Here is a 56391-nt window from a genome sequence, read left to right on the forward strand (position 1 = left end):
ACCAGCGCGCTGCTCACCGACTGGCAGTTCGAAACCGCGCAAGGCGCGCTGACGCTGCGCCCGCCCTCGCGCTTCGTGGTCAGCTCGAATAACGCCGCCATCCACGCCGCACGCCTGGGCGGCGGCTATACCCGCGTGCTCTCCTACCAGGCCGCCGACGCCGTGGCGCGGGGCGAGCTGGAGATCGTCCTCGACGCTTTCGCCACCGCGCCGCTGCCCATCCACCTGCTCTACCAGGACAGCGCGCGGCTGCCGGCCAAGGTGCGCAGCTTCGTCGCCCATTGCGCCGAACGCCTGCGCGTCGACCCGGCGCTGCAAGCCGGCAGCCCGTGAGCCGCTACCGCGAGATGCAGGTGTTCGATGCCGTGGTGCGCTGCGGCAGCCTCGCTGCGGGCGCGCGCCAGCTGGAACTGTCCACGGCCACGGTGATGCGCGTTGTCGCTGCGCTGGAGGCGCGCCTGCACTGCGAACTGCTGCTGCGCGGGCCGCGCGGCGTCGAGCTGAGCGCCAGTGGTGAAGCCTTCGCCACCAGCTGCCGGAACATCCTGCGCGCTGTCGCCGAAATGGAGGGCTCCGCCGGCGGCCTGCACGCGCACCCGGCCGGCCAGCTGCAGATCGCCCTGCCCCTGCTGCTGGCCGACCAGGTCTTCGCGCCCATCGCCCTGGATTACCTCGCCGCGTTCCCCGAAGTCAGCCTCACTAGCCGCACCCGCGAAGACCTGCCGCGCCTGCTGGAAGACGGCATCGACATTGCCCTGGTGATTGGCGCGCTACCCGATTCATCCGCCTTCGCCGTGCCGGTGGGCACGGTGCGGCCGATCATCTGCGCGGCGCCGGATTACCTCGCCCGGCACGGCACGCCGCAGTCGCCGGAGCAGTTGAAGATCCACAGCATCATCGCCACCGGCAGCCAGGGCGCGGTCAGCGAATGGCGCTTCCGCCAGCAGGACGCCGCCCGTTCGGTGCGCCTCACCCCGCGCCTGGCCTGCAGCACCGCCAATGCCGCGATCCGCGCAGCCGCCCAGGGCCTGGGGCTGATCCGCTGCCTGAGCCACGAAGTGCACCGCGAGCTGAAGGCCAGCCAGTTGCAGATCGTCCTCGACGACTACGCCGCCCCCGGCCTGCCGGTGCAACTGATCTACCGCGAAGGCCGCCGCGCCGCCGCCCGCGTTCGCACTTTCCTCGACTTCGCCGTGCCGCGGCTGCGCGCGCATCCGGCCTTGCGCGGTTAAGCCCAAGCCTCGACCGAGCAGCGCCGGCGTGGCCGGCGACTGTGGGGGTTCGCGAGCAAGCTCGCTCCTACAGGGTGGCTCCGGAGCTTCCTTGTAGGAGCGAGGGGGACGCCCAGTCCTTGCTCGCGAACCGCACAGCACCGTTGCTCTCCAGCACGTAAAACGCCCTCGCCCCCATCCGATTCTTCCACTTTCTGAAACGCTGGATTGCCCACCCTGGCGATTCTGCCCGCGGCCCATCGCGCGCAGCATTCATCCATCAGCACGAGCAACCCGCCACCCGGCGACTCGGCGCTGCCTTCAAACCCCTCACCGGAGTCACCGTCATGGCCCACGCCCTCAAGCTCTACCACTTCCCCCTGTCCGGCCACGCGCACCGCGCCGAGCTGATGCTCTCGCTGCTGCAGCTGCCCGCCGAACTGGTCTTCGTCGACCTGGCCAAGGGCGCGCACAAGCACCCGGACTTCCTCGCCCTGAACGCCTTCGGCCAGGTGCCGGTGCTGGATGACGATGGCGTGATCGTCAGCGACTCCAACGCCATCCTCGTCTACCTGGCGAAGAAATACGGCAACGGCCGCTGGCTGCCGGAAAACCCGCAAGGCGCCGCCCACGTGCAGCGCTGGCTGTCGGTAGCTGCCGGGCAGGTCGCCTACGGCCCGGCCGCCGCACGGCTGATCACCGTGTTCGGCGCCGCCTTCAACCCCGAGGAAGTCGCCACCCGCGCCCATACCCTGTTCCAGGTGATGGAGCGCGAGCTGGCCAAGTCGCCCTTCCTCGTCGGCACCGAAGCGACCATCGCCGACGTCGCCAACTACTCGTACATCGCCCACGCGCCGGAGGGCAACGTCTCCCTGCAGGACTACCCGAACCTGCGCGCCTGGCTGGCCCGCGTCGAGGCCCTGCCCGGTTTCGTGCCGATGCCGCGCACCGCCATCGGCCTGCAAGCCTGATGCAACCCGCGCTGCCGGGGCGACCCGGCAGCCACTTCGTCGCGAGGTGAGCACCATGTTCCAGTTGCCCAAACACCGTCATTCCCCCTGGCACGCTGGTGAGAAGGTCATCCAGGAGCGCGTCGGGGTCGCCGAGCGCATGGAAGTCCACGGCCAGAAAGTCATCCGCGACTACATGCCCGACCAGCACCGCGAGTTCTACCACCAGCTGCCCTTCATCATCGCCGGCGCCGTGGACGACCTGGGCCGGCCCTGGGCGACCCTGCTCGAAGGCGCCGAAGGCTTCGTCACCTCCCCCGACCCGAAGAGCCTGCTGCTCGACAGCCAGCCCGACAGCCAGGACCCGGCCGCCAGCGGCCTGCAAGCCGGCCAGTCGATCGGCCTGCTCGGCATCGAGCTGCACACCCGGCGGCGCAACCGCATGAACGGCATCCTCCAGCCGGTCGATGGCGCGCGGCTGTCGGTGGCCGTCGAGCATTCCTTCGGCAACTGCCCGCAGTACATCCAGAAACGCGAGTGGAACCGCGACGAGCAGCGCTATAGCCAGCGTGCTCCGCGCGAGGATTTCGCCGAACTGAACGACGAGCTGGCGACCATCATCGGCAACGCCGACACCTTCTTCGTCGCCAGCTACGTGCAGCACGAGGACGGCCAGCGCTCGGTGGACGTCTCCCACCGCGGCGGCCGTCCGGGTTTCGTCAAAGTATCCGGCAATCGCCTGACCATCCCCGATTACGCTGGCAACCTGCACTTCAACACCCTGGGCAACCTGCAGGTGAACCCGCAGGCCGGACTGCTGTTCGTCGACTTCGTCAGCGGCGATGTGCTGCAACTGCATGGCCGCAGCGAAATCCATTTCGACAGCCCGCTGCTGGCCGCCTTCGAAGGCGCCGAACGCCTGTGGACTCTGGACGTGGAGAGCGCCGTGCTGCGCCGCAGTGCTCTGGCGATCCGCTGGAGCTTCCAGGAGTACTCGCCCACCAGCCTGATGACGGGCACCTGGGCCGAGGCCGACGCAAAACTGCGCGAGCGTGAACAGCGCCAGCAGTGGCAGGACTGGCAAGTGCTGCGCGTGGAGCAGGAAAGCGAGGACATCCGCTCCTTCTACCTGCAACCGCCGACCGACGTTACCGTGAACTTCGCGCCGGGCCAGCACCTTCCCGTGCGCCTGAGCGTTGGCGACCAGGCGCTGATCCGCACCTACAGCCTTTCCAGCGCGCCGTCGGATGGCGAGTTGCGCATCAGCGTCAAGGCCCAGGGGCCGGCGTCCCAGCACCTGCACACACAGGTTGGTGTCGGCGACCGCCTGCAGGTCCGCGCGCCCATGGGCAGCTTCACCCTCAAGACCGATAACGAACGCCCGGTGGTACTGATCGGCGCCGGCGTGGGCATCACTCCCCTGCTGTCGATGCTGCGCGAGCTGGTAGCCGGGCCGGCGCGGCGCGTGCACCTGTTCCAATCCGCACGGACGCTGAGCCAGCTTCCGTTCCAGCGCGAGATCGCCGAGCTGCGCCAACGCGCCCCACAACTGCAAGTCCATCGCGCCCTCAGCCGCCCGGAACCCGAGGCGCTGGCCGGCCGCGACTTCGAGCAGGTCGGGCGTCTGGACATCGACGCGATCAAGGCCCGCCTGCCGCTGGACGACTACGACTTCTACGTCTGCGGCCCCGGCGAATTCACCCAGGCGATCTACGACGGCCTGCGCGGGCTGAACATTGCCGACGCGCGTATCCACGCCGAAACCTTCGGCCCCTCGACCCTCAAGCGCCAGGGCGACGGCCAGGCGCCGACGCTGGTACAACCGCCCGCCGCCACCGAACCGGTGCCGGTGTACTTCGCCGGCTCCGCCAAGGAAGCCCGCTGGAAGCCGGAAAGCGGCACCCTGCTGGAGCTGGCCGAAGCCCGCGGCCTGTCCCCCGACTTCAGCTGCCGCGGCGGCTCCTGCGGCACCTGCCGGACGAAGATCGTCAGCGGCCAGGTGCACTACCCCAACCCGCCGGCGGAGATGCCCGAAGCCGGCAGCGCACTGATCTGCTGCGCCATCCCGGCGCAGGACGACAGCGGCGTGCAACCGCTGGTGCTGGATATCTAGGGAGGCGAATGATCATGAACGCACTGACTGCATTCGAGAGTGGAAGCGAGCGCTTCCCGCACTGGAGCGAAGAGCTCCTCGACGCCCCCGAGCCAGGCTTCTGCGGCCCGACCGAAACGGAAGTCGGTTTCCTGCTGCCACAGCTGATCTCGACACCAGGCTGCCCATCGCGCTCACGCACCCTGGAGATCGGCACAGCAGTGACGCGCTGGCTCAAGTGGGCTTTCTAGGCGTTGTTCTCGGACATAGCCCGCTCCTAACTGGAAAATCCTGTGCCGACCCCAGCCCTCTCTCCCGCCCTGGCTGCGCGCCTCGCTCCGAAGGGAGTGGGAGCCGCCCGGTATGGCCGGCAGGCACGGAGTTCCGCTTGATGCCGTACAGTCCCCTCTCCCTTCAGGGAGAGGGTTAGGGAGAGGGAGCCCCCCCGGCAAGGATTTTCAGAAGAAGACCGTTGCTCCTACAGAGGACGCTCTGCGCGTCTGAACAACCTCCAGACCAACCGCCATTGACGGCACCTTCCCACCGGATAAACTGTATATCCATACAGCACATTCCGAGCCATCCAATGCCCCGCCAACCCATCGCCCCCCCCCGGCTATCCTGCCGGGCGCATGACTGTCGCCGCTCGCCGGCCGGGAGGCCGTGATGGGCAGCGTGGTTGCGCTCGATACCCTGTTCCACCAGCGCCAGGTCTGGAAGGGGCAGCCCCAGGGCCTGCCGCCCAGCCAGCAGCCCACCGGCCATGCCGTGCTGGACGCCGCCCTGCCCAGCGGTGGCTGGCCGGAAGCGGCGCTCAGCGAAATCCTCCTGGCCGCCGAAGGCACCGGTGAGCTGCAACTGGTCTGGCCGACCCTGGCGCGACTCAGCGCGGCAGGCGAACGCATCGTGCTGGTCGCGCCGCCCCATGTGCCCTACCCGGCCGCCTGGCAGGCCGCTGGCGTTGCGCTGGACCAGCTCGCCATCGTCCAGGCGACTGGCCGCGATGCGCTCTGGGCCGCCGAGCAGTGCCTGCGCTCGGGCAGTTGCGGCGCCGTGCTGTGCTGGCCGCAGCAGGCCGACGACCGTGCCCTGCGCCGCCTGCAGGTGGCCGCCGAAACCGGGCAGACCCTGGCCATCGCCTACCGCTCGCAACGTGAAGCACTCAACCCGTCGCCCGCCGCGTTGCGCCTGGCGCTGGATGCCAACCCGGCGCAGCTGCGCGTGCTCAAGTGCCGTGGCGGCCTGGCGCCGGCGCGGCCCATCCCATTGCCCTGGCACTGAGGCCGGTATGCTCTGGGCCTGCATTCTCCTGCCGCAACTGGCGATGGACGGCGTGCTGCGCGGCCGCGCCGAGCCGGATGCCGCCCTGGCGCTGCTCACCGGGCCGACCCAGCGCCGCGTGCTGCAGGCGGTGAACCCGGCTGCGCGGGCGCTGGGGCTCAAGCCCGGCCAGTCGCTCACCGCGGCCCAGGCCCTGAGCCGCGAATTCGCCAGCGCCGAGTACGACCTGCGCGAAGTGCAGCGCTGGCAGAACCTGCTGGCCGCCTGGGCCTACGGTTTCAGCTCGCAGGTCAGCCAGCACTACCCGCGCGCACTGCTGCTGGAGGTGCAGTCCAGCCTGCAACTGTTCGGCCCCTGGCCGCGCTTCGAGGCACGCCTGCGCGAGGAGTTGAACGGACTCGGCTTCCGCCACCGCATCACCGCCGCGCCCAACCCGGCCGCCGCGCGCATCCTCGCCAACGGCCACGACGGCCTGGCGATCCACGACAACGACCAGTTGCGCCAGTACCTGGGGAAGATGCCGCTGGAACGCCTGGGCCTGGAGCGCGACGCTGCCACTTCGCTGGGCCGCATGGGCCTGCGCAGCCTGCAGCAACTGCTCGCCCTGCCGCGCGAGAGCCTGGCCCGGCGCTTCCCGCCGCAGGTGCTGCGACAGGTCGACACCCTGCTCGGCCAGCGCCCGCTAGCCCTGGAGTTCTACCGGCCACCGGACCACTTCGAGTCGCGTATCGAGCTGAACTTCGACGTGGAATCCACCCAGGCGCTGCTGTTCCCGCTGCGCCGCCTGACCGCCGACCTCGCCGCCTTCCTCGCCGGTCGCGACAGCGGCGTGCAGCGTTTCGTCCTGCATCTGGAGCACCACGAAGGCAGCGACACGCAGATGCCGGTCGGCCTGCTCAGCGCCGAGCGCGAGGCGGCGATGCTCTTCGAGCTGACCCGTGGCCGCCTGGAACAACTGCAACTGCGCGCCCCGGTGCACAGCGTGCGGCTGCTGGCCGACGACCTGCCGGCCTTCGTGCCGCAGCACCGCGAGCTGTTCGACGACCGCCCGCAGCAATCGCTGCCCTGGGAGCAACTGCGCGAACGCCTGCGCGCGCGACTGGGTGACGACGCCGTACACAGCCTCGGTGGCCGCGCCGACCATCGTCCCGAGCGCGCCTGGCAAGGCAGCTCCACACCGTTGCAGGTCATCACCGAAGCCCCTCGCCCCGGCTGGCTGCTGGCCGAACCCCAGCCGCTGCGCGAGTTCGCCCCGGCCCTGCTGGCCGGGCCCGAGCGCATCGAATCCGGCTGGTGGGACGGCGAGGACATCCGCCGCGACTACTACCAGGTGCGCACCCGCAGCGGCCAACGCGCCTGGGTGTTCCGTCCGGTGGGCGACGACGGTCCGCTGCTGCTGCACGGCTGGTTCGCATGAGCGTGGAGAGCGAAGGCATCGGCTATGCCGAGCTGCACTGCCTGTCCAATTTCAGCTTCCAGCGCGGCGCCTCCAGCGCTGACGAGCTGTTCGCGCGGGCGAAGAAACACGGCTACCAGGCGCTGGCAATCACCGACGAATGCAGCCTGGCCGGCATCGTCCGCGCCTGGCAGGCGGCGAAGAAACACGAGATCGCGCTGATCACCGGCAGCGAACTGAGCATCGAGCAAGGCCCGAAGCTGGTGCTGCTGGCGGAGAACCTGGCCGGCTACGAGAACCTCTGCCGCCTGCTCACCCATGCCCGCCGCCGCGCCGAAAAAGGCAGCTATCGCCTGGTGCGCGCGGACTTCGACGGCAGGCTCGACCACCTGCTGGCGATCTGGCTGCCAAAGAACGACCGCGACGACGACGGCCTCTGGCTGCGTGAGCTGTTCCCCGAGCGCCTGTGGCTGGGCGTCGAACTGCACAAGGGCCCGGACGACACTGGCAAGCTACGGCGTCTGCAGGAACAGGCCGCGCGCCTGGAGATTCCCGCCGTGGCCTGCGGCGACGTGCACATGCACGCCCGCGGCCGCCGCGCCCTGCAGGACTGCATGACCGCCATCCGCCAGCACCTGCCGGTACACGAGGCCGGCCAGCACCTCTACCCCAACGGCGAGCGCCATCTGCGGCCGTGGGAGGCGCTGACGGCGATCTACCCGGCCGAGCTGCTGGCGGAGACGCTGAAGATCGCCGGGCGCTGCTCCTTCGACCTGGGCGAGGATTTGAAATACCAGTACCCGCGCGAGCTGGTGCCCGAGGGGCATACACCCACCACCTGGCTGCGTGAGAAAACCGAGGAAGGCATCAGGCGCCGCTGGCCGGATGGCGAGACAGAAAAAGCGCGCGCGCAGGTGGAATACGAGCTGGAGCTGATCGCCGAGCTGGGCTACGACAGCTACTTCCTCACCGTCCACGACATAGTCGCCTTCGCCCGCCGCCAGAGCATCCTCTGCCAGGGACGCGGCTCGGCGGCCAACTCGGTGGTCTGCTTCGCCCTCGGCATCACCGAGCTGGACCCGTCCAAGGCCAAGCTGCTGTTCGAGCGCTTCATCTCCCGCGAGCGCAACGAGCCGCCGGACATCGACGTCGACTTCGAGCATGACCGCCGCGAGGAAGTCATCCAGTACGTGTTCCAGCGCTACGGCCGCAGCCGCGCCGCGCTCACCGCCGTGGCCAGCACCTACCGCGGCGCCGGCGCGGTGCGCGACGTGGCCAAGGCGCTGGGCCTGCCGCCGGACCAGGTCGGCGCGCTGGCCGACTGCTGCGGCGCCTGGAGCCGCGAGGCGCCACCGCCCGAACGCCTGCTGGAGGCCGGCTTCGACCTGGAAAGCCCGATCCTGCGCCGCGTGCTGGCCCTGACCGGGCAACTGGTCGGATTCCCCCGGCACCTGTCACAGCACCCCGGCGGCTTCGTCATCTCCCAGCAGCCGCTGGAAACCCTGGTACCGGTGGAGAACGCGGCGATGCCCGAGCGCACCCTGATCCAGTGGGACAAGGACGACCTCGACGCCGTCGGCCTGCTCAAGGTCGACGTGCTCGCCCTCGGCATGCTCAGCGCCCTGCGCCGCTGCTTCAACCTGATCGCCGACTATCGCGGCAAGCAGTGGACCCTCGCCACGCTGCCGCAGGAGTGCGCCAAGACCTACGAAATGATCAGCCGCGCCGACACCGTGGGCGTGTTCCAGATCGAGTCCCGCGCGCAGATGGCCATGCTGCCGCGGCTCAAGCCCAGGACCTTCTACGACCTGGTAATCGAGGTCGCCATCGTCCGCCCCGGCCCGATCCAGGGCGACATGGTCCACCCGTATCTGCGGCGACGGAACAAGGAGGAGCCGGTCGACTATCCCTCCGAGGAACTCAAGCCGGTGTTCGAGCGCACCCTCGGCGTTCCGCTGTTCCAGGAACAGGTGATGCAGCTGGCAATCATCGCCGCCGAATATACGCCCGGCGAGGCCGACCACCTGCGCCGCTCCATGGCCGCCTGGAAACGCCACGGCGGACTGGAACCGCACCGCCAGCGGCTGTTCGAGCGCATGACCGCCAAGGGCTACCAGCAGGAATACATCGCGCGCATCTTCGAGCAGATCAAGGGCTTCGGCAGCTACGGCTTCCCCGAGTCCCACGCCGCCAGCTTCGCCCTGCTCACCTACGCCAGCTGCTGGCTGAAATGCCACGAGCCGGCGGCCTTCACCTGTGCGCTGATCAACAGCTGGCCCATGGGTTTCTACAGCCCCGACCAGTTGCTGCAGGATGCCCGCCGCCACGGCCTGGAGATTCGCCCGGTGGACGTGCGCCACAGCCACTGGGACTGCACCCTGGAACCCATTGCCGAGCGCCAACCGGCGATCCGCCTCGGCCTGCGCATGGTGCGCGGGCTGCGCGAGGAAGTCGCCAATGCCATCGCCCAGGCCCGCGAGCAGCGCCCCTTCACCGATGTCGCCGACCTCTGCCTGCGCGCCCATCTCGACGGCCGCGCCCGCGAACAGCTGGCCGACGCCGGCGCCCTGCGCGGCCTCGCCGGCCACCGGCACAAGGCACGCTGGGCGATTGCCGGGGTCGAGCCGCAACTGCCGCTGTTCGCCGGCCAGGCCACCGAGGAAGAGCCGGTCAGCCTGCCGCTGCCCAGCCGCGGCGAAGACCTGCTCACCGACTACGCGACCCTCGGCACCACCCTCGGCCCGCACCCCATGACCCTGTTGCGCGGCGCCCTCAAGGCGCGCCGCTGCCGCAGCTCGAAGGAACTCACCACGCTGGAAGCCGACCGCCCGGTGCGCGTTGCCGGCCTGGTGGTCGGTCGCCAGCGCCCCGGCACGGCCAGCGGCGTCACCTTCGTCACCCTGGAAGACGAGTTCGGCATGATCAACGTGATCGTCTGGCGCGACCTCGCCGAACAGCAGCGCCGCCCCTTCCTCAGCGCCCGCCTGATGCAGGTGGACGGCACCCTGGAAGCCAAGGACGGCGTGCGCCATGTGATCGCCGGGCGGCTGACCGACCTCAGCGGGTTGCTGGAGGGGCTGGATGTGCGCAGCCGGGATTTCCACTAGTCCCCGGCTCCCGGCGGTATCATGCGCCCCCCTCATGCAAACCCTGGATGGACCCATGAAATCGAACGGACGCTCGCTGCTCCCTCTGCTATTTGCCGCACTCACCGGCACGGCACTCTCCTTCACAGCACTCTCCTTCACAGCACTGGCCGCCGATACCACGCTGCCCGCCGGGGAATATCTGGCCAAGGGTGGCTGGGGCACCCTGATCATCCAGAAGGCCGCCAATGGCCAACAGGGTTTCAGCCTCGAATCCCTCGGCGCCAACGGCCATTCCTGCTCGCTGGACGGCAGCATCCGCAACGGCGAGGCCAACCTGCATGAGGACTGGCAGGAAGGCGTGTGCAACGTGAAGTTCAAGTGGCAGGACAACGGCATCGAAGTCAGCAACGAGCAGAACGAGAACTGCCGGGGCTACTGCGGCGCCCGCGCGAGCTTCGACGGCAGCTACCTGAAGCCGGCAGCCGGTTGCAGCACCGAAGCCCTGCGCCAGACCCGCAATCGCTTCAAGAAGCTCTACGACAGCAAGGACTACGCCGGCGCCGAACGCCTGCTCGCCCCAGTGCTGAGCGACTGCAAGACCACTCTCCACTGGCTGGACGAACTGGCCACCCGCAATGACCTGGCCCTGACCCAGGCCAAGCTCGGCCAGGGCAAGGCCTGCCGCAGCACGCTGGAATCGATGATCGAGGACGCCAAGCGCTACAGCGGCCCCCAGGACGACAACACCGCCATCTGCGACAGCGGCGATCGCTACCTGCCCCCAGCGGACTGCGACGGCTACCTGCGCCAGGTCCGCGCCGCCAAGACCAACCTGGGTTGGTGCGAGCGCGCCGGAGGGTGATCCGCAACGTAGGGCGCATAACCCGACACGGGTTATCCGCCGTTGCGGCGGATAACGCTTGAGGCGTAATGCGCCCTCCTGCCCACCGTGAAGTTCGACGTGTTGTGCGGTTCGCGAGCAAGCTCGCTCCTACAGGCTCAGGTTTGCGCCGTGTGCTCTTTGTAGGAGCGAGCTTGCTCGCGAACCCGCCTGGCGCCGAACACTAGCGTAGGGCGCATAACCCGGAACGGGTTATCCGCCATTGCGGCGGATGACGCCTGAGGCGTTATTCGCCCTACAGGTGCAGCAGGACTACTGCTTCGTAGGATGGCGTGGAGCGCAGCGATACCCATCAAATCCCTGCAGAACACTGCGCTCCACCCATCCTACCCAGAGCGCTCAGCCTCCCAGCAGGTATATGACCAGTTCCCCCACCGACAACGAAAACAGATAGGGCCCGGTGAACCCCACCCAGATGAGCAAGGCCAACGGCGCATAGAGCAGCACCAACACCACGCGAGCCCGGCGGCTGCGCAGCATCAGCCAGAAGATCTGCCCCAGCGCAAACAACGCGCCGCACACCAGCGCCGGATCGAAGATGGCGTGGAAGCGGCCATAGTCGCTCAGCGCCCAGATATCGCTGCCCATGACCAGGAACATCGCGAGCGCCATGCCGGCCGCCCCCAGTGCCAGGGCCAGCAAAGCCCCCAGAAAAACCCAGCACGCCAGCCGGACCAGCCCGGGCTCACCAGATACGGATTGTTCGCCTTCCATCAGCCTTGTCGCTCATTTGCATGACCGCCCGACACTACACAACCCCGGCCGATTTGCGAAATAGCGCGCCGACGCCTTACGCTGCCGCCATTCTTCATTCCGGCCCCGAGCATGATCACCCTCCGCCACATCGAAGTCTTCCGCGCGGTCATGACCACCGGCAGCGTCACCCGCGCCGCGGTGTTCCTGCACACCAGCCAGCCTACCGTCAGCCGCGAGCTGGCCAGGCTGGAGCAACTGGTCGGCTTCGAGCTGTTCCTGCGCGAGCGCGGGCGGCTGGCGCCAACGGCGCGGGCGCTGATGCTGTTCGAGGAAGTGGAGCGCTCCTTCACCGGGCTGGAGCGCATCGTCGCCTTCGCCGACAGCCTGGGGCAGTTCGCCGAGGGCAAGTTCTCCATCGGTTGCCTGCCGGCGCTGACCCAGGCGCTGCTGCCGGAAGCCTGCAAGCGCTTCAGCCGGGAAAACCCGGCCATCAGCCTGGAAGTGGCGGCGCTCGAATCACCTCATCTGGAAGAGGCGCTCAGCGCCCAGCACCACGACATCGGCCTGATCGAGAACGACGACGCCCCGCGCGGCACCGAGCTGCAGCCGCTACTGGCGGTGGACGAGGTGTGCATCCTTCCGGACGGCCACCCGCTGCTGGCCCGCGAGCGCCTGGAAGCCGCGGACTTCGCCGGCCTGCCCTTCGTCAGCCTGGCCACCAGCGACCGCTACCGCCACCTGATCGACGCCGTGTTCCTCGGCGCTGGCGTGCAGCGGCAGATGCAGGTGGAAACCCACAGCGCCGTCTCGGTGTGCAGCATGGTCCGCGCCGGCCTGGGCCTGGCCGTGGTCAACCCGATCACCGCGCTGATGTTCCAGGGCCAGGGCATTCAGCTGCGCCCGCTGGCCTTCTCACTGCCCTTCCAGGTCAGCGTGGCGAAACCGCTGTACCGCCCCGCCACACCGCTGCGCGAACGCTTCGTCGCGGCCCTGCAGGCCGAGGCTGGCGTGCTGGTGCAGCGCCTGCGCGAAGCCGGCGTCGGCTGCACCCTATATCAAAATTGAATTGATCCGATAACAAGCGGCATTATTCAGTCATGCAAAGGGCCGGTAGACTAGCGCCATCTACTTTCGGAGCCCATTCATGACTTCCCTCGCCCTGCCCCGCGCCGAACAGCTCGCCCTGCAATTCGGCACCCCGCTGTGGATCTACGACGCCGCCACCATCCGCAGCCAGATCGAGCGCCTGAAGAGCTTCGACATCATCCGCTTCGCCCAGAAGGCCTGCTCCAACCTGCACATCCTGCGCCTGATGCGCGAACAGGGCGTGAAGGTCGATGCCGTATCCCAGGGCGAACTGCTGCGCGCCCTGGCCGCCGGCTACTCGTGCCGCGAGGATGAGTCCGAGATCGTCTTCACCGCCGACCTGCTGGACCGCGCCACCCTGGAAACCGTGGTCGAGCACGGCATTCCGGTGAACGCCGGCTCCATCGACATGCTTCGCCAGCTGGGCGACGTCGCCCCCGGCCACCCGGTGTGGCTGCGCATCAACCCCGGTTTCGGCCACGGCCACAGCAACAAGACCAACACCGGCGGCGAGCACTCCAAGCACGGCATCTGGCACAGCGACCTGCGCGCCGCCCTGGACGTGATCCGCGAGCGCGGCCTGCGCCTGGTCGGCCTGCACATGCACATCGGTTCGGGCGTCGACTACGGCCACCTGGCCCAGGTCGGCGAAGCCATGCTCGGCCTGGTGCAGCAGGTGAAGGATGCCGGCCACGACCTGTCCGGCATCTCCGCCGGCGGCGGCCTGTCCATTCCCTACCGCGCCGGCGACCCGGAAGTGGACACCGCGCACTACTTCCAGCTGTGGGACAAGGCGCGCCAGGCCGCCGAAGCCGTGGTCGGCCACAAGCTGCACCTGGAGATCGAACCGGGCCGCTACCTGGTCGCCCAGTCCGGCTGCCTGCTCAGCGAAGTCMGCGCCACCAAGGACGCCGGCCGCAACCACTTCGTGCTGGTGGACGCCGGCTTCAACGAACTGATGCGTCCGTCCATGTACGGCAGCTACCACGCCATCAGCGTGCTGGCCGGCGACGTCGCCAGCCGCGAGGTGATCGATACCGTGGTGGCCGGCCCGCTGTGCGAGTCCGGTGACGTGTTCACCCAGGGCGACGGCGGCGTGGTCATCCCCCGCGCCCTGCCGCGCACTCAGGTCGGCGACCTGCTGCTGATCCACGACACCGGCGCCTATGGCGCGTCCATGTCGTCGAACTACAACAGCCGCCCGCTGATCGCCGAAGTCCTGCTTGAAGGCACCGAGGCGAAGCTGATCCGCCGTCGTCAGCGTGTCGAGGAACTGCTGGCGCTGGAAGAAGACCTGGGCTGATTGCCGGGTTCACCTCGTTGCGACGCGACGCCGGGCTTACCGGCGTTTCGTAGGCATAGCTTCGTGGCGGATAACGCTGGCGCGTTATGCGCCCTACGGTCTGCGCCGTGCGGTTCGCGAGCAAGCTCGCTCCTACAAACAGCATTCAGGGGCGGGTGTATTGCCGGAGCTCGGAGTACGTCGCGGGGGATTTCGCGGACAAGGTCCGCTCCTACGACAAGACGTCCCGCAGCGCGTTGGCTTTGGCTTTGGCTCTCAAAGACTTCCAGAAAAACACCCGAGCACTCCGAATGGCCCCGTTCAGGAGGCCTCGTTGAAGCGGAGTTTCAGGGGTTGAGCGGCATGGATGCCGCGAGAGCCGCGATGGGCCAGGGATGGCCCTTCGCGGCGTGCCCCTGAAACTTCGTTTCAACGAGGGTATTTTTCGCCTAAGCGAAAAACCGGATGTCCGGGGCAAGACCTTTGCCTACTTTGGGGCGTTTGCCAAAGTAGGTCGCCCGAGGGGGCGAAACAGGAAGTTCGTGCGCATGCCGAAGCGGCGCATACACACCCAATCCGAAGCAAGAGCATCGCGGACAAGGTCCGCTCCTACAGGGTGCTCCTACCCGGCCAGACGGCAGGCACGCAGGCACGCAGGCAGCATGGGTATCGCAAGCTCCACCCATCCTACGTCGAGGAAATCCTGTGGCCACCGCAGAGGGCGGTTCGCGAGCAAGCTCGCTTCTACCAGCAGCCGGCCAGCCCTCGATGAAACGCAACGGCGTACAACCGCCAGCGGTTGTACGCCCTACCAGGGCAACCCAGCATTAGGCGTATGACGCACACCGTCATACGCCCAGACGATCAGCCTTCCGCCAGTACCACCTGCTCCGGCTCGCGCTTCATCAGCACGCGGCCGTTACGGATCGAGTACAGCGCCTTGGTCTGCTGGCGCACCGCCTCGTAGTCACTCTCCACCCCCAGCACCAGGAAGTTGGCCGGACGGCCGGCGGCGATGCCGTAGCGCGCGCCGAGGTTCAGCGCGCGGGCGCTGTTGTCGGTGACCAGGTCCAGGGCACGTTGCAGGTCGTCAAAGCCCATCATGTGGCAGATGTGCAGGCCGGCATCCAGCACGCGCAGGATGTTGCCGTTGCCCAGCGGGTACCACGGGTCCTTGATCGAGTCCTGGCCGAAGCAGACGTTCATGCCGGCGCGGTCGATCTCGGCCACGCGGGTCACGCCGCGGCGTTTCGGGAAGGTGTCGAAGCGACCCTGCAGGTGGATGCTCTCGGTCGGGCAGGAGACGAAGTTGATGCCCGAGCGCTTGAGCAGGCGGAACAGCTTGGAGCAGTAGGCGTTGTCGTAGGAGCCCATGGCCGTGGTGTGGCTGGCGGTGACGCGACCGCCCATGCCGCGCACGCGGGCTTCTTCGGCGAGCACTTCGAGGAAGCGCGAGTTCGGGTCGTCGGTCTCGTCGCAGTGCACGTCGACGAGGCAGCCGGTGCGTTCGGCCAGGTCCATCAGGAACTTGATCGAGCTGACGCCCTGCTCGCGGGTGTTCTCGAAGTGCGGGATGCCGCCGACCACGTCCGCGCCCAGGCGGATCGCTTCTTCCATCAGCTCGCGGCCGCCCTCGTAGGACTCGATGCCCTCCTGCGGGAAGGCAACGATCTGCAGGTCCACCAGGTGCCGCGCTTCTTCACGCACCTCCACCATGGCCTTGAGTGCGGCGAGGGTCGGGTCGGTCACGTCGACGTGGGTGCGCACGTGCTGGATGCCGTGGGCGGCCAGCATGCGGATGGTGGTGTGGGCGCGGGACTTGGTGTCCTCGTGCGTAATGGTTTCCTTGCGCTGGGCCCAGCGCTCGATGCCCTCGAACAGGGTGCCGCTCATGTTCCATTCCGGCTCGCCGGCGGTCAGGGTGGCGTCGAGGTGGATGTGCGGCTCCACCAGCGGTGCGATGGCCAGGTTGCCACGGGCGTCGATGTCGTCGCCGCTGGCGGCCACGGTGCCGGATTGCTGCACGACCTCGGCGATGACGTCGCCTTCGCAGCGGATGGTGAACAGGCCGGTCTGCTTGCGCAGCGAGGCGTTGATGATTTTCATGGGCTCGGAGGTCCTCTTCAGGCTATTCGTGGCGCGGCGCATTGGACATGCGCCAGATGAGCAGCGCCACGGAGGTATTCAGGCGGAATTGCGCGTCGTCCAGGGACTGGCCGCTGAGTGCTTCGATGCGCGCGATCCGCTGGTTCAGGGTGTTGCGGTGGATGCCCAGGCGCTGTGCCGCCCTGAGCGCATTGCCGCCCTCCTGGACGAGCGCGTCGAGCGTCTCGATCAGCAGTTGCGGCTGTTTGCGGCCCGCATCGTTGAGCGGGCCGAGGGTGTCCTTCATGAACTGCTCGACCACCACGCGATCGGGGATCGCCCGCAGCAGGCGCAGCACGCCCAGCTCACGGTAGTCGCAGCAGCCGGCGGGCGCCTGCATGCCTTCAGCGACGTCGAGCGCCTGGCGGGCTTCGAGCAGCGCGCGGGGGAATTCGGCGCAGGACTCGGCGCGGGCGGACAGTCCGAGATAGGCACGCAGCGGCGCCAGCTCCTGCTGCAACTCGGCAGCCAGGGCATGCAGCTCGGCGCGCTCGGCATCTGCCAACAGCAGGACGAACAGGTCGCCCTGGCTCACCACCGGCAGGCGCTCGGGGCGTTCCTGCTGCCAGTTCTCCAGATGGTCGAGCAGGCGCTGGCGGGTCAGTTGCAGCGCGCGCTCGGCTTCTTCCGGCTCCTGCTGCTGGAATAGCGTGTCGACGCCCGACAACCGCAGCGCCACCAGGCGCCGTGGCGTCTCCAGTGGCAGCTCCAGATGCTGGGCACGACGACGGACGATCTCCAGGCTCGGGTAATCGCCGCTGAGCAGTTGGCCAAGGATGTCGCGGCGCGAGGTCTTCACCTGGGTCATCTGCACCAGCGCGGTGCCGATCAGGTGGGTGACGATGACCATCTTCAGCGCGTAGGGCTGCTCAATCAGCGGCAGCCCTTCGGCTTCGGCCAGCAGCACCACGGATCGCGGGATACGCTGGATGAATTCGTCGCCAGTGAGGATGACGATGCCGGCGATGCCGCTGGCGACGCCTTCGCGCACCAGCTGCAGCAGGTTGGCTTCGTCACGGGTGTGGTTGATGCCGGTGACGAACACCAGTTCGCCGCCCATCACCCAGTCGGCGATGCCGACGTTCTCCGCCACGTAGGACCAGCGCACGCTGCGATGCACGTTGCGCGCGCCGGCCCGCAGCGCGAGGCTTTCCAGCCCCGGCAGGCGGAGGATTTCCTCGACGCTCAGGCTCAAGCGCGCGGCTCGGCCACCGGCGCGCGGGCACGGGTGACTTCGGTGAGGACGATGTAGCAGATGGCCGAAGCGGCGATGCCCACCAGCGGCGCGATCCACGGCGAGGCGTAGGCTAGACCTGCACCGACAGCGTAGGACACCAGACCGGTGACGTTGAACGCCGGGATGTGGTTGCCCACCAGCGCCGGGTACTCACCGCGGTTGCGGTACCAGTAGTCGGCCATGATCACGCCACCCAGCGGCGGGATGATCGAGCCCAGCAGCACCAGGAACGGGATCAGCCATTCGTACATGCCGCCGATGGCGAGGATGATGCCGATGCCGGCGGCCAGCAGGGTCATGGTCCGGCGACGCTCGCTGCGCACCAGGTGGCAGGCGGCGGCAGAGACGTTGTAGATGGTCGGGCCCTGGATGGTCCACAGGTTCAGGCAGAGCATGATCACCGCGGCGAAGGACAGGCCCTGCAGCACCATGACTTCGACGATGTCGGCGTTCTGGTAGACGATGGCGCACCAGGCGCCGGCGACGATCATCAGGCCGTTGCCGATGAGGAAGGCGACCACGCTGGCGATCACCGCGATGCGCCCGCTGCGGGCCATGCGGGTCCAGTTGGAGGCCTGGGTCGCGCCGCTGGCGAAGGTGCCGAAGACCATGGTCACGGCGGCGGAGAAGGTCAGGGTCTGGCTCGGTTCCTTCGCCAGCAGGCCGCTCCAGCCGCCAGCCTTGTCGGTGGCGATGACCATGGACGCCACCAGCAGGATGAACATCAGCGGCACCGACACGCGGGACATGATGTCCAGGCCCTTGAAGCCGATGATGGCGGTGATCGAGAACAGCAGGCCGAAGACCACCATCAGCGGGATGTTCAGCCACTCCGGCAGGGACAGCATCTTCACCAGCACGATGGCCACGGTGGCGGTGCCCCAGGCGTACCAGCCCAGTTCGGCGAAGCCGAGGAGGAAGTCGGACAGCTTGCTGCCGCGCTCGCCGAAGCAGAAGCGGCCCATCAGCACGGTGTTCAGGCCGCTGCGCGAGGCGATCAGGCCCAGGGAGGCGGCGTAGATGGCGAGCAGCACGTTGCCGATGAAGGCGACCCAGAGCATGTCGACGAAGTCGAAGGCCATGCCGATCTTGCCGCCGGCGAACATGGTGCCGGTGAAGAAGGTGAAGCTGAACAGGACCATGGCGATGGGCAGCAGGCCTTTGCGCCCTTCCCTGGGCGTCGCGCTCAGGGGGAACTCACTGGGGGAACTCATCGAGGTTTTTTTCATCGGGGGGCATTCCGCGAGGATTGGTTGAGGACTCCCGGCCAACGCAAATAGCGGGCCGGAAAAGCCAATCAGGAACGACGCGGAAATTTTGAGCATGTCGAACATTGTGAACTGTTCACAATGCACACTTCCGGTGGGTGTAACGGCGTTTCAAGATAGCTCAAATGTGCATTGTGCGGATTTTCAGGGCACGATGCAGCTTTTTCGCACCAAAAAAGACGAAACGCCTGACATCGATCACTGCCGTTCGGCAGAATTCCCGCCACGTGCGCCGCTTGCGGGCTGCACTTTCTCCCTGCGACACCCTGTCACCCCCAGACAAGGAAATGGCACGGACAACAAGTCCGCTGCAAACCGACGCAGGCAGACTCTCCTCAATGTTCCGTCCGCTGTCCGCCCCTGGCAGACGGCCCGATAACAACCGATAGCCCGCCAACAAGAAAAAGGGAGTACCCGCCAATGAGCGTCGCCAGGTTCCTCGCTCCATCGGTCCTCGCGCTGAGCACGTGCCTCGCGATGGGCGCAGCCCACGCCGAGCTGCCGACCGAGAGCATCGGTGAGAACGTCTTGCCGTTCCCGCCCTCTCCGCACCGCGCCTACATCGTCGATGTGGAGTTCGAGAACTTCATCGCCGGCCGCGTCACCGTGGTCGACCCCGAGCAGAAGAAGATGCTCGGCATGGTCAGCACCGGCTTCGTCGCTCCGTCCACCCTGAGCCACGACGCCAAGACCCTGTTCTCCGCCGATACCTTCTACTCCCGCGGCACCCGTGGCGTGCGCACCGACGTGCTGACCGCCTGGGACACCTCGAACCTGCGTCCGAAGTGGGAAGTGGAAATCCCGGCCAAGCGCGCCTCGATCCTGACCCAGAAGTACGCCCTGGGCACCAGCTCCGACGACCGCTTCGTCTACATCTACAACTTCACCCCGTCCACCTCGGTCACCGTGGTCGACACCCAGGAGAAGAAGGTCGCCAGCGAAATCGCCATCAGCGGCTGCGTGCTCAACTACCCGGTGGGCAAGCGCGCCTTCGCCTCGCTGTGCGGTGACGGCCAGCTGCAGATCACCAAGATTGGTGATGACGGCAAGGAAGTCGGCCGCAGCCAGACTCCCTTCTTCGACCCGAACAAGGAGAAGCTCAACGAACGCGGCCTGGCCGTGGGCGAGACCTACTTCTTCGTGACCACTGACGGCATGGTCAAGCCGGTAGACGTCTCCGGCGACAAGCCGAAGATGCTGCCGAGCTGGTCGCTGACCACCGACGAAGAGCGCAAGAAAGGCTGGGGCACCGGCGGCTGGCAGCTGATGGCCGTAGCGCCCAAGCTGAACCGCATGTACGTGCTGATGCATGAAGAGCACAGCGCCGGCAAATGGGAAGACCCGAGCCCGTTCATCTGGGTCTACGACCTGAAGACGCAGAAGAAGATCGGCACCCTGGAAGCGCCCAAGCCGGTGTGGAGCCTGCACGCCACCACCGACGACAAGCCGCTGCTGCTGGGCACCGACGTCGAAGGCGGCCTGCAGATCTTCGACCTGAAGACCGGCAAGTACAACGGCGCCATGGACAAGATCGCCAAGACGCCGATCCTGGTCCTGAGCCACTAAAACCACTCCGAGAGGTACGGATATGTTTTCCGATCCGATCCTGATCATCGCCAGTGCGGTGGCCGTTGCGGTGCTGCTCGCCAGCGCCGCCAGCCACAAGCTGCGCGCGCCGATGCGCTTCGCCCGCCAGGTCGAAGACTACGGCCTGCTGCCGGCCTCGCTGGTCGGCCCGGTGGCCCGCGTGCTGCCGGTGGTCGAAGGCGTCGTCGCCTTCGCCCTGCTGGTGCCGGCGAGCCGCCACGTCGCGGCCCTGGCCGCCACGGCGCTGATCCTGTTCTATGCCGGCGCCATCGGCATCAACCTCTGGCGCGGGCGCCGCGACATCGACTGCGGCTGCTCCGGCCCCGGCCAGATGCAACCGCTGCGCCCGGTGCTGCTGCTGCGCAACGCGATCATCGCCGCGCTCGCCCTGATCGCTTCCTGCGCTCCGCAGGCCCGCGAGATGGGCGTGTTCGACGCCTTCGTGATCCTCGCCGCCAGCGCTGTCGCCCTGCTCCTGTATGCCGCGGCCGATGGCCTGCTGGCCAATCATCCTCGCCTGCTCAAACTCATCGGAAGGTGAACAAATGGAAGGTCTGATCGTTTCCAACATTCTTCTCTGGGTGCTGCTCATCGCCCTCGCCTTCACCGTCATGGCGCTGGTGCGCCAGATCGGCGTCCTCCACGGCCGCATCGCGCCGGCCGGCGCGCTGATGGTCGACAAGGGCGTGGCGGTCAACGAGCCCGCCCCCAAAGTCACCGCCGCCGACCGTCACGGTCGTCCGGTCAACTTCGGCTATGAAGGCGAGCGCGGCCAGCTGCTGTTCTTCCTCTCGCCGACCTGCCCGATCTGCAAATCGCTGCTGCCGGCGATCAAGTCCATCGCCAAGGACAAGGCCGGCGAGCTGGAAGTGATCTACGTCAGCGACGGCGACATGGCCGCCCAGCAGGCGCTGATCGCCGAGCACGGCCTGGAGAAATCCGCCTACGTGGTCGGCCCGGAAGTCGGCATGACCTACCAGATCGGCAAGCTGCCCTACGCCGCGTTGATCGACAGCAAGGGCATCCTGCGCGCCAAGGGCCTGGTGAACTCCCGTGAGCACCTGGACAGCCTGTTCGAGGTCGAGCACCTGGGCAGCGCCACCCTGCAGCAGTACATGAATGGCACCGGCCACGTGCACACCCACGACGCCAGCCACGGCCACAGCCACTGATCACGGAGAGAACAAGAATGAAATTCCTCGACAACCTGTTCGAGCGCTCCTCCCGCCAGGTGGCCAACGTCACCTCGCGGCGCAAGCTGCTGGGCCGCTTCGGCTCGCTGCTGGTGGCCGGCGCCGCCCTGCCGATCATCCTGCCGATCGACCGCACCTCCAAGGCCCTGGCCGCCGAGGCGCCCAAAGCCGGCGATCCGGGTGACCCGAACAGCTGCGACTACTGGCGCTACTGCTCCATCGACGGCTTCCTCTGCACCTGCTGCGGCGGCACCACCACCTCCTGCCCGCCCGGCACCGATGCCTCGCAAGTGACCTGGATCGGTACCTGCCGCAACCCGGCGGACGGCAAGGACTACATCATTTCCTACAACGACTGCTGCGGTAAGCACAGCTGCTCCCAGTGCGCCTGTACCCGCAACGAGAGCGAGGAACCGCTGTACCGTCCGTTCAACAACAACGACGTCAACTGGTGCCTGGGCGCGGAATCGCGCATCTACAACTGCACCGTCACCATCATCCGCGGCGTCGCGGTCTGAAGTCGGGAGAAAAGCCCATGCGCAGTCTCGTTGTCGGCGCCCTGCTCTGCAGTCTGGTCGCCCCCATCGCTCAGGCCCGTGCGATCCCCGATCCGCACCAGCGCCCGGCGCCCGGCAACGAGGAGGTGCAGAAGCCGATCTCCCAGCAGAGCTACACCCCGGCCACCAACTACCAGCTGCAATGCGCCGGCTGCCACCTCACCGAAGGCAGCGGCAGCAAGGCCAACGACACGCCGCGCCTGCACGGCTTCGTCGGCAACTTCCTGAAGGTGGACGGTGGCCGGCAATTCCTCGTGCGCGTACCGGGCATGTCCCAGTCCGCGCTAAACGACGCGCAACTGGCCGACCTGCTCAACTGGCTGCTGCGCAAGGAGGGCATGGCTGGCGCCAGCATGCCCGCCGAGTTCAAGCCCTACACCGCCGAGGAAGTCAAAGCCACGCGCTACCAGGCCCTGATGAACCTGCCCGGCACCCGTGCCGGGTTGATCCAGGAAATGCGCAAGCAGGGCATCACCATTACCGATGGGATGAGCGATGCGTACTGAGTGATTGCTTCGGCGGCTTGCCCGCCGATTGGTTTGCCTCCGCACTGATGCCCGCAGCTCCTGCGGGCTTTTTTATGCGCAACGATTTTCCAGAGCGGCATCGGCCATTTGTAGGAGCGAGCTTGCTCGCGAACGGATTCCCAGGTTGCTTCGGCGTCAAGCGGTTCGCGAGCAAGGACTGGGCGTCCCCCTCGGTCCTACGAAGAGCCCCTGCATACCCACCGTCGTGCGAGGAATCGATGGGTATCGCTGCGCTCCACGCCATCCTACAACGGGGCTCCCGGCGACTCGGTGCAACCTGTAGGAGCGCGCCATGCGCGCGATCGCGGACAAGGTCCGCTCCTACATTGGAGCGCCGAAGCCCTGCCCCGTAGGGCGCATAACCTGGAACAGGTTATCCGCCGCTCACCAACGACGGCGGATAACGCTGGCGCGTTATGCGCCCTACGGTCATGAACCTCAGCTGCTCTCCCGCACCATCAACTCGAACCCCAGGTCCATCACCGGAGCGCTCACCGGCTTGTCGTTGATCAGGTCGAGCAGGCGCTCGGCTGCGTGGCTGCCGATGGCCTTGCGTGGGGTGCGGATGCTGGAGAGGCGCGGGACCATGAATTCCGAGCTGGGCAGGTCGTTGAAGCCCAGCACTGCCACCTGTTCGGGGATGCGGATGCCGTGGCGCATGGCTTCCAGCAGAGCGCCGTGGGCCAGGTCGTCGTTGCCGAAGAAGATGCCTTCCACCTGCGGATGGCTGGCCAGCAGCTGGCGGAACAGCTCGCCGCCCAGGCCCACCGAAGATGGGCGCGGCGTGAGGACTTCCAGCGCCGGGTCGTAACAGCCGGCCTGCTGCAGCGCGCGGCGGTAACCCTCGCCACGCAGCAGGGTGCGCTGGTCCAGCTGGGCGCCGATGTAGGCCAGGCGCTTGCGTCCGCTCTTGAGCAGGTGTCTGGCTGCGGCCTCCCCCGCGCGAATCTGTGAGAAGCCGACGCAATGCAGCCCCGCACCGGGGTCCAGGTCCATCATGTAGACCGCCGGCACGCCGCTGGCCTCGATCATCCGGCGGGCGCTCTCGGTGCGGTCGAAGCCGGTCAGCAGCAGGCCGCGCGGCTGGTACGCGAGGTAGTTGCGCAGCAGGTTCTCTTCTTCGTCGCGGGAGTAGTGGTAGTTGCCGATCAGCACTTCCAGGCCGCGCGGATGCATCACCGCATGGATGGCTTCGAGGGTTTCGATGAACAGCTGGTTCGCCAGCGAAGGCACCAGCACCACGATGTTGTGGCTCTGCTTGGAAGCCAGCGCACGGGCGGCGGGGTTGGCCACGTAGCCCAGGTCGGCGGCGGCCTGGCGGACCTTTTCCGCCAGCTCCTCGGCCACCGTGCTCACGCCGCGCAGGGCGCGCGAGGCGGTAATGGGGCTGACGCCAGCGCTGCGCGCCACATCGTTGAGGGTCGGTTTGCCGGTGGTACGTGAACTTCTGTCGTTTTTCTTATCGTTCTTCTGGGCGGTCATCGGGCGGCTTGCCAAACAAAAATCGAGGCACTAAGGTAGCGCTGTCTCGCAGCCAGGGCAATTGCCTGAGGCCGGCTCCCGCTGGTCCCTCGCCCGCCGGTGAAACATACTCACCGAGAGCACCGGGACACACCGACTAGAATGACAAGAATACGGAGGCAGCCGATGCTTTTCGTTACGCCCACCAAAGATAGCGCTGTCTCAACACCGAGGCCCTGCATGCTCCCCGCCATCGATGCCGTCCTCATCATGGGTGTCGCCGGATGCGGCAAATCCAGCGTCAGCGAGGCCCTGTGCTTGCGCAGCGGCGCGTTCGCCATCGAAGGCGACTCCTTCCACCCCGAAGCCAACATCCAGAAGATGAGCGCCGGCATCCCGCTGACCGACGAGGACCGCGCCGGCTGGCTCGATACCCTCGCCGCCCAGCTGCAGCAGGCCATCGCCGCCGGCCAGCGCCCGGTGCTGACCTGCTCCGCGCTCAAGCTCATCTACCGCGAACGCCTGCGCCGCGCCGTGCCCGGCCTGGGCGTGGTGTTCCTGGAACTCACCCCGGAAACTGCCGCCCAGCGCGTCGCCACCCGCCCCGGCCACTTCATGCCGGCCAGCCTGATCGACAGCCAGTTCGCCGCCCTCGAAGTGCCGACCAGCGAGCCGCTGACCCTGAGCCTCGACGCCACCCGCCCGCTCGACGAACTGGCGGAAGCCGCACACCTCTGGTGGCGACAGCACTCCAACGACTGACCCGATAGCGCCTGCCCTCGAAAGATAGCGCTATCTCGATTAATCCAAGAAAGAAGAGCCGCTCCGGCACAAAGACAAAAACAGGAGAGACCCATGCTCGGCATGTCCCACGACACCTATCTGCTGCTGGACGCGGTGGTCACCATCATCGGCCTGATCCTGCTGATCACCCGCTTCAAGATCCACCCCTTCGTTGCCCTGATCATCGCCGCCGGCTTCCTCGGTCTCACCTCCGGCATGCCCGTGGCGACCATCGTCAAATCCTTCCAGGACGGCTTCGGCGGCGTGCTCGGCTTCGTCGGCATCGTCCTTGCCCTGGGCACCATGCTCGGCAAGATGATGGCCGAGTCCGGCGGCGCCGATCAGATCGCCCGCACGCTGATCCGCGCCTTCGGCAAGGAACGCGTGCACTGGGCGATGATGCTCGCCGCCTTCCTGGTCGGCATCCCGCTGTTCTTCGAGATCGGTTTCATCCTGCTGGTGCCGCTGGTATTCATCGTCGCCCGGCGCAGCGGCGTCTCGCTGATCAAGATCGGCATCCCGCTGCTCGCCGGCCTCTCTGCCGTACACGGCCTGGTGCCGCCGCACCCGGGCCCGCTGCTGGCCATCGGCGTGTTCGGCGCGGACATCGGCAAGACCATCTTCTACGGCCTGCTGGTTGCCCTGCCCACTGCCGCCATCGCCGGGCCGATCTTCGGCAAGTTCATCGCCAGATACATTCCCGGCCAGCCCAATGAAGAGCTGGTGGCGCAGATCGCCCACGAGCCGGACACCAGCAACCTGCCCAGCTTCGGCGTCACCCTGCTCACCGTGCTGCTGCCGGTGTTCCTGATGCTGCTCAAGACCTTTGCCGACGTCATGCTCGCCGACGGCCACGTGATCCGCGCCTGGCTGGACATGATCGGCCACCCGATCACCGCCCTGCTCCTGGCCCTGCTGCTGGCGCTCTACACCTTCGGCCACGCCCGTGGCTTCGATTCGAAGAAGATCCTCAAGCTGCTCGACCAGAGCCTCGCGCCCACCGCCGCCATCGTGATGATCATCGGCGCCGGCGGCGGCTTCAAACAGATGCTGGTGGCCAGCGGCGTGGGCGACGTGATCGGCCACATGGCGGTGCAGGCGCAGATCTCGCCGATCCTCCTGGCCTGGCTGGTGGCCGCGGTGATCCGCATCGCCACCGGTTCCGCCACCGTCGCCACCATCACCGGCGCGGGCATCGTGGTGCCGGTCATCGACCTGATCCCCGGCGTCAACCGCGAGCTGCTGGTACTCGCCACCGGCGCCGGCTCGCTGATCCTCTCCCACGTCAACGACGCCGGCTTCTGGCTGGTGAAGCAGTACTTCAACATGAGCGTGATGGAGACCTTCAAGACCTGGACGGCGATGGAAACCATCCTCTCGGTGGTCGGCCTGCTGTTCATCCTGCTGCTGTCGATGTTCGTCTGATGCATTAGCCGATGGGTATCGCCACGCTCTCCCGCTCTACCTGGGAACTCCCCGTAGGATGGCGTGGAGCGCAGCGATACCCATCAAGCCCCGCACCCGATCACCCGGCGAACACCACCAATTCGCCCCCGGATTCCTGCAACGAGGTATCGCCCGTGACTTCCTCCGCAACTCCGAAAGCCCCCGCCCAGCCCACCTGGCCCCGCGACTTCGACATCCGCGCCCGCTACGCCGAGCAGCAGGAACTCCTGCAGCCAGCCCCAACGCCACAGCCGAGCCCCGCACACACGTAGGGCGCATAACCCGGAACGGGTTATCCGCCGTTCCCCACGCGCACTGTAAAGCCGGCGGATAACCGCAAGCGGTTATCCGCCCTACGACCCTGATCTCGACCCAGCCTCGGATTTCCCTTGTAGGAGCAGGCCATGCCCGCGATCGCGCGCATGGCGCGCTCCTACACCGGTCATCGCAGCATTTGCTGAATCGATTTACCTTAATACAGCTACGATCTAAAACAGACCAGTCGCCCACCTTCCCCCGAGGGATGAGTCATGCCCGCCAGCAACAAACTCGACCATCTGTTCCCCCACCTCACCGACATCCCCGACGCCTGGTGCCCCGACGCGCCGGTCGAGCAGCGCGAATACCTGGTCAACGGCGAACTGCGCCGCTGGGACGGCCCGCTCGCGCCGGTACGCAGCCCGATCTTCCTCGCCACCGACCAGGGCGATGAACAGGTGATCCTCGGCAGCACGCCGCTGCTGGACGCCGACGCCGCCCTCGCCGCGCTGGACGCCGCCGTGGCCGCCTACGACAACGGCCAGGGTGCGTGGCCGAACCTGCGCGTGGCCGAGCGCATTGCCCACGTCGAGCGCTTCCTCGCCCGCATGCGCGAGCAGCGCACCGCCGTGGTCAAGCTGCTGATGTGGGAGATCGGCAAGAACCTCAAGGACTCGGAGAAGGAATTCGACCGCACCTGCGACTACATCGTCGACACCATCCAGGCGCTCAAGGAACTGGACCGCCGCTCCAGTCGCTTCGAGCTGGAACAGGGCACCCTCGGGCAGATTCGCCGCGTACCGCTGGGCGTCGCGCTGTGCATGGGCCCGTACAACTACCCGCTGAACGAGACCTTCACCACCCTGATCCCGGCGCTGATCATGGGCAACACCGTGGTCTTCAAGCCCGCCAAGTTCGGCGTGCTGCTGATCCGCCCGCTGCTCGAAGCCTTCCGCGACAGCTTCCCGCCGGGCGTCATCAACGTCATCTACGGGCGCGGCCGCGAGACCGTCAGCGCGCTCATGGCCAGCGGCAAGGTCGATGTCTTCGCCTTCATCGGCACCCACTCCGGCGCCGCCGACCTGAAGAAGCTCCACCCGCGCCCGCACCGCCTGCGCGCCGCCCTCGGCCTGGACGCCAAGAACCCCGGCATCGTCCTGCCCAGTGTCGACCTCGACAACGCCGTCAGCGAAGCCATCACCGGCGCCCTCTCCTTCAACGGCCAGCGCTGCACCGCGCTGAAGATCCTCTTCGTCCACGAAGACGTGCTGGACAGCTTCCTCGCCAAGTTCAGCGCCAAGCTCGCCGAACTCAAACCCGGCATGCCCTGGGAAGCCGGCGTGGCGCTGACGCCGCTGCCCGAGCCGGGCAAGGTCGACTACCTCGACGGCCTGCTGCAGGACGCCCTGGCCAAGGGCGCCAAGGTCATCAACCCCGGCGGTGGCGAGAGCCGCGAAAGCTTCTTCTACCCCGCGCTGCTCAGCCCGGTGAGCGCCGACATGCGCCTGTACAACGAGGAACAGTTCGGCCCACTGGTGCCGGCGGTTCCCTACCGCGAGCTGGACGAGGTGATCGACTACGTCCTGCAGTCCGACTACGGCCAGCAGCTCAGCCTGTTCGGCGACGACCCCGAGCAGATCGGCCCGCTGGTGGATGCCTTCGTCAACCAGGTCGGCCGCATCAACATCAACGCCCAGTGCCAGCGTGGCCCGGACAGCTACCCCTTCAACGGCCGCAAGAACTCCGCCGAAGGCACCCTCTCGGTCCACGACGCCCTGCGCACCTTCTCCATCCGCACCCTGGTGGCCACGCGCTTCACCGACGCCAACAAGGCGCTGATCAGCCAGATCATCCGCGACCGCGACTCGAGCTTCCTGACTACTGACTACATCTTCTAGCCAGGCCCCCGCCAAGAGCCCCTCTCCCTAACCCTCTCCCTGAAGGGAGAGGGGACCGTTCGGCGCAAGAGGAACCGGCAGCATCAGCCGGCACAATCGCTCTCTCTCCCTTCGGAGCGAGGTGCACTGCGTGTGCTGGGGTGAGGGTCCTACAGGATAAAACCAAACTACCAGCCGGCACGGTCAGCCCCCTCTCCCTTCAGGGAGAGGGCTGGGGAGAGGGAATCGCCCAAGCACCGGACCTCCACGAGAAGCCCCCCCTTTCAGAAATCCCTTTCGCAATATCCCGACACCCTCCCATCGCCAATTGAAACAACCCGGTAAGAAGACCCCACTACGCTTGCCTTAAGTCAAAGGGGTCACCCTTCAAGACTCGATAGTCTGCGCGCCTCTCGACGAGCTTGATATCCGTCGTCTGAACCGATAGTGGCAACGACCGATATCGCAATGGACGAAGCGTTTGCCACCCAATCCACGGATTCCCAGCGAACCAGGGAGCACCAACATGAGTGGCTACAACGCAGTTCTGGCACGTAACACCGACAAGGCCCCGCAAAACCTCGGCCCCTACGCCCAAACCGTCGCTTTCTCCCACTACAACAACCTTTCCGCCCAACTGCCGGTCGACCCGAGCAGCGGCAAGCTGGTGGCCGGCGGTGCCAAGGAGCAGGCCGAACAGTGCTACAGGAACCTCAAGGCCGTCATCGAAAGCATCGGCCACAACCTGAACGACACCGTCCGCATCTCCATATTCCTGACCAACATCGCTGACGCCGAAGCCGTCGCCAAGGTGCACGCCGCCTTCTTCCCCAACTACCTGCCGACCCTCACCACCGTCGGCGTGGCCGCCCTGCCGCTGGGCGCCCAGGTGCAGGTCGAGGCGCTCATCACCTGCGGCGAAGGCACCATCCCCAACGCCCCGCAGGCCGGCGACCTGGTCAAGGTCGAACGCAACACCGAGAGCGCGCCGCTGAGCCCGCTGTCCACCCAGACCGTCGCCTTCTCCCACTACAACAACCTCAGCGCCCAGCTGCCCATCGACCCGCGCACCGGGAAGCTGGTGACCGGCGGCGTCGAGGAACAGACCCGGCAGTGCCTGCGCAACATCAAGACCATCCTCGAAAGCATCGACGTACCCTTCGATGACATCGTGCGCATCACCGTCTTCGTCAAGAACCTCGCCGACATGCAGGCCGTGAACAAGGTCTACACCACCTTCTTCCCCGACTCGGCCATCGCCCGCGCCGTCGGCTACGTGCCGGCGCGCACCGTGGTTCAGGCGCAAGCCCTGCCGATGGATGCCCTGGTGCAGGTCGAGGCCGTGGTCTCCCACGGCGACGGCACGCCGCCGCAGGCCGTCGAAGACCGCCACGGCATCGTCATCAAGGCCCACAACACCGACGCCGCGCCGAAATGCCCCTTCTCCACCCAGACCGTCGCCTTCTCCCACTACAACCACATCTCCGCCCAGCTGCCGCTGGACGTGAAGACCGGTGAACTGGTGGCCGGCGGGATCAAGGAACAGGCCGGCCAGTGCTTCAAGCACCTCAAGGCCATCGTCGAAAGCATCGACCACGCCCTGGCCGATGTGGTGAAGGTCAACCTCTACCTGAAGAACATCGACGACATCGGCGCCGTCGATGAGGTGTACGCCAGCTACTTCCCCGGCGGCGTTCCCGCCCGCCGGACAGTAGCCGTAGGCGCATTGCCGAAGGGCGCGCTGATCCAGATCGACGCCGTGGTCGCCAACGCCGAAGGCACCCCGCCGGCCGCTTGATTGGCAGACGCTAATCCAGCCCTATCCGGTTGATACCACCCCATCCCCACACGCCAAACGGCCCCCTCTCCCTTCAGGGAGAGGGCTGGGGAGAGGGCAACGCCCAACTCTGAAATCCCCGGCCGCCTGCTCTCGTAGGAGCGAGCTTGCTCGCGAACCGCCTCACTGCAAGCGAACAATCACTCCCTCCGCCACCATCTCCCCCGCCTCTCCTCACGCATCAACCGCGGCACCTCCCCCATCGGCACCCAGTACTCCCCCTGCCAATCCAGCACCGCCAGCGACCGCCCCTCGCCTTTCGCCWGCATCCGCCTCGGCAGCCTCGCCGCCACCCTCCCCTGATCCCGCAGCACCGGAAACACCTCGCCTGTCAGCCACTTGCGCAGCTCCCGATGCTCCGGATCACGAAAACGGTTCAGTACATAGAAGGCGCCATAGTCACTGACCAGCAGCACCTCTTCCTCGCCGCCACCCGTCACCAGGCGCGCCTCGCGAAAGAGGTCCTCATCCAATCGAAGAACATAAGCATCGACCCGCTCGCGGATCAGATAACCCAGCTCACGGGCGACCAACCAGGGCTGGTTGTCGATCAACACGCCGCGCAGGGAACGGTTGTAGCGGTGGAAAACGGTGGGAACGTAGATGTCGTCCATGTGCTTTTCCTAGGTAGTTTCGAGAAACCACCGCCCTGATCGTCGCCAAACGATTAGGGAGGCAGAGCCACACAGGGTTGGCGAACCGGCTACCTAGGTCCCGGCAGACCCGAAGGTCTCCCTGTGCGGCCCGCCATAGCGAAGAACCGTGGACGTGTTGATACGTCACGGTCTGACGAAACGTCACCGCACCTAGGTAGTTATTCGAGTCGCCAAACCCGGCCCCTGTCGCTTTCACAGGGGCGTCGGGAGGTTATGAGGAAGGGTTGCGGTGGTCAAGCGAAGGCCAGAAAGCACATCCAATTCAGTACGCAAATGAGTCCGTACTCCCACTGGATCGAATAGCTCACCAGAACTTCCACCAAGGAAGGCATTTCGGTGCAGATCTGACGTCCGGGGGCAACTTCCGTGATCTAGATGCAGCGATGGACTGTGTTTCTACCGCTAATGCATCAAGCCACTGCTGCGGTCCGATCCAGTGGTCATGGGCTGCCATCAGAAACTCCTCCGTCAGCAGCAGGCCGGACTTGTCTCCAAGTACAGTCCTATACGCCTCGCATAGCGGGCACCAGGCGGTACCGTCAGTCCATTTTTTTACATCCGCAGCGGGGAAAGTCGTGTAGCAAGAGAAACAACCGCACTGGCTGCTCTGCGCGATTTCTTGCTCATTTTTATTGGCGTGATCGTAGGCAGCAAATGTATCGCTCATGACTTCCATATCATCCTTTACCAGCAGACTGCAGAATTTACCGGGACAGCGCCAACAGGCAGCATCGTATATTCGACAAAAGCGCCGCTCAGCGATTTTCGTGCTTGAAATATATAGTGGAGACTCCCCACGCCTTTTCTAAAGTGCTGCCCGCGAATGGATGCCTTATGTTAATTGAAGCTCCGCATTTCCCCCTTGCTAAAGCAGCGTTTGCAGCTGCTCTCAGATCCGGCCATGGACGCGCAGTTCAGCAGCTCGAAAAGTACGGGGCTCAGGGACTGGATGAAACCATCATTGAAGCCTGCATCACATCCCTTTCTTATGACCCGCAATGCGAGGCACCACGGGCGCCCTGGCTGTTTTCTGTAGTCGATCACGCCCACCTGAACAAGGAAGTGGCTCAGGCTATTCGGGAGTCGGCCCACGCCCCCTCATTGGAAAACGAGCGGGACCTCGACCAACGCTGTGCAATCTTGAAGGAGTTGGCTGCTTCAGGACTGGATGACGCAAGACACCTTCTGTATTCGTCGCTGGCTCGCGTGCCGGACTCATCCACTGTGATCGGCGACTACCACATCGTCGCTCTCGATGGAGTCGACGGATTGATCCAAGTCGCTAGACAGTTGGGGCGCTGGCTACGCGATGATCCTGACTTCTGGATTGATGACGGGCTTTGCGAACTCTGCGGAGAAAGTGCGCTGATAGCTCTGGAGCAGGAAGCCGCAGCCAACCCTGATATAGCGGCCTATCTCGCTGAAGTACGTAAGATCCGTGCGAGCCGCATTGCACCAGCAAAACGCTTCGGACGAATGGCGTACACCGGCTCACAAATCGTGGCCTACGCCACCGAATCCCCTGGAGATCAATGTCATTGGTTCAGGCAGTGGGGGAGTCAGGCCACCAATGAACAAATGGAGGTCGTGTTCTCTGCTTTGCTGGCTACCGAAAAGCCAGAGCATGCGAAAAGGCTGTTCAGGTGCTTTGCGAAAACAGGCGTCCCACGATTCGAACGTCAATTACTCCAATGGATTTCCGATCCTGACGAAGATCTCCAATGGATTGCAATCAGAGCCATGGTTCCCATAACGCACAAAGAGCTGCGCATAGTGGCCAGGAAGCTGATCATGACTGGAAACATTGCGAACGGATTTGCCTTGCTCGCGAACAACTTCTCCGATGGCGACTTCGCCATGTGCGTCAAGCGGCTGACCAGGTTCGAAGATGCCGATGAAACACACCATCTCGTCGGGCATATTCTGGACTTGTGCCAGGCTCACCCTGGTGCGGAGGCACTCGATTGCCTGCTCTACGTTTATGAGTATTCGCCATGCTCGACCTGCCGTAAGCAAGCAGTTAAAGCCATGACCCAATCAGCGACCACGCCGCACTGGGTCTTGGAGGAAGCCATCTTCGACGCAGAGCCCGAAACGCGGGAGCTCGCCAGGGAAGCCCGACACTCTTCGCAATGGACTCCTTAATGCGGGCTGCATACACACCGTACGGATAGGCCCGCTCGGCTGTTAAATTTCGAGTGCCTTATAACTCACACCATGAGCTGTTCGGATAAATCTAACTCCGCAACCTTTCGTCGACTCCCCACTTGGAGGCAATACCTGCTTTGACAGCGCGAAGATCACCGTCTCATGCTGACCGCACAGCAAAGAGGCGATCGGCTGCGAATGGCCACTCGCCTTGATCGAGTTCTCGTATCTCCACAAGTATCGGACCATGCTCATCTTCGAGTCCGTGGACAACCAGATCTTCGGCCTTTTCGACCTCAGCGGCCGCATCGGCGTAGTCTTCCTGCTGAGCTCCCACGCCACCGCCTACGCCCTGTTCCGCTTCCGCCGATAAGGAAAAGGGGACAGCTTTATTTTCTCTAACTCTAAACGTCCGCTATGGGTCGATTGCTGCCCCTGGCGATAGGGGGCTACCGACCCGAAGCGCCGCTCGTGAGGGGCAAAAATCCGCCAGAAGTAGACTCTCAGCCCCGTCGCTAGTTAGTGGCTGCGATGGCTGTAGCCGTGCACATAGATAAACCCGTCTTTTTCTTCGAGCGGTAGGACACCAAGTAGCGATGCTTCCGCTAGGAATAGGTCGCTTATTTCAGTGCTCGGTAACCTCTCACCCGTTTTGGGATTCTGAATCAGCGATGTTTTCGGAATACGTATGGAGTAAATCTCCGAATATTCTGCCGGGCCACCAGCCAGGCCCGGATCAGCGATGTAGGTATGTCTCAGCAAGCTCTCGGGCGGTGCGTATGCGGTCTGGAAGCGTTCCTCGCCTACGTATGCCACCTCAAATTGAATGCCTACACGACGAATGAGGCTCAGTAGTTCGCGCCACTTTGTGTTGTTCATGAACGCGGCTGAGTAATTAGGACGGCGCATGGTGATCCCTCACAATTCCGCAGGTTGAATAGCAGCTTTACGCTCCGTTAAGCAACGTCCGCTCTTGGCCGCTAGCGGCCCCTGGCGAGCGGCCTCGCCCTGGCCGTTCATTGGCGGCAACCGAACGCATCTGCCTCCGTTGGCACCACCAAGTGACCGTAACTATTTATTGCGCAGCGTGCTCATCGAACAGGGGGGCGATCCCCCGCCCTGAACCTCCACCCCTGCCCCGAAATCGCCGCCAGCCAAGGCGCGCAGCCGCTGCGAACTCACCTGAAACGCACCGCAGAAACCCGGAGATAGACCAGTCGAGCCGGCAAGCCAGAGCGTTTGCCACCGCACTGTCATAAATATTTCACAGGACCCGATCACAGTATGGCAGCCCGATATCAAAAGGATTGCCCTCGATGAAAAGCTTTGTGAAATCTGCTGCGATCGCCGTAACGCTGTCCATGTGTGCCACTTCCGTCACTTTTGCCGACGAAAGCGTCCGCCTGACCGGCTCTGGCGCCAGCTTCCCCGCTCCGATCTACCTGACCTGGTTCAAGGATTTCAGCAAGAAATCCGCTGGCGTCACCGTGGACTACCAGTCCAAGGGCAGCGGTGCGGGCGTACAGGATTTCCTCAACAAGACCGTGGACTTCGCGGCCAGTGACTCGGCCATGAAAGACGAGGACATCGCCAAGGTTGCCGAAGGCGTGCAACTGCTGCCGATGACCGCTGGCGAAATCGTCCTGGCGTACAACCTGCCGGGCAGCCCCAAGGGTCTGAAACTGCCGCGCGACGTTTACTCCAACATCTTCCTGGGCAAGATCACTCAGTGGAACGACCCGCAGATCGTCGCGGCCAACCCTGAGCTGAAGCTGCCGGCCCTGCCGATCACCGTTGTCGTGCGTGCGGATTCCAGCGGCACCACCGCTGTGTTCACCAAGCACATGTCGACCATCAACCCGGAGTTCAAGACTGCCCTGGGTGAAGGCAACACCGTCAACTGGCCGGCCACCGACAAGTTCATCAAGTCGCCGAAGAACGATGGCGTGACCGCTACCGTTCGCCAGACCCCGGGCGCCATCGGCTACATCGAATACGGCTTCGCGAAGCTGGCCAAGGTCGACTTCGCCGAGCTGCAGAACAAGGCCGGTCAGTACGTCGTGCCGAACGCAGAGAGCGGTGCCGCGGCGCTGGCTGCCGTGAAGTTCCCGGAGAACCTGGTGGCCTGGCTGCCCGATCCGGACGGTGCCCAGTCCTACCCGATCACCTCCTACACCTGGATGATCTTCCGCAAGCACAACGAGAGCCCGGCCAAAGCCAAGGCCATGCGTGAAATGGTCGAGTACGGCCTGACCGAAGGCCAGAAGATCGCTGATTCGATGGGCTACATCCCGCTGCCGCAAGCCGTCGTCGATCAGGTTCGCAAAGCTTCCGCCAACATCCAGTAACGCCTGCGAGTCTTCATCCGGCGGGGGCTGTCAGCCACGCCGGATGAGATTTCCACCTGTTCCGGAACTCTCCCATGACCCAACCTTTTGTCGTACCGGTAAATCCGGACTCTGCCTGCCAACCGCCATCCGCGAAGGATTTCCTGGTTGACCGGACCTTCCGTGCCATTGCACGCCTGGGTGTGGTCCTGATTCTGGTGCTGGTCGTTGCCCTCGTGTTCGAAGTCGGCCGCAAGGCCTTTCCGGGCATTGAGAAACACGGCCTGGACGTTCTCCTGGGGTCGGTCTGGGACGTCAACCAGGGCAAGTACGGCATTCTGCCGGCCATCTGGGGCACGCTCTACAGCGCGCTGATCGCTCTGGTAATCGCCGGCCTGTTCGGCGTCAGCATGGCGATCTTCCTGACCCAGGATTTCCTCCCCGCCAAACTGGCGGCGGTGTTCCGTACCATCGTCGAACTGCTCGCCGCGATCCCCAGCGTCGTTTACGGCCTGTGGGGGATCTACGTGGTGATCCCGGCCATTCGTCCGCTGACGACCTGGCTGAACAGCGAGCTCGGCTGGATACCCTTTTTCGGCACATCGTTGAGCGGGCCAGGCTTGCTGCCCGCCTCTCTGGTGCTCGCCATCATGATTCTGCCCACCATTGCCGCGGTCTCGCAGGACGCTCTTTCCAGCGTGCCGATGAAGACCAAGCAGGCCGCCTACGGCCTGGGGACCACCCATTGGGAAGCGATCCTCAAGGTGATGGTGCCCTCCGCTGCCACCGGCATCTTCGGCTCCCTGGTGCTGGGCCTGGGCCGCGCACTGGGTGAAACCATGGCCCTGGCCATGCTGGTCGGCAACGCCAACACCATTTCGCTGTCGCTGTTTGCCCCGGCCAACACGCTGGCCGCCCTGCTGGCGCTGAACTTCCCCGAAGCCGGGCCGAACGAGGTTGAAGTGCTGATGTATGCCGCGCTGGTGCTGATGTTCATCACGCTGATCGTGAACGTACTCGGCTCCATGATCATGCTTTACGCCCAGCGGGGGTCCAAGTAATGACCAGCCTCACTCCCACCGTTTCCGCCCTGCCGAGCCTGCAGCGCAAGCTTGAGGGCCGTGCCCTGCGCAGCCTGGTGCTGACCATGCTGGTCTGGCTGGGCGCCCTGCTGGCCAGCGTGCCGCTGATCTCCGTGCTCTACATGCTGATCACCCGTGGTGGTGCGCGCCTGAGCCTGGAAGTCTTCACCGAACTGCCACCGACCGGTTTCGAGACCGGCGGCGGCTTCGGCAACGCGCTGGCCGGCACCTTCGTCATGGTCGGTATCGCCGCCGCCATTGCCGTTCCGGTTGGCATCATGGCCGCCGTTTTCCTGGCTGAACTGGGGCCGGACAGCAAGCTGGCGAGCGCCGCGCGCTTTGCCGCCAAGACGCTCACCGGCCTGCCCTCCATCCTGGCCGGCGTCTTCGCCTATGCCCTGGTGGTGATGACCACTGGTACCTACTCGGCACCGGCAGGTGGCGTGGCACTGGCCGTGCTGATGCTGCCGATCGTCGTGCTCACCGCCGAAGAGTCGATGAAGATGGTGCCCAAGATCATGAAGGATGCCGCCTACGGCATGGGCTGCACCCGCGCCCAGGTCATCTGGAAGATCGTACTGCCTACCGGCCTGCCGGCGATCCTCACCGGCGTCATGCTGGCCGTGGCGCGCGCCGCAGGCGAAACCGCGCCGTTGCTGTTCACCGCGCTGTTCAGCAACTACTGGATCTACCACAACGGCAGCCTGGCGGTGATGAACCCCACGGCCTCGCTTTCGGTACTGATCTACAACTTCTCCGGCATGCCCTTCGACAACCAGCTCGAGCTCGCATGGGCCGCATCACTGGTGTTGGTGATGATCGTGCTGATCGTGAACGTCATCAGCCGCATTTTTGGCAAGCCCAAGTTTTGAGATACGGAGCATCCGAATCGTGAACACAGCTACTGCACAGAAAGTCGCCCCGGTTGGTTCCGAGACCCAGGTGGTCATGGACTGCAAACTGGACAAGATTTTCTACGGCAACTTCATGGCGGTACGTGACAGCCACGTGCCGATCGAAAAGAACAAGATCACCGGCTTCATCGGCCCTTCCGGCTGCGGCAAGAGTACCGTGCTGCGCAGCCTGAACCGGATGAACGACCTGGTGCGCGGCTTCCGCTTCGAGGGCCATGTGCATTTCCTCGGGCAGGACGTCTACGGCAAGGGCGTGGACCCTGTCGTGGTGCGCCGCTACATCGGCATGGTGTTCCAGCAGCCGAACCCGTTTTCGATGAGCATCTTCGACAACGTCGCGTTTGGCCTGCGCCTCAATCGCTACAAGGGCGACATCGGCGACCGCGTCAAGCATGCCCTGCAGGGCGCCGCGCTGTGGGACGAAGTGAAGGACAAGCTGAAGGTGAGCGGTCTGTCGCTCTCCGGTGGCCAGCAGCAACGCCTGTGCATCGCTCGCGCCATCGCCACCGAACCGGAAGTCCTGCTGCTGGACGAGCCGTGCTCGGCACTCGACCCGATCGCTACCCGCCGTGTCGAGGAGCTGATGGTCGAGCTGAAGAAGGACTACACCATCGCGCTGGTCACCCACAACATGCAGCAGGCCATTCGCGTCGCTGACACCACGGCGTTCTTCTCGGTGGACATTTCCCAGGGCACCCGCACCGGCTACCTGGTCGAAATGGGCGCGACGAAGCAGATCTTCGAAAACCCGCGGAAAAAAATGACCGAGGACTACATCAGCGGCAAGTTCAGCTGAGTCGAATCCGCAGCGTATGAAGCCACACACCTCTTTGTCAGGGTTGCCAATGTCCGCCACGCGCCGTCTTGATCTGCGAGCGATTGAACGTGCGCTGCGTGAGGTGCAAGGCCGTTTCGGCGAGCTCAGCCAGTGCTTTACCGAGCCGCGTGATCCGTTCACCGATGAAGTGCTGCACAACGTGCTGGAGGGCTACGCCCTGATCGACGACTACGTCGCACGGGGCGTCGACCTGTTCGATCTGCAGCAGGTCAACCTGATGCTGGAGATCAACGCCACCGTGCTTTGCGGCCGCGACCCTGCCCGTCGGCTGGAGTTCGCGCCGCACCTGGCGGCCACCGAGGCGCACTTCTTCAACAACGTCGAAGGCGGCATCAAGGACCTGTACAACTGGTACTGCGCGTATCACAGCGAATCGGTGTGGAAGCGCGCGGCCGGTGTCTATGTGCGAATCCTGAGCAAACCGCAGTTGTTCATCGAAGGTAACCATCGCAGCGGCTCGCTGATCGTCAGCTATCTGCTGCTACGTGCCGGGCTGCCGCCGTTCGTGCTGACCCTGGACAACGCCAAGGGTTACTACAACCCGTCTTCGGTCATCCGCAACTCCGCCAAGCATGGCGTGAAGGCTCTATTCGAATTGCCCAAGATCAAGAAAAAGTACGCCGCCTTCCTCGAAGATCATTCACCGGATCCGCAGCGATTTTTCCTGGGCGAAACACACACCTCCGCCTGTCAGGGAGGCGTCTGATGACTACCCAACCCATGCTCGCCACCTGCCTGGCCATCAAGGATCAGCTGTGGGACGCCATGAAGGGCTCCCTTGCGCCCTACCGCTTCGGACGCCCGCGCATACGGATTTCGTTCGATATCGATGACACCCTGGCCTGCCTCCCCCACCACAGCGACGTCGAACCCAGCAGGCTCCCGGTGTTTGTTCATCGCTGGCTTGGCGAACCGCTGCGTATCGGCACCCGCTCGCTGACCCGGGAACTGCGCCGCCAGGGCTGCAGCATCTGGGTCTACACGTCCTCCGGCCGCACACCGTCCTATATCCGGCGCTGGCTGATGTTGTACGGCATCCACGTCGACGGCGTGGTCAACAGCGTGCGGCACAACCAGGCCCTGACCGAGCGCGGGCTGGCGAACGCCCCCTCGAAACTTCCGCCGGCATTCGATATCGACCTGCATGTCGATGATTCCGAAGGCGTGAAGAGTGAAGGCCATGACCATGGCTTCCGCGTCGTTGTCGTGCGTCCGGATGATGAACGCTGGGCGCAGAGAGTCCTGGATTCAGTGGCTGAACTCCAGGAAACGCTGGATCGGCAACAGCAGCCATTGGCGACGGCAGCCTGAGCCGTCAACCACGCGGCTCGTTGCTGACTGGCAAACGTCTTCACCCTGCCCTTCGCGCGAAACCTGCAGCTTCGCGGATGTAGGGCCTTGGCCGACTCCCTCAGGTTAGCGTCCCGGCTTGGCGCCCCGTGCGCGTGCCTCCCCCTCTCATTGATGGACGCTCAGCAGGCCAATCCAGGGGCCTGCGCACTTCAGGCGGCTGAAGACCCCTTGTCGAATTACCCCGCCCCGGCGCCACTGAACTTTGACAGCGTGATCCCGCAGGTCCCATGCTGAGCGAACGCGTGACGCCCCATGAGTCGCCAGCACCTCAGCGCCGTGGGCGGTCACTCGCAGTACCAGCCTGTCCACCTGACTTCCGGCGCCAGCGCCCATGCCTGACCTCTCGCACCTCCACCGCCACTTCACCGAGTTGGTGATCAACCCCGTCACCAACCAGGTCGCCGGCCTCTTCGACCTCAGCGGCCGCGTGGGCGTGGTGTTCCTGCTGTGCTCCTACGCCATCGCCTACGCGCTGTTCCGCTTCCGCCAACAGCGCGGGCTGACGCAGGCAACGTCGTTCTGGCAGTTCATTGGCGGTAGCCGGGTCAATCTGCATCGCTCGGCGCTGCTGGATTACCGCTACTACCTGGTGCGCGGCATCCTCAATGTGGCGCTGCTGGTGCCCATCGTCGGCCTGGTCGATCCCTACATCCTGCGCTCGGGCGACTACATCGCCTTCTTCGACAACCTGTGGGGCGCGCGGCCGCAGGTGGGGACGAACCTCGGACTGTCGCTGCTCTACGGGCTGGGGGTGTTCCTGGTCAGCGACTTCAAGAACTACTGGGTGCACCGCGCCTTCCACTCGCGTTGGCTGTGGGCCTTCCACAAGGTGCATCACTCGGCGGCGGTGCTGACGCCGATCACCGCGAGCCGCGTGCACTTCGTGGAGAAGCTGGCGGCGCAACTGGCCGGCACCCTGCTGCTGGGCGCCTACGCGGGCGGCTTCTGGTACCTCTGCGGCGAGCAGATCGGCGCCTACACGCTGTTCGGCGTCACCTACATGATCCTGCTGTTCAACGTGCTGGCGACCAACCTGCGCCACAGCCATGTGTGGCTGTCGTTCGGACCGGTGGTCGAGCACGTGCTGAACAGCCCCGCCCAGCACCAGATCCACCACAGCGACGCGCCCCGCCACTTCAACAGGAACTTCGGCATCAACCTGTCGCTGTGGGACTGGATGTTCGGCACGCTCTACGTCACCCAGCGCACGCCGGAGCCGATCCAGTTCGGCGCTGGGGAGCAGGATGACGAGAAGTATTCGTCGCTGTGGAGCCTGATCGTCACACCGTTCGTGGAGACGGGCCGCAAGCTGTGGCTGGCGCGCCCCAGGGCTCAGCACTCCCAATAGCGCCGGGCACTAGGCCCGCGCCTGCGCCGCCCTGAGCAAGGCCAGCGCCATCTCCTCGATATCGGCTCGCTGATGCAGCCGCTCCAGCCAGTGGGTGGGAATGCCCTGCTTGCCGTAATAGGCACCGGCAATCTGGCCAGTGATGGCCGCCGTGGTGTCGGCATCATCGCCGAGGTTGGAGGCTGCCAGCACGGCGGCGGCATAGCTGTCGGTGGACCAGAAGCACCACAGCGACGCTTCCAGCGAGGCGATGCAATAGCCGGTGCCGCGCACGTCTTCCCGGCGCTTGTGGCGGAAGCTGCCGGTAGCGAGCTCGCGGATGGCGGGTTCGCTGTAGCGCTCCGGCGTGAGGGTCAGCAGCTCCTCCTTCGATTGGCCGGCCAACGCGTTGGCCAGCACCTGCGCCAGCAACTGGCAGGCCTCGACCGCCTCCGCCGCGCCATGGGTGGTGCGTGAACTCTGCGCGGCAGCCGCGGCGACCTCTCGCAGGTCCGGGTAGTAATACAGCACGACTGGCGCCAGACGCATGATCGAGCCATTGCCGGCCGTGGCCGGGTCGGAGGAGCCGGCAAAGGGCTCGCCGGTGTCCTGGAAGCGGCTCAGCGCCTGGCGGACGGTCATGCCGATATCGAAGCACTCCCCGGTCGCACTCCAGTAACCCCACTGCCACCAGTTGAGGTAGCGCGCCATCTGGTCCCTGGCGTCGAAGCCGTTGCAGGTGAGCAGGCTTTCCCCCAGGCACAGGGCCATGGAAGTGTCGTCGGTCCACTGCCCCGGCTTGAGGCCGAACGGCCCGCCACCGACCATATCGCTGATCGGAGTAAGGCTCGCGCGGTGAGTGAATTCGAGGGTGGTGCCAACAGCATCGCCACAGGCCAGGCCGAGCAGGCAGCCGGCGTAGCGGTCCGAGAGTTCGGGTTGATCGTTCAAAGGCTGCCTCCGGTGCAGAGTGGTGTCCTGAGGGAGCCATCATAAGATGGGCTTGGTGTGCCGCACCATTCATTACCTGCCGAGCTCCAGGCTCATCCATGCGGCACTGTCAATTCTCATTCCCACACCCCTGCCCCCACACCGGATACCGCAGCGTATGCCGCTGCCCGGCGCCGACCTCGTAGGTCATCTCCACCTCGCGTATCCCGCAGAACCCCAGGTCCGGTTGTTGCACCACGCGCTTGATGTCGAGTTTCTGGCCGTAGTGGTAGTCCTGCTCGGGTGGAACGCCCTGCGCGGCGAGGGCCGCGCAGGAGGTGAAGAGGCAGGCGGCAGCGAGCAAGCGCTTCATGGCCGTTCTCCGCTAGAGCTACGTGGCATGGGGGCGCCTGTCATGCTGGGGAGGACTTCGTCGCGGCGGATGAGCCCGTGGAACAGCGCGGCGGCGAGGTGCAGGAGGATGGTCGCCAGCAAGGCGTAGGCGATGAAGGTGTGGGCGCTGCGCAGGATGGTGTGTAGCTCCACCGACGGCGAGACCAGCGCGGGCAGTTCGAAGCCGCCCCAGAGCACCACGGGGTAGCCGCCGGCGGATTGCATGGTCCAGCCCACCAGCGGCTGCGCCAGCAGCAGGCCGTAGAGTGCCAGGTGCGAGAGGTGCGCGGCGCTGCGTTGCCAGCCGGGCATGTCGCTGGGCAGTGCGGGGATGCGCTGGGTCAGACGCACGACGATGCGCAGCAGCACCAGCACCAGCAACGCGGCGCCCAGGGGTTTGTGGATGGCGACCAGTGCGGCGTGGCGCGGGGAGACGCTGGCGACCATGCCCAGGCCGATCAGCAGCATGGCAAGGACCAGCACGGCCATGAGCCAGTGCAACACGCGCAGGGAGAGCGGGAAGTAGGTCGGTTTCATCACTGGGTCTCCTGGGCCTGCTCACGGGTGCGGCGGTTGAAGGATTCCGAGTAGGCGGCCGAGCGGGCGCTGAGCAGCGGGTCGTCGGAGGGGCGGATGCCGTCGGGGAGGATCAGCGGGTCGTAGTTGACGTCGCGGCAGTCGCCGCCGATTTCCGGCTGTAGGCGTTCGATCACCAGTTCGCCGGCGTCCACGGTACGGCGGCTGTCGGGCCAGGCCTGGGTGGGGTCGACGGTGCTGTCGCCGGGTTCGCCAAGGGTGAACTGCAAGCGCCAGCGCAGCGGGCCGGAGGCGATGCGCTGGGCCAGTTCGGCAGCGAGGAAGTCGGCGTCCCCACGCTTGTCGGCAGCCAGCGGCTCGACCGGCGCTTCGGGCTGCACGGACCAGCGCACCGGCTGCTCCTTGCCAGCCTTGTTCACCAGGTAGAAGGCGTTGAGGCTGTAGTAGGCGCTGTTGGCGTAGCTGGAGGACGGCGTCGAGGACTTGGCCCACTTGAGGAAGGCCTGGGTCTCGGGGTGCGACTTGAAGAAGGCGCCGGCCTTTTCCGGGTCGGGCTTGCCGGTGCCCGGCTGCGGCGCGGTGGCCTGTTGCAGGGCGTAGAAGCCGGCGACGTCGCGGACGACGAAGACCGGCATGGCGTTCATGCCGGTGCGCCATTCCTGGCCGTCGGCCGGCTGGAAGCGCAGCGCCAGGCTGCGGATCGGCGCGGCGCCGTCGCTGGCCTTGGGGTTGCCGCCGGGGATGGCGAGGCGCCCGACCACCGGCACGCGGCCGACCGAAAACAGGCTGGCGCGGGACAGCTCGGCCGCGCCGCCATTACTGTCGAAGTGGCCGATGACGCACAGGCCCTTGGCATGGTTGCGCCGGTAGCCGGGGTAGACGCCGCCGTTGTGTTCCAGGGTGTTGATCACGCTGGCCGGGGTGAGCCGCTGCGGGTCGAGCCAGCCGGCGACGTAGGCGAAGACGGCGGCCACGCCGAGCACCACGGCGCCGATGGCGGCCAGGCGCAGGGGCACGTTGGGTGCGGTGGGCGGTGTTTCTGTCATTTCCAGCTCCTCAGGCTTAGGCTGAATGCGTTGAGCCGGTACGACGCACCGTGCGACGGGTTATTCCCAGCAGCCGCGAATAAATTATTTTTTCCCGCGCAGGGAATAGATCGCCGCAGCGTTCGTCTTTCTCGCTCGAACCCACCCATTCCTGGCGCCCCGATGCACTCACTGGACGACCACTCACTGCGCGAACTGCTGCCCCGGCTGCGACGCTTCGCCCTGTCGCTGACCCGCAGCGCGAGCAGCGCCGACGACCTGGTCCAGGCAACCCTGGAGAAGGCGCTGTCGGCCTGGACCGGCCGCCGCGACGACGGCGACCTGCGCGCCTGGCTGTTCTCGATCCTCTACCGGCATTTCATCGACGGGCAGCGCCGGGCGAAACGCTATGCGCGCCTGCTCAGCCTGTTCGGTGCGGACAGCGCGGTGAGCGCTTCGCCGGAAGACATTGTCAGCGCCCGCTCGACGCTGGAGGCCTTCGAGCGCCTGCCCGCCGAGCAGCGCGCGCTGCTGACGCTGGTCAGCGTCGAGGGCCTGAGCTACCGCGAGGTGGCCGAGACTCTGGATATTCCCATGGGCACCGTCATGTCCCGCCTGTCGCGCGCCCGCACGGCGCTGCGTGCGCTGAGCGAAGGACAGGCGGCGACTCCTTCTTTGCGGGTACTGAAATGAACGAACGCATCCCCGACGGCACTCCCCAGGAACAGGATCTGCACGCCTACATCGACGATCAGCTGGAGCCGGCGCGCCGCCAGTGGGTGGAAGCCTGGCTCGCCGCCCATCCGGACGACGCCCGCCGCGTGGAAGGCTGGCGCCAGGACGCCCAGCAACTGCGCGCGGCCTTCGCCGGCCAGGCGCGCGGGGCGCTGCCCGAACAGCTCGACCCGGCGCGCATTCGCCGCCAGCTCCAGCAGCGGCGACGCTCGCGCCTGGCCACGGCGGCGGCCCTGCTGATCGCCCTGGGCGTGGGCGGCATGGGCGGCTGGCAGATGCGCGGCGACGCGATGCTGCGCGGCATGCTGCCGATGCAGGACGCGGTGCAGGCTTATCGGTTATTCGCCGATGCCAGCCAGAACGGGCTGGACCTGCGCGACGGTGGCAACCTCCACGACTGGCTGGCGCGCTACCTGAAGGACGCCACTCCGCCGCCCGCGCTGGAACAGGTCGGCCTGAAGACCGTCGGCGCGCGCCTGCTCGCCACCGAACAGGGCGCCGCCGCGCTGGTGATCTACGAGGACGGCCAGGGCCGCCGCCTGACCTTCTTCATCCGCCCGCCGGGCCCGCGCCACGAGATGCTGCCGCAAGGGCAGCGCACCGACGGCGACCTGCTGGCGCGCTACTGGAGCCAGGGCGGCTACAACTATGCGCTGGTGAGCCGCAGCGATGATCCGCAGGCGCAGGCGGTGGGGCAGTTGGTGGGGTTCTAGCACCGGCACGCGGGCCACCCATCGCGGACAGAGTCCGCTCCTACAAAAGCAGGTGCCACGCCAGACCGTAGGAGCGGACTTCGTCCGCGGTGCCCTCAAGACCGCTGCGGGCTGACAGGTTCGCGAGCAAGCTTGCTCCTACAAGAGCCGATGCCTGTGCCAACCGGGCCATCAACCGCATTGCGAATGAACGTGCCGCCATCCGGGTCGATACGCAGGAGTAGACCTGTAGAGCCGATGAAAACGCCCAGTTCTTGCTCGCGGACCAGAGGCTCGGCGTGACGCCCGCCCCATCGCGGACGAAGTCCGCTCCTACAAAAGCAGGCGCCACGCCAGACCGTAGGAGCGGACTTCGTCCGCGATGCCTCAAGCCCGCTGCCGGCTGGCAGGTCCGCAAGCAAGCTCGCTCCACCCAATGACTCAGCCCACCAGCGCCTCGCCGCCCACCCGCAGCACCCCGGCATCGATGGCCAGGTGCACCAGCTCGGCGTGGGACACCACCTGCAGCTTCTGCTTGAGCAGGGTCACATGGTTCGACACCGTCTTCGCGCTGATGCACAAGTGCTCCGCCACCTGCCGCACCGGCAGGCCGCGGGCGAGCATCACGAAGATTTCGAACTCGCGCTGGGTCATGCCTTGCAGGCGCGGGTCCTGGCCGTCGGCGCCCTGGGGCTGGCGCGCCAGCTGGGTGGCCAGGGGCTGTTCGATATAGGCGTGGCCGGCGAGGATGCGCCGTACCGCCTCCACCAGTACCGCCGGTGAAGCGCCCTTGGTGATGTAGCCCGCCGCGCCGGCATCCAGCGCCTGGCGTACCAGCGGCAGTTCGTCGTGCATGCTGAAGAACAGCACGCGCAGCTGCGGCAGGCGCTGGCGCAGCCGGCGGGTGACTTCCAGGCCGCTGATGCCGGGCAGGCCGATGTCGAGGATGACCAGGCTGGGCACGCTGCGCTGCACCGCCTCCAGCGCGGCTTCGCCATCGGCGGCCTCGCTCACTTCCACTTCCGGGATCAGCCCACGCAGCAGCGAGGCGATGCCGTCACGCACCACGAAGTGATCGTCCACCAGCAGAATCTTCATGCCCTTTCTCCTTCCAGCACGGTTTCCGCCAACGGCATCCACAAGCGCAGCGCCAGCCCGCCACCGGGGCGTCGGCGCAGGTGCAGCTCGCCGCCCAGGCAACGTGCCCGCTCGCGCATGGAGCGCATGCCGATGCCGGCGCGCGGCAGGCCGTTGCAACCACGGCCATCGTCGCGCACCCACAGGTACAACCGGCCGCTGCGGCGGCGCAAAACCACGCGCACGTGACTGGCCCCAGCATGCCGCGCCACATTGGTCAGCGCCTCCTGCAGCAGGCGATAGAGATGCGCCTTGGCCACCGTCGGCAGCGCCGGCAACTGGTCCAGGCGCAGGCGGCAGGCGACGCCCTGGCTGGCTTGCCATTGTTCGATATGCAGGCGCAGTGCCTCTTCCAGGCTGACCCGTTCCAGCACCACCGGGTAGAGGTCGCGCACCAGCGCGCGGAAGCTCTCGTTGAGCCCCTGGCAGTGCTGTTCCAGGCGGTCGAGGGTGGCGAAGGCGATGCCATCCTGGCTCTCCAGGCTGCGCAGCAGGAATACCTGGGCGCGGATGCCGGCCAGGTACTGGCCGATGTCGTCGTGCAGCGCCTGGGCGAGCTGCTGGCGTTCGCGTTCCTGCACGGCGAGCAGCGCGCGGGTCAGCTCGGCGTTCTCCACGCAGGCCCGTTCCAGTGTCGCCGCCATGCCATTGAAGCCGCTGGCCAGGCGCTGCGCCTCGGGTAGCGAGTGATCCGCCAGGCGCACCTGGAACTGGCCACGGGACACATCGCCCAGCGCGTCATGCAGCTGCTCCACCACCCGCAAGCCGCCGCGCACCGCCCAGCGGATCGCCAGCAGGCTGGCCAGCAGCGACACGCCGAACAGCACCAGCAGCTGCACCAGCGAATCGCGCACCTCGTCGATCTCGTCGCGGGGGTCGAGACTGAGCTGTACGCGGCGGCCATCAGCGAGGGTCAGCAAGGTTGGCGCCGGCAGGTCGGGGTACAGCTGCGCCACCAGCCATTCATCCAGCCCGGAATGCCGTGAGGGCGCGGGAGAGTCCAGCCAGCGCACACGTACATGGCGCAGGCCGGCGGTGAGGTCGGGGTCAAGGCTGGCCGGGTCGCGCTGCGCCGCTTCGCGCAGGTAGTCGAGCACGCCACGGGCGGCGTCCATCTCGCGGCGCACGTCGTCGTTGCCCTGGTGCAGCAGTACCGCCAGGCACACTGCGGCGAGCAGGCCGAAGAACAGCCCGACCAGCAGGTTGATCCGCCACAGCGCGGACATCTACGGAGCGCTGCGACAGGTCGTGAGGCAACCGACCGGCGTCACCGGTGCGCGCWATTCCGCTGCCGGCAGGTAGCCGTTGCGGGTGTAGAGGAAGTCGAAGCCGAACAGGCTGAGCATCAGCAGGATCGGCAGGACGAGGGTGACGGCGATACGCATGGCGACGCTCCTCTTCTGGTTCTTGTAGCGCCATCCTATGACGCGGGCGCGGCGCGCGACCTACTACCTTGGTACTGCCCCAACCGCTACTTTCTGCATATTTGCCGCACCCCTGGCGCTTCCTATGCTGGCGCTACAAGAACCAGAAAGGAGTCGTTTCATGCGCCAGTTCGTCCTGCACGGCGTGGCCTATCTGCTGGCGGTTGCCTGCGCCGCCGTGTTCAGCCTTGACGCACGTGCGGAGGATGCCGCCGCCCTGGAAATCCGCATCGGCTACCTGGGCTACACGCCCGACCCCGGCCCGCTGCTGTCCAACGTCATCCCCGAGCCCACCGACGCCGGCCTGCGCGGCGCGGAGCTGGCAATCACCGACAGCAACAGCACCGGGCGCTTCCTCAAGCACCGCTACAGCCTGGAGGCCGCCAGCACTGACACCCCGGAAAAGCTGCTGGCCGAAGCCAAGCGCCTGCATGACGCCGGCCTGCGCCTGTTCGTGGTCAACACGCCCGCCGACACCCTGCGCCAGCTGGCCGCCGCGCTGCCGGACAGCCTGCTGTTCAACGCCGGCGCCGCCGATGACGAACTGCGCGCCAGCCAGTGCGCACTGAACGTGCTGCACACCCTGCCCAGCCGGTTGATGCTGACCGACGCCCTCACCCAGTTCCTGGTGCTGCGCAAGTGGACGCGCTGGCTGCTGATCGTCGGCCAGCGTCCGGAAGACGCCCTCTACGCCAACGCCCTGCGCCGCTCGGCCAAGCGCTTCGGCGCGAAGATCGTCGAGGAGAAGCCCTTTACCTTCGACAACGACCAGCGCCGCAGCGCCCAGGCCGACATGGCGCTGTTCACCCAGTCCAGCGAGGACTACGACGCCGTGCTGGTGGCCGACGAACACGGCGACTTCGGCGAGTACGTGCCCTACAACACCTGGCTGCCGCGCCCGGTCGCCGGCACCCAGGGGCTGGTCGCCACGGGCTGGCACAAGACCGTGGAAACCTACGGCGCCGCGCAACTGCAGAAGCGCTTCGAGGAACACGCCGGGCGCTGGATGAACGACCGCGACTTCGCCGCCTGGATCGCCGTGCGCAGCATCGCCAGCGCCGTGACGCGACTGCGCGACGCCGACCCGATGGCGATCCGCAAGCTGTCGCTGTCCCCCGACCTGCCGCTGGACGGTTTCAAGGGCTACAAGCTCGGCTTCCGCCCCTGGGACGGCCAGCTGCGCCAGCCGATCCCGCTGGTGCAGCCGCGCGCGCTGGTCAGCACGTCGCCGCAGGAAGGCTTCCTGCACCCCGCCAGCGAACTCGACAGCCTCGGCCTCGATGCACCGGAAAGCCAGTGCCACCTTGCCGAAGCCAATCCATAAGAAGAACGCCCATGAGGACCCTGCCCATGCCCCGCCTGCTTGCCCTCTCCTGCCTGAGCCTCGCCCTCGGGCTGGTGCCTGCGGCCTTCGCCGCCACCGCCTACGTATCCAACGAGAAGGACAACAACCTCAGCGTCATCGACCTGGACACGATGGCCGTCACCGGCACCATCGACACCGGCAAGCGCCCGCGCGGGCTGGCGCTATCCCACGACAACAAGCTGCTGTACATCTGCGCCAGCGACTCGGACACCGTGCAGGTGCTCGACCTGGCCACGCGCAAGATCATCAAGCAATTGCCCTCCGGCGCCGATCCCGAGCAGTTCGCCCTGCACCCCAATGACCGCTGGTTGTACGTCTCCAACGAGGACGATGCGCTGGTCACGGTGGTCGACACCCAGACGGCCCAGGTGCTCGGGCAGATCGACGTCGGCGTAGAGCCCGAAGGCATGGCGGTGAGTCCGGATGGCAAGTGGGCGGTGAACACCAGCGAGACCACCAACATGCTGCACTGGATCGATACCTCGACCCAGAAACTGGTGGACAGCACCCTGGTGGACCAGCGCCCGCGCCACGCCGAGTTCACCCACGACGGCTCGCAGGTCTGGGTCTCGGCGGAGATCGGCGGCACCGTCAGCGTGGTCGACACCGCCACCCGCAAGATCCTCAAGACCCTGCGCTTCGCCATCCAGGGCGTGCACCCGGACAAGGTGCAGCCGGTGGGCGTGCAACTGACCCGTGACGGCAAGTACGCCTTCGTCGCCCTCGGCCCGGCCAACCACGTGGCGGTGGTGGATGCGAAGACCTTCGAGGTGCTCGACTACCTGCTGGTGGGCCGCCGCGTCTGGCACCTGGCGTTCACCCCGGACGAGAAGACCCTGCTGGCCACCAACGGTGTCAGCGGCGATGTGTCGGTGATCGATGTCGACGCGCGCAAGGTCACCAAGTCGATCAAGGTCGGCCGCTATCCCTGGGGCGTGGTGGTGACGCCATGAACGCACCTACTATGAACGCGCCTGCCATGAGCGCATCCGGAATGAATGCGCTGGCGGTCCGCGATCTCGGTTTCTCCTACGGCCCGCGCCGCGCCCTCGACGGCCTGGAGTTCGAGCTGCCCGCCGGACGCTTCACCGCCCTGCTCGGCCCCAACGGCGCCGGCAAGTCCACCCTGGTCGCCCTGCTCACCCGCCTCTACGACCTGCAGCAGGGCGAGATCGAGGTGCTCGGTTGCAGCTTGCGTCGCCAGCCGCGCCTGGCCCTGCGGGAGCTGGGCGTAGTGTTCCAGCAGAGCACCCTCGACCTGGACCTGAGCGTGGAGCAGAACCTGCGTTACCACGCCGCCCTGCACGGCCTGCCGCGCAGCGTGGCGAACGAGCGGATCGACGCCGAACTGGCCCGCCAGCAGTTGCAGGAGCGCCGCCGCGACAAGGTCCGCGCGCTCAACGGCGGCCACCGTCGGCGGGTGGAGATCGCCCGCGCGCTGCTGCATCGCCCGCGCCTGCTGCTGCTCGACGAGGCCAGCGTCGGCCTCGACCCGGCGGCGCGCCAGGCGCTCAACAACCATGTGCGCCGGCTGTGCCGCGAGGACGGCCTGGCGGTGCTCTGGACCACTCACCTGCTGGATGAGGTACGCGACGAGGATGCGCTGCTGGTGCTCGACCGCGGCCGCCTGGTCGCCCGTGGCGAGGCGCGGGATATCTGCGCAGCCGACGCCGGCAACCTGGAACGCACCTTCCACCGCCTGACCCGCTTGGAGGCCTGCGCATGAGCGCCCTGGAAAGCCCGCGCCTGGGTCCTGCCGCCTACTGGCAATGCCTGTGCGGCATCGTCATGCGCGAGTGGCTGCGTTTCGTCCTGCAGCGCTCGCGCTTCCTCAGCGCGCTGGTGCGGCCGCTGCTCTGGCTGCTGGTGTTCGCCGCCGGCTTTCGCGCCGCGCTGGGCATCTCGATCATCGAGCCGTACGACACCTACGTCACCTACGAGACCTACATAGTGCCGGGGCTGTGCTGCATGATCCTGCTGTTCAACGGCATGCAGGGCTCGCTGTCGATGGTCTACGACCGCGAGATGGGCAGCATGCGCGTGCTGCTGACCAGCCCGCTGCCGCGCGCCTTCCTGCTCGCCAGCAAGCTGCTGGCCACCGCGCTGGTGTCGCTGCTGCAGGTCTATGCCTTCCTGCTGATCGCCTGGCTGTATGGCGTGCAGCCGCCGCCCCTGGGGCTGGTCGCCGCGCTGCCGGCGTTGCTGCTGGCCGCCCTGCTGCTGGGCGCGCTGGGGCTGCTGCTGTCCAACGGCATCCGCCAGCTGGAGAACTTCGCCGGGGTGATGAATTTCGTCATCTTCCCGCTGTTCTTCCTCTCCTCCGCGCTCTACCCGCTGTGGAAGATGCGCGAAGCCAGCCAGTGGCTGTACTGGCTGTGCGCGCTGAACCCGTTCAGCCACGCCGTGGAGCTGGTGCGCTTCGCCCTCTACGAGCGCTTCAACCCGCTGGCCAGTGGCGTCTGCCTGGGGCTGACGCTGCTCTTCGCCGGCCTCGCCGTGCTGACCTTCAACCCGCAGCACGCCGCCCTGCGCAAGGGCTGAAACCTACTACTTTGGTACCGGTTCGCCCCTCCGGACGTCGAATTTCCAAAGCCGCAGCGCCGGCATCTAATGGCCAGTACAAGAAGAACCAATAGAGATACCGCCATGCCTCGCCTTGCTCCTGCCCTGCCCGGCCACGTGAGCGGCTGCCTCGCCGCGTGCCTGCTCAGCCTGACCCTCGCGCTGCCGACCGCGCAGGCCGAGGATGCGCCGCTGTTTTCCGCCGACGGCTACCGCCAGGCCCAGTACCGCAGCCCGACGCCGCCTTCCGCCGAGCACGCCACCACCCTCGATACCCCCGCCCTGCAGGCGCTGCTCCAGCGCGAGCCGCAGGCGCGGCTGGTGGACGTCTACCGCCGCACCTTCCTCAATGGCCAGTTCGTCGCGGACGAACAGCACCGCAATCTGCCCGGCAGCCTGTGGCTGGCCAACGTCGGCACCGGCACCCTGGAACCGCAGTGGCAGGCCTACCTGGAGCAGAATCTCGCCCGCCTCACCGACGGCGATGCCCGGCGCCCGCTGGTGTTCTACTGCCGCTCCGACTGCTGGATGAGCTGGAACGCCATCCGCCGCGCACATGCGCTGGGCTATGCCAGCCTCTACTGGTACCGTGATGGAATCGACGCCTGGGAACAGGCAGGACTGCCCCTGCAGGATGCGCAACCGCAACCCCTGAAGTAACTTGCGATCACCGCCCATAACGACAACAACGAGGTGCAGGCCATGTACAAGATCCTGATCGCCGACGATCACCCGCTGTTCCGCGAGGCCATCCACAACGTCATCGCCGACGGCTTCCCCGGCAGCGAAGTGATGGAGACCGCCGACCTCGACAGCGCCCTGGGCCTGACCCAGGAACACGACGATCTCGACCTCATCCTGCTCGACCTGAACATGCCCGGCATGCATGGCCTCAACGGCCTGATGAGCCTGCGCAACGAGGCGCCGACCATCCCAGTGGTGATCGTCTCCGCCGAGCAGGACAAGCAGGTCGTGCTGCAGGCCATCACCTACGGCGCCGTTGGCTTCATCACCAAGTCCTCGCCGCGCCTGCAGATGACCGAAGCCATCGAGCAGATTCTCAACGGCAACGTCTACCTGCCGTCGGACATCATCCGCACGCAGAAATCCTCGCCGCGCCGCAGCGGCCAGGAAGACCACAGCATCCCGCCGGAACTGCTGCAGGCGCTGACCCGCAAGCAGCTGCTGGTACTGGAGCGCATGACCAAGGGCGAATCCAACAAGCAGATCGCCTATAACCTGGAGATCGCCGAAACCACGGTGAAGGCCCACGTCTCCGCCATCCTGCGCAAGCTGAAAGTGCACAACCGCGTGCAGGCCATCCTCTGCGCAGGCGATATCGACTTCGCCGCCTACCTGCGCCGCTGACACCGAACCTGTCCGTGCTGCCGAGACCGCTACCGGGAACCACTCGATGCCCTCCAACCGCACCCTGAGCCTCACCGGCCTGGCGATGATCGCCTTCGCCGGCAACTCCATCCTCTGCCGCCTGGCCCTCAAGGCCACCAGCATCGACGCGGTGAGCTTCACCGGCATCCGCATCTTCTCGGGCGCGCTGATGCTCGCTGTGCTGCTGAAGCTGCGCCGCCGGGTTGCCAGCGAAGGCGGCAACTGGCGCGCGGCGGCGGCACTGTTCGTCTACGCCGCGGCCTTCTCCTACGCCTATGTGCAACTGGACGCCGGCACTGGCGCGCTGCTGCTGTTCGGCGCGGTGCAGGTAACCATGATCCTGATCGGCCTGCTGCGCGGCGAAAGCCTGCGCGGGCAGGCGCTGGTGGGTTTCCTGCTGGCGCTGGGCGGCCTGCTGGTCCAGCTGCTGCCCAGCGCCAGCGCACCGCCGCTGGCCGGCGCGCTGCTGATGCTGCTCTCGGGCGTGGCCTGGGGGCTGTACTCGCTGCTCGGGCGCCAGGGCAGCGATCCGCTGGCGATCAGCACCGGCAACTTCGTCCGCGCCATCGCCTTCGCCGCCCTGCTGGCGGCGTTCTTCCACGCCGATCTGCGGGTCGACACGCTGGGCGTGGTCTATGCCGTGCTGTCCGGCGCGGTGGCCTCGGGGATCGGCTATGCGATCTGGTACAGCGCCCTGCCGGGCCTGTCGGCCATCCAGGGCGCTTCGGTGCAGCTGAGCGTGCCGATACTCGCTGCCCTGTCCGGCGCCGTGCTGCTGGGCGAGGCAATCAGCCTGCGGCTGGCGCTGGTTTCGCTGGCGGTGCTGGGCGGGATCGCGCTGATCCTGCTGGCCAAGGTGCGCGCCCCCGTCGCCCAGCGCGCCTGACCTGCTTTGCTCTTCGTAGGAGCGAGCTTGCTCGCGAACCCGACCCCGCAACGGAGTCTGTTCGCGAGCAAGCTCGCTCCTACAAGTTCGGCGCAGGCCCCCAACCTCGTTGTAGGAGCGGACCTTGTCCGCGAATCCAACCGGCTGGCACCGCTATCGCGGTGATCGCGGAGAAGCTCCGCTCCTACAAGAGCTGAACGCCCATGTGCGCAGCGGTCAACGGTCAACGGGCGCTATCGATCAGATGGCACAGCGCCGTCTTCAGCTTCATCGGCCGCACCGGCTTGTGCATCAGCGTGTGCCCCAGCTCGCGGACCTGCTGCTTCAGCTCGTTGCTGTAGTTGGCGGTGATCATCAGTGCCGGTAGCGGCGTGCCGCGGCGGGCGTTGATCGAGGCGACAGCGTCGACGCCGTTGAGTCCGTCGTCGAGGTGGTAGTCGACGATCAGCAGGTCGGATTCTGCGTGGAAGTTGTCCACCTGCCGCGCCAGGTCCTCCTCCGACAGCGCCGTCACCACCCGGCAGCCCCAGGTTTCCAGCAAGGTGCGCATGCCGGCGCAGATCGCGGCGTCGTTATCCAGCACCCACACGCGGGAGCCGCGCAGGCGCTCCAGCAGGTCATCGGTGGTGCGTTCCGGTTCCGGGGCGCTGCGGGCCACGCGGCGCGCCAGGGGGACTTCGATGGCGAAGCGCGAGCCCTTGCCCGGCACCGACTCCACCTGGATGCGGTGACCGAGCATGCGCGCGATCTTCTCGACGATGGCCAGGCCCAGGCCCAGGCCGCGATCCTGGTGGAATCGCTGCACATCGCCGCGCTTGAACTCCTGGAATATCTCGCCGAGCTTGTCGGCGGCGATGCCCACGCCGGTGTCCCAGACCTCGATCCACAGGCTGTGCCGACGCCGCCGGCAGCCCAGCAGCACGCGACCCGAAGGCGTGTAACGGATGGCATTGGTCAGCAGGTTGCGGAGGATCCGCGCCAGCAACTGGATATCGCTGCGCACCTGCGCGCCACAGGGCACGAAGTCCAGCGCCAGGCCCTCGCTGGCAGCCACCTGGCTGTACTCGGCGGCGAGGTTGCCGAGCAACTCGCTGACGTCGAACGAGGCAATGTCCGGCTTGATCACCCCGGCATCCAGCTTGGAGATGTCCACCAGGGTGCCGAGCAGCGTCTCCACGTCCTCCAGCGACTGGCTGATGTTGCGCACCAGCGCTTCGCCGCTGCGCTCCTGCAGCGCGCTGGTGAACAGCCGCGCGGCGTTCAGCGGCTGCAGCAGGTCGTGACTGACGGCGGCAAGGAACTTGGTCTTCGACAGGTTGGCCTGCTCCGCCTCGCGCTTGGCCTCGCGCAGGCGTCCCTCGACCTGGCTGCGCTCGTCGATCTCGCGCTTGAGCTGGTCGTTCAGGCTGGTCAGCTCGGCGGTGCGTTCGCGTACCCGCTGCTCAAGGTTCTGGTAGGCCTGGTGCAGCGCCTCGGCGGTGCGGCGGCGCTCGGTGATATCGCGGATCAGCACGAACAGCCCGCTCACCGTGCCGTCAGCCTGGCGGTTGGGCACGTAGGAGCGCTGCATGTAGCGCTCCTGCCCGGCAAGGTTGGTCTCGGCGATCTCGAAGGTGACGCTTTCGCCCGACAACGCGCGCTCGAAGTACGGCTCCAGGCGCTGGCAATGCTCGGCGCTGTGCACCTCGCACAGGTTGCGCCCGAGCATCGAGCCGCTGGGCCAGCGGTACCATTCCTCATAGACCTTGTTGGTGAAGTCGTAGTCGAGGTCGGCCGTCAGGTAGGCGATCAGCGCCGGCACCTGGTCGGTGATCAGGCGAATCCAGCGCTCGCTTTCGCGCAGCGCTTCGGCATGCCGGTAGCGCTCGGTGATATCGGTGAAGGTGTTGACGAAGCCGCCGGTGGGCAGCGCGTGGGTGCGGATTTCCAGCATGCGGCCGTCGAACAGGCGCTGCTCGATCACCCCTTCCGCCTCGCCCTTGCGTGGGCGGCTGCGCGGGGTTAGCAGCGGCAGTTCGCTGTCGGCCATGACCTCGGCGAAGGGCCGGTGCGCCTCGATCGGCGCCAGGCCGCAGAGTTCGAGGAAGCGCCGGTTCCACAGTTCCAGCGCGCCATCGGCGCCGACCATGGCCACGCCCTGGGACAGGTTGTCCACGGCGCGCTGCAACAGGTGCGACTTCTGCGCCACCGCCTGTTCGCGGCGGGCCATCTCGTTCTGCTTGATCTCGGTGATGTCGCTGTAGAGCACCACCAGCCCGCCGTCGCGGGTCGGCCGCTCGGTGACACGGACCCAGCGGTCGTTGCGCAAGCGATAGAGGGTGTGTTCGTCGTCGCTGCTGCGCTGCTCTTCGACGATCAGCCCGCTGCTCTGCGCCAGCCGGCGCACTTCGGCGAGCCGCGTGCCGGCGCCGACGCGGGCGCGGGTCTGCGCCCAGAAGGCACGGAAGCGTTCGTTGTAGAGGACGATGCGCTGCTGCGGGTCGAACAGCACGAAGGCGTCGGAGATACTC

54 protein-coding genes (1 of these 54 only partly in view) are annotated in these 56391 nt (G+C 66.3%); 38 read left to right on the plus strand and 16 right to left on the minus strand.

The annotated features are described in order from the left end of the window. From QO207_RS25890 to QO207_RS25930, 9 genes are all read left to right on the plus strand, one after another. A partial coding sequence (locus tag QO207_RS25890; protein ID WP_301535120.1) for a LysR substrate-binding domain-containing protein occupies window positions 1–333 on the plus strand: 333 nt, incomplete at its 5' end. Continuing rightward, complete coding sequence (locus tag QO207_RS25895; RefSeq protein ID WP_301535121.1) at window positions 330–1232, plus strand: LysR family transcriptional regulator; 903 nt, start codon at window positions 330–332, stop codon at window positions 1230–1232. The genes QO207_RS25890 and QO207_RS25895, both read left to right, overlap by 4 nt. 326 nt (window positions 1233–1558) lie before the next feature. Then, on the plus strand, window positions 1559–2182 hold the full coding sequence (locus QO207_RS25900) for a glutathione S-transferase family protein (RefSeq protein ID WP_301535122.1): 624 nt from the start codon (window positions 1559–1561) through the stop codon (window positions 2180–2182). A 55-nt stretch (window positions 2183–2237) separates the two neighbouring features. After that, window positions 2238–4274, plus strand: coding sequence for a pyridoxamine 5'-phosphate oxidase family protein (locus QO207_RS25905; protein ID WP_301535123.1), 2037 nt, complete (start codon window positions 2238–2240; stop codon window positions 4272–4274). Window positions 4275–4288: 14 nt separating this feature from the next. Then, the gene (locus QO207_RS25910; RefSeq protein ID WP_301535124.1) at window positions 4289–4504 is read left to right on the plus strand and encodes a hypothetical protein; all 216 of its coding nucleotides are present in this window, start codon (window positions 4289–4291) and stop codon (window positions 4502–4504) included. A gap of 415 nt (window positions 4505–4919) precedes the next feature. Continuing rightward, the gene (gene imuA / locus QO207_RS25915; RefSeq protein ID WP_301535125.1) at window positions 4920–5534 is read left to right on the plus strand and encodes a translesion DNA synthesis-associated protein ImuA; all 615 of its coding nucleotides are present in this window, start codon (window positions 4920–4922) and stop codon (window positions 5532–5534) included. A 7-nt stretch (window positions 5535–5541) separates the two neighbouring features. Further along, window positions 5542–6951, plus strand: coding sequence for a DNA polymerase Y family protein (locus QO207_RS25920; protein WP_301535126.1), 1410 nt, complete (start codon window positions 5542–5544; stop codon window positions 6949–6951). Continuing rightward, a complete protein-coding gene (locus tag QO207_RS25925) occupies window positions 6948–10037 on the plus strand; it encodes an error-prone DNA polymerase (protein WP_301535127.1) in 3090 nt (1029 codons plus the stop codon). The genes QO207_RS25920 and QO207_RS25925 overlap by 4 nt, the downstream gene beginning before the upstream one ends. Window positions 10038–10092: 55 nt before the next feature. Beyond that, a complete protein-coding gene (locus tag QO207_RS25930; protein ID WP_301535128.1) occupies window positions 10093–10881 on the plus strand; it encodes a hypothetical protein in 789 nt (262 codons plus the stop codon). Between the two features lie 378 nt (window positions 10882–11259). Here the strand turns inward: QO207_RS25930 and QO207_RS25935 are convergent, their stop codons facing one another. Then, complete coding sequence (locus tag QO207_RS25935) at window positions 11260–11634, minus strand: hypothetical protein (protein WP_301535129.1); 375 nt, start codon at window positions 11632–11634, stop codon at window positions 11260–11262. A 111-nt stretch (window positions 11635–11745) separates the two neighbouring features. Here QO207_RS25935 and QO207_RS25940 point away from each other — a divergent pair, with 111 nt between their 5' ends. Together QO207_RS25940 and lysA are read left to right on the plus strand one after the other, a co-directional pair. Next, window positions 11746–12681, plus strand: coding sequence for a LysR family transcriptional regulator (locus tag QO207_RS25940; RefSeq protein ID WP_301535130.1), 936 nt, complete (start codon window positions 11746–11748; stop codon window positions 12679–12681). A gap of 79 nt (window positions 12682–12760) precedes the next feature. Beyond that, window positions 12761–14005 carry a diaminopimelate decarboxylase gene (gene lysA, locus QO207_RS25945; RefSeq protein WP_301535131.1) on the plus strand — a complete coding sequence of 415 codons (1245 nt, stop codon included), beginning with the start codon at window positions 12761–12763 and terminating at the stop codon, window positions 14003–14005. An 843-nt stretch (window positions 14006–14848) separates the two neighbouring features. On the opposite strand, the gene codA is transcribed toward lysA, so the two are convergent. The 3 genes from codA to codB are packed head-to-tail and all read right to left on the minus strand — an operon-like array spanning window position 14849 to window position 18580. Continuing rightward, a complete protein-coding gene (gene codA / locus QO207_RS25950) occupies window positions 14849–16090 on the minus strand; it encodes a cytosine deaminase (protein ID WP_301535132.1) in 1242 nt (413 codons plus the stop codon). A 22-nt stretch (window positions 16091–16112) separates the two neighbouring features. Beyond that, window positions 16113–17324 (minus strand): PucR family transcriptional regulator, encoded by a 1212-nt coding sequence (locus QO207_RS25955; protein ID WP_301535133.1) that lies wholly within the window; start codon window positions 17322–17324, stop codon window positions 16113–16115. After that, the gene (gene codB, locus QO207_RS25960) at window positions 17321–18580 is read right to left on the minus strand and encodes a cytosine permease (protein ID WP_301535134.1); all 1260 of its coding nucleotides are present in this window, start codon (window positions 18578–18580) and stop codon (window positions 17321–17323) included. The genes QO207_RS25955 and codB overlap by 4 nt, the downstream gene beginning before the upstream one ends. A 531-nt stretch (window positions 18581–19111) precedes the next feature. Here codB and QO207_RS25965 point away from each other — a divergent pair. The 5 genes from QO207_RS25965 to QO207_RS25985 are packed head-to-tail and all read left to right on the plus strand — an operon-like array spanning window position 19112 to window position 22477. Next, on the plus strand, window positions 19112–20200 hold the full coding sequence (locus tag QO207_RS25965; RefSeq protein ID WP_301535135.1) for an amine dehydrogenase large subunit: 1089 nt from the start codon (window positions 19112–19114) through the stop codon (window positions 20198–20200). A 22-nt stretch (window positions 20201–20222) separates the two neighbouring features. Further along, the gene (locus QO207_RS25970) at window positions 20223–20762 is read left to right on the plus strand and encodes a MauE/DoxX family redox-associated membrane protein (protein ID WP_192296067.1); all 540 of its coding nucleotides are present in this window, start codon (window positions 20223–20225) and stop codon (window positions 20760–20762) included. 4 nt (window positions 20763–20766) lie between these two features. After that, entirely contained in the window at window positions 20767–21393 is a 627-nt protein-coding gene (mauD, locus tag QO207_RS25975) for a methylamine dehydrogenase accessory protein MauD (protein ID WP_301535136.1), read from the plus strand. A 17-nt stretch (window positions 21394–21410) separates the two neighbouring features. Further along, the gene (locus tag QO207_RS25980) at window positions 21411–21932 is read left to right on the plus strand and encodes a methylamine dehydrogenase light chain (protein WP_045217996.1); all 522 of its coding nucleotides are present in this window, start codon (window positions 21411–21413) and stop codon (window positions 21930–21932) included. Between the two features lie 17 nt (window positions 21933–21949). Further along, a complete protein-coding gene (locus QO207_RS25985; RefSeq protein WP_301535137.1) occupies window positions 21950–22477 on the plus strand; it encodes a cytochrome C in 528 nt (175 codons plus the stop codon). 459 nt (window positions 22478–22936) lie between these two features. On the opposite strand, the gene QO207_RS25990 is transcribed toward QO207_RS25985, so the two are convergent. Beyond that, entirely contained in the window at window positions 22937–23980 is a 1044-nt protein-coding gene (locus tag QO207_RS25990; protein ID WP_301535138.1) for a LacI family DNA-binding transcriptional regulator, read from the minus strand. A gap of 219 nt (window positions 23981–24199) precedes the next feature. Between QO207_RS25990 and QO207_RS25995 the strand changes: the two genes are divergently transcribed. From QO207_RS25995 to QO207_RS26010, 4 genes are all read left to right on the plus strand, one after another. After that, window positions 24200–24721 (plus strand): gluconokinase, encoded by a 522-nt coding sequence (locus tag QO207_RS25995; protein WP_138215819.1) that lies wholly within the window; start codon window positions 24200–24202, stop codon window positions 24719–24721. A gap of 93 nt (window positions 24722–24814) precedes the next feature. After that, window positions 24815–26167, plus strand: a complete 1353-nt coding sequence (locus QO207_RS26000) for a GntP family permease (protein WP_301535139.1) — start codon at window positions 24815–24817, stop codon at window positions 26165–26167. 551 nt (window positions 26168–26718) lie between these two features. After that, on the plus strand, window positions 26719–28344 hold the full coding sequence (locus QO207_RS26005; protein WP_301535140.1) for an NADP-dependent glyceraldehyde-3-phosphate dehydrogenase: 1626 nt from the start codon (window positions 26719–26721) through the stop codon (window positions 28342–28344). Between the two features lie 505 nt (window positions 28345–28849). Further along, the gene (locus QO207_RS26010) at window positions 28850–30121 is read left to right on the plus strand and encodes a RidA family protein (RefSeq protein WP_301535141.1); all 1272 of its coding nucleotides are present in this window, start codon (window positions 28850–28852) and stop codon (window positions 30119–30121) included. Between the two features lie 179 nt (window positions 30122–30300). Here the strand turns inward: QO207_RS26010 and QO207_RS26015 are convergent, their stop codons facing one another. Both QO207_RS26015 and QO207_RS26020 read right to left on the minus strand, forming a co-directional pair. Further along, window positions 30301–30774 carry a BRO family protein gene (locus QO207_RS26015; RefSeq protein WP_301535142.1) on the minus strand — a complete coding sequence of 158 codons (474 nt, stop codon included), beginning with the start codon at window positions 30772–30774 and terminating at the stop codon, window positions 30301–30303. Window positions 30775–31120: 346 nt separating this feature from the next. Continuing rightward, the gene (locus tag QO207_RS26020) at window positions 31121–31492 is read right to left on the minus strand and encodes a hypothetical protein (protein ID WP_301535143.1); all 372 of its coding nucleotides are present in this window, start codon (window positions 31490–31492) and stop codon (window positions 31121–31123) included. A gap of 158 nt (window positions 31493–31650) precedes the next feature. On the opposite strand from QO207_RS26020, the gene QO207_RS26025 reads away from it, so the two are divergent. Together QO207_RS26025 and QO207_RS26030 are read left to right on the plus strand one after the other, a co-directional pair. Then, on the plus strand, window positions 31651–32961 hold the full coding sequence (locus QO207_RS26025) for a hypothetical protein (protein ID WP_301535144.1): 1311 nt from the start codon (window positions 31651–31653) through the stop codon (window positions 32959–32961). Window positions 32962–33211: 250 nt separating this feature from the next. Beyond that, window positions 33212–33337 (plus strand): hypothetical protein, encoded by a 126-nt coding sequence (locus QO207_RS26030; RefSeq protein ID WP_301535145.1) that lies wholly within the window; start codon window positions 33212–33214, stop codon window positions 33335–33337. Window positions 33338–33483: 146 nt separating this feature from the next. Here QO207_RS26030 and QO207_RS26035 read toward each other — a convergent pair whose 3' ends face one another. Next, entirely contained in the window at window positions 33484–33873 is a 390-nt protein-coding gene (locus QO207_RS26035) for a hypothetical protein (protein ID WP_301535146.1), read from the minus strand. A gap of 407 nt (window positions 33874–34280) precedes the next feature. Here QO207_RS26035 and pstS point away from each other — a divergent pair, with 407 nt between their 5' ends. The 7 genes from pstS to QO207_RS26070 all read left to right on the plus strand — a co-directional run bounded on the left by pstS (window position 34281) and on the right by QO207_RS26070 (window position 40826). Further along, complete coding sequence (pstS, locus tag QO207_RS26040; protein ID WP_301535147.1) at window positions 34281–35312, plus strand: phosphate ABC transporter substrate-binding protein PstS; 1032 nt, start codon at window positions 34281–34283, stop codon at window positions 35310–35312. A 74-nt stretch (window positions 35313–35386) separates the two neighbouring features. Then, entirely contained in the window at window positions 35387–36352 is a 966-nt protein-coding gene (pstC, locus tag QO207_RS26045) for a phosphate ABC transporter permease subunit PstC (protein WP_301535148.1), read from the plus strand. Next, on the plus strand, window positions 36352–37245 hold the full coding sequence (gene pstA, locus QO207_RS26050; RefSeq protein WP_301535149.1) for a phosphate ABC transporter permease PstA: 894 nt from the start codon (window positions 36352–36354) through the stop codon (window positions 37243–37245). The genes pstC and pstA overlap by 1 nt, the downstream gene beginning before the upstream one ends. A gap of 76 nt (window positions 37246–37321) precedes the next feature. Continuing rightward, complete coding sequence (gene pstB, locus QO207_RS26055) at window positions 37322–38083, plus strand: phosphate ABC transporter ATP-binding protein PstB (protein ID WP_301535170.1); 762 nt, start codon at window positions 37322–37324, stop codon at window positions 38081–38083. A gap of 49 nt (window positions 38084–38132) precedes the next feature. Continuing rightward, window positions 38133–38831 carry a hypothetical protein gene (locus QO207_RS26060; protein ID WP_301535150.1) on the plus strand — a complete coding sequence of 233 codons (699 nt, stop codon included), beginning with the start codon at window positions 38133–38135 and terminating at the stop codon, window positions 38829–38831. Window positions 38832–38890: 59 nt separating this feature from the next. Beyond that, on the plus strand, window positions 38891–39436 hold the full coding sequence (locus QO207_RS26065; protein ID WP_301535171.1) for a hypothetical protein: 546 nt from the start codon (window positions 38891–38893) through the stop codon (window positions 39434–39436). Between the two features lie 373 nt (window positions 39437–39809). Next, the gene (locus tag QO207_RS26070) at window positions 39810–40826 is read left to right on the plus strand and encodes a sterol desaturase family protein (protein WP_301535151.1); all 1017 of its coding nucleotides are present in this window, start codon (window positions 39810–39812) and stop codon (window positions 40824–40826) included. A gap of 9 nt (window positions 40827–40835) precedes the next feature. On the opposite strand, the gene QO207_RS26075 is transcribed toward QO207_RS26070, so the two are convergent. From QO207_RS26075 to QO207_RS26090, 4 genes are all read right to left on the minus strand, one after another. After that, complete coding sequence (locus tag QO207_RS26075) at window positions 40836–41756, minus strand: ADP-ribosylglycohydrolase family protein (protein ID WP_301535152.1); 921 nt, start codon at window positions 41754–41756, stop codon at window positions 40836–40838. A gap of 109 nt (window positions 41757–41865) precedes the next feature. Further along, window positions 41866–42108 (minus strand): DUF2790 domain-containing protein, encoded by a 243-nt coding sequence (locus QO207_RS26080; RefSeq protein ID WP_301535153.1) that lies wholly within the window; start codon window positions 42106–42108, stop codon window positions 41866–41868. Continuing rightward, the gene (locus QO207_RS26085; RefSeq protein WP_301535154.1) at window positions 42105–42665 is read right to left on the minus strand and encodes a cytochrome b; all 561 of its coding nucleotides are present in this window, start codon (window positions 42663–42665) and stop codon (window positions 42105–42107) included. Before QO207_RS26085 ends, QO207_RS26080 begins: the two co-directional genes overlap by 4 nt. Beyond that, the gene (locus tag QO207_RS26090) at window positions 42665–43711 is read right to left on the minus strand and encodes a catalase family peroxidase (protein ID WP_301535155.1); all 1047 of its coding nucleotides are present in this window, start codon (window positions 43709–43711) and stop codon (window positions 42665–42667) included. Before QO207_RS26090 ends, QO207_RS26085 begins: the two co-directional genes overlap by 1 nt. A 162-nt stretch (window positions 43712–43873) precedes the next feature. Here QO207_RS26090 and QO207_RS26095 point away from each other — a divergent pair, with 162 nt between their 5' ends. Both QO207_RS26095 and QO207_RS26100 read left to right on the plus strand, forming a co-directional pair. After that, complete coding sequence (locus tag QO207_RS26095) at window positions 43874–44383, plus strand: sigma-70 family RNA polymerase sigma factor (protein ID WP_081519714.1); 510 nt, start codon at window positions 43874–43876, stop codon at window positions 44381–44383. Further along, the gene (locus tag QO207_RS26100; RefSeq protein WP_301535156.1) at window positions 44380–45138 is read left to right on the plus strand and encodes an anti-sigma factor; all 759 of its coding nucleotides are present in this window, start codon (window positions 44380–44382) and stop codon (window positions 45136–45138) included. Before QO207_RS26095 ends, QO207_RS26100 begins: the two co-directional genes overlap by 4 nt. A gap of 420 nt (window positions 45139–45558) precedes the next feature. Here QO207_RS26100 and QO207_RS26105 read toward each other — a convergent pair whose 3' ends face one another. Genes QO207_RS26105 through QO207_RS26115 form a run of 3 tightly spaced genes read right to left on the minus strand, consistent with a single transcriptional unit; the run spans window position 45559 to window position 47639 of the window. Next, the gene (locus QO207_RS26105) at window positions 45559–46215 is read right to left on the minus strand and encodes a response regulator transcription factor (RefSeq protein WP_301535157.1); all 657 of its coding nucleotides are present in this window, start codon (window positions 46213–46215) and stop codon (window positions 45559–45561) included. Further along, the gene (locus QO207_RS26110) at window positions 46212–47480 is read right to left on the minus strand and encodes a histidine kinase (RefSeq protein ID WP_301535158.1); all 1269 of its coding nucleotides are present in this window, start codon (window positions 47478–47480) and stop codon (window positions 46212–46214) included. The genes QO207_RS26105 and QO207_RS26110 overlap by 4 nt, the downstream gene beginning before the upstream one ends. Then, window positions 47481–47639: a hypothetical protein gene (locus QO207_RS26115; protein ID WP_301535159.1), complete on the minus strand. Its 159-nt coding sequence runs from the start codon at window positions 47637–47639 to the stop codon at window positions 47481–47483. Between the two features lie 160 nt (window positions 47640–47799). On the opposite strand from QO207_RS26115, the gene QO207_RS26120 reads away from it, so the two are divergent. From QO207_RS26120 to QO207_RS26150, 7 genes are all read left to right on the plus strand, one after another. Further along, on the plus strand, window positions 47800–49002 hold the full coding sequence (locus QO207_RS26120; RefSeq protein ID WP_301535160.1) for an ABC transporter substrate-binding protein: 1203 nt from the start codon (window positions 47800–47802) through the stop codon (window positions 49000–49002). Between the two features lie 26 nt (window positions 49003–49028). Continuing rightward, window positions 49029–49997 (plus strand): YVTN family beta-propeller repeat protein, encoded by a 969-nt coding sequence (locus QO207_RS26125; protein ID WP_301535161.1) that lies wholly within the window; start codon window positions 49029–49031, stop codon window positions 49995–49997. Window positions 49998–50038: 41 nt separating this feature from the next. Then, window positions 50039–50770 (plus strand): ABC transporter ATP-binding protein, encoded by a 732-nt coding sequence (locus tag QO207_RS26130; RefSeq protein WP_301535172.1) that lies wholly within the window; start codon window positions 50039–50041, stop codon window positions 50768–50770. Next, window positions 50767–51585 carry an ABC transporter permease gene (locus tag QO207_RS26135; RefSeq protein ID WP_301535162.1) on the plus strand — a complete coding sequence of 273 codons (819 nt, stop codon included), beginning with the start codon at window positions 50767–50769 and terminating at the stop codon, window positions 51583–51585. Before QO207_RS26130 ends, QO207_RS26135 begins: the two co-directional genes overlap by 4 nt. A 105-nt stretch (window positions 51586–51690) precedes the next feature. Then, complete coding sequence (locus QO207_RS26140; RefSeq protein WP_301535163.1) at window positions 51691–52266, plus strand: PQQ-dependent catabolism-associated CXXCW motif protein; 576 nt, start codon at window positions 51691–51693, stop codon at window positions 52264–52266. A 42-nt stretch (window positions 52267–52308) separates the two neighbouring features. Beyond that, the gene (gene agmR, locus QO207_RS26145; protein WP_192431265.1) at window positions 52309–52974 is read left to right on the plus strand and encodes a response regulator AgmR; all 666 of its coding nucleotides are present in this window, start codon (window positions 52309–52311) and stop codon (window positions 52972–52974) included. A 46-nt stretch (window positions 52975–53020) separates the two neighbouring features. Next, window positions 53021–53881, plus strand: coding sequence for a DMT family transporter (locus QO207_RS26150; protein WP_301535164.1), 861 nt, complete (start codon window positions 53021–53023; stop codon window positions 53879–53881). Window positions 53882–54104: 223 nt separating this feature from the next. Here the strand turns inward: QO207_RS26150 and nahK are convergent, their stop codons facing one another. After that, window positions 54105–56391: the 3' portion of a hybrid sensor histidine kinase/response regulator NahK/ErcS' gene (gene nahK, locus QO207_RS26155; RefSeq protein ID WP_301535165.1), read on the minus strand. Its footprint extends 341 nt past the window's final position; 2287 of the gene's 2628 nt are visible here — the last part of the coding sequence; its start codon lies off the right edge, out of view — the gene reads right to left on this strand; the stop codon is at window positions 54105–54107.

The sequence above is a fragment of the Pseudomonas sp. CAN1 genome (assembly GCF_030462585.1).
Lineage (GTDB): Bacteria > Pseudomonadota > Gammaproteobacteria > Pseudomonadales > Pseudomonadaceae > Pseudomonas.

Excerpts from the sequence above, each read along its gene's own strand:
- QO207_RS26140 (WP_301535163.1), top strand. The coding sequence starts at position 51,691 with ATGCCTCGCCTTGCTCCTGCCCTGCCCGGCCACGTGAGCGGCTGCCTC.
- QO207_RS26065 (WP_301535171.1), top strand. The coding sequence starts at position 38,891 with ATGAAGGGCTCCCTTGCGCCCTACCGCTTCGGACGCCCGCGCATACGG.
- QO207_RS26125 (WP_301535161.1), top strand. The coding sequence starts at position 49,029 with ATGCCCCGCCTGCTTGCCCTCTCCTGCCTGAGCCTCGCCCTCGGGCTG.
- QO207_RS25910 (WP_301535124.1), top strand. The coding sequence starts at position 4,289 with ATGAACGCACTGACTGCATTCGAGAGTGGAAGCGAGCGCTTCCCGCAC.
- codA (WP_301535132.1), bottom strand. The coding sequence starts at position 16,090 with ATGAAAATCATCAACGCCTCGCTGCGCAAGCAGACCGGCCTGTTCACC.
- codB (WP_301535134.1), bottom strand. The coding sequence starts at position 18,580 with ATGAGTTCCCCCAGTGAGTTCCCCCTGAGCGCGACGCCCAGGGAAGGG.
- imuA (WP_301535125.1), top strand. The coding sequence starts at position 4,920 with ATGGGCAGCGTGGTTGCGCTCGATACCCTGTTCCACCAGCGCCAGGTC.
- QO207_RS26100 (WP_301535156.1), top strand. The coding sequence starts at position 44,380 with ATGAACGAACGCATCCCCGACGGCACTCCCCAGGAACAGGATCTGCAC.
- QO207_RS26110 (WP_301535158.1), bottom strand. The coding sequence starts at position 47,480 with ATGTCCGCGCTGTGGCGGATCAACCTGCTGGTCGGGCTGTTCTTCGGC.
- QO207_RS25980 (WP_045217996.1), top strand. The coding sequence starts at position 21,411 with ATGAAATTCCTCGACAACCTGTTCGAGCGCTCCTCCCGCCAGGTGGCC.
- agmR (WP_192431265.1), top strand. The coding sequence starts at position 52,309 with ATGTACAAGATCCTGATCGCCGACGATCACCCGCTGTTCCGCGAGGCC.
- QO207_RS25930 (WP_301535128.1), top strand. The coding sequence starts at position 10,093 with ATGAAATCGAACGGACGCTCGCTGCTCCCTCTGCTATTTGCCGCACTC.
- QO207_RS25940 (WP_301535130.1), top strand. The coding sequence starts at position 11,746 with ATGATCACCCTCCGCCACATCGAAGTCTTCCGCGCGGTCATGACCACC.
- QO207_RS26030 (WP_301535145.1), top strand. The coding sequence starts at position 33,212 with ATGCTCATCTTCGAGTCCGTGGACAACCAGATCTTCGGCCTTTTCGAC.
- QO207_RS25920 (WP_301535126.1), top strand. The coding sequence starts at position 5,542 with ATGCTCTGGGCCTGCATTCTCCTGCCGCAACTGGCGATGGACGGCGTG.
- QO207_RS25990 (WP_301535138.1), bottom strand. The coding sequence starts at position 23,980 with ATGACCGCCCAGAAGAACGATAAGAAAAACGACAGAAGTTCACGTACC.
- QO207_RS26010 (WP_301535141.1), top strand. The coding sequence starts at position 28,850 with ATGAGTGGCTACAACGCAGTTCTGGCACGTAACACCGACAAGGCCCCG.
- QO207_RS25985 (WP_301535137.1), top strand. The coding sequence starts at position 21,950 with ATGCGCAGTCTCGTTGTCGGCGCCCTGCTCTGCAGTCTGGTCGCCCCC.
- pstC (WP_301535148.1), top strand. The coding sequence starts at position 35,387 with ATGACCCAACCTTTTGTCGTACCGGTAAATCCGGACTCTGCCTGCCAA.
- QO207_RS26005 (WP_301535140.1), top strand. The coding sequence starts at position 26,719 with ATGCCCGCCAGCAACAAACTCGACCATCTGTTCCCCCACCTCACCGAC.
- QO207_RS25995 (WP_138215819.1), top strand. The coding sequence starts at position 24,200 with ATGCTCCCCGCCATCGATGCCGTCCTCATCATGGGTGTCGCCGGATGC.
- mauD (WP_301535136.1), top strand. The coding sequence starts at position 20,767 with ATGGAAGGTCTGATCGTTTCCAACATTCTTCTCTGGGTGCTGCTCATC.
- QO207_RS26130 (WP_301535172.1), top strand. The coding sequence starts at position 50,039 with ATGAATGCGCTGGCGGTCCGCGATCTCGGTTTCTCCTACGGCCCGCGC.
- QO207_RS26020 (WP_301535143.1), bottom strand. The coding sequence starts at position 31,492 with ATGGAAGTCATGAGCGATACATTTGCTGCCTACGATCACGCCAATAAA.
- QO207_RS25965 (WP_301535135.1), top strand. The coding sequence starts at position 19,112 with ATGGGCGCAGCCCACGCCGAGCTGCCGACCGAGAGCATCGGTGAGAAC.
- QO207_RS26000 (WP_301535139.1), top strand. The coding sequence starts at position 24,815 with ATGCTCGGCATGTCCCACGACACCTATCTGCTGCTGGACGCGGTGGTC.
- QO207_RS26095 (WP_081519714.1), top strand. The coding sequence starts at position 43,874 with ATGCACTCACTGGACGACCACTCACTGCGCGAACTGCTGCCCCGGCTG.
- QO207_RS26105 (WP_301535157.1), bottom strand. The coding sequence starts at position 46,215 with ATGAAGATTCTGCTGGTGGACGATCACTTCGTGGTGCGTGACGGCATC.
- QO207_RS25905 (WP_301535123.1), top strand. The coding sequence starts at position 2,238 with ATGTTCCAGTTGCCCAAACACCGTCATTCCCCCTGGCACGCTGGTGAG.
- pstA (WP_301535149.1), top strand. The coding sequence starts at position 36,352 with ATGACCAGCCTCACTCCCACCGTTTCCGCCCTGCCGAGCCTGCAGCGC.
- QO207_RS26120 (WP_301535160.1), top strand. The coding sequence starts at position 47,800 with ATGCGCCAGTTCGTCCTGCACGGCGTGGCCTATCTGCTGGCGGTTGCC.
- QO207_RS25970 (WP_192296067.1), top strand. The coding sequence starts at position 20,223 with ATGTTTTCCGATCCGATCCTGATCATCGCCAGTGCGGTGGCCGTTGCG.
- QO207_RS26090 (WP_301535155.1), bottom strand. The coding sequence starts at position 43,711 with ATGACAGAAACACCGCCCACCGCACCCAACGTGCCCCTGCGCCTGGCC.
- QO207_RS26150 (WP_301535164.1), top strand. The coding sequence starts at position 53,021 with ATGCCCTCCAACCGCACCCTGAGCCTCACCGGCCTGGCGATGATCGCC.
- QO207_RS25935 (WP_301535129.1), bottom strand. The coding sequence starts at position 11,634 with ATGGAAGGCGAACAATCCGTATCTGGTGAGCCCGGGCTGGTCCGGCTG.
- QO207_RS26070 (WP_301535151.1), top strand. The coding sequence starts at position 39,810 with ATGCCTGACCTCTCGCACCTCCACCGCCACTTCACCGAGTTGGTGATC.
- QO207_RS26085 (WP_301535154.1), bottom strand. The coding sequence starts at position 42,665 with ATGAAACCGACCTACTTCCCGCTCTCCCTGCGCGTGTTGCACTGGCTC.
- QO207_RS26035 (WP_301535146.1), bottom strand. The coding sequence starts at position 33,873 with ATGCGCCGTCCTAATTACTCAGCCGCGTTCATGAACAACACAAAGTGG.
- QO207_RS25925 (WP_301535127.1), top strand. The coding sequence starts at position 6,948 with ATGAGCGTGGAGAGCGAAGGCATCGGCTATGCCGAGCTGCACTGCCTG.
- pstS (WP_301535147.1), top strand. The coding sequence starts at position 34,281 with ATGAAAAGCTTTGTGAAATCTGCTGCGATCGCCGTAACGCTGTCCATG.
- QO207_RS26080 (WP_301535153.1), bottom strand. The coding sequence starts at position 42,108 with ATGAAGCGCTTGCTCGCTGCCGCCTGCCTCTTCACCTCCTGCGCGGCC.
- QO207_RS26060 (WP_301535150.1), top strand. The coding sequence starts at position 38,133 with ATGTCCGCCACGCGCCGTCTTGATCTGCGAGCGATTGAACGTGCGCTG.
- QO207_RS26135 (WP_301535162.1), top strand. The coding sequence starts at position 50,767 with ATGAGCGCCCTGGAAAGCCCGCGCCTGGGTCCTGCCGCCTACTGGCAA.
- QO207_RS26025 (WP_301535144.1), top strand. The coding sequence starts at position 31,651 with ATGTTAATTGAAGCTCCGCATTTCCCCCTTGCTAAAGCAGCGTTTGCA.
- pstB (WP_301535170.1), top strand. The coding sequence starts at position 37,322 with ATGGACTGCAAACTGGACAAGATTTTCTACGGCAACTTCATGGCGGTA.
- QO207_RS25900 (WP_301535122.1), top strand. The coding sequence starts at position 1,559 with ATGGCCCACGCCCTCAAGCTCTACCACTTCCCCCTGTCCGGCCACGCG.